This is a genomic window from Streptomyces sp. NPDC104096, from assembly GCF_055584385.1.
Genome location: NZ_JBVJMD010000057.1, coordinates 1 through 47,916, shown reverse-complemented (window position 1 = coordinate 47,916; position 47,916 = coordinate 1). Strand labels below are relative to the sequence as shown.

Sequence of the window (47,916 nt, the reverse complement as noted above, 5' to 3'; positions counted from 1 at the left end):
CCCCCGGTCGATGCCGGGGGCGGACCCTTGTCACGCCGGGAGCGCCGGGAGCGCCGGACGTCAGGAACCCGGGACGCGTCAGGAGCGCGGGGCGCGTCAGGAGCGGCCGTCGCGCTCCCAGCGGTAGAACTCGTGGGCCATCGCGTCCTTCGGGCCGCGCCAGGTCGCCGGGTCGTACGCGCTCACGTACGCGGTGAGCCGCTCGCTGATCTCCTGGAAGGCCGGGTGGCCGGCCACCTTCGCGATCGCGGGGCCGAGCGGGCGCTCGCCCTGCACGAGGTGCATGTACACGTCGTCGAACTGGAACAGGGTGCGGCGGGTGACGCCGATGAGGTGCGGCAGTTCGCCGTCGTCGGACTCCGCGAACACCTTCGCGATGTCCGGGGCCGAGCCCGGCGCCATCCGGGCCACGATCAGTGTCTGGTGCATGAAAGGGCGTCCTTTCGGGGGCGACAAGCCGGGCGGACCGTCCGAACGGACGGTCCGCGGGCCGACAGGTGGGGGGACGAGGGGCCGGTCAGTCGTGGGTGACGGAGGCGGGCGTGCGCAGACGGGCGCGCTGCTCGACCTTGTCCCGGATGAGCCGGAGCTGGACGACCGAGTTGCGGTTGATGTTCTCGGTCATCCAGGCGTCGTCCACGGGCGCGTCGGGCTTCATCTCGAAGTCCTGCGTCCAGTGCATCCGGACGCCGGCCGGGGTCTCCTCGTACACCCACTTGATGTTCATGTAGGCGAACGGGCCGGTCTCCACTCGGCGGGCCTTGACCATGAGCCGCTCGCGGTCGGGCTCACGCTCCGACACCCAGCTCCAGACCTTGCCGTTGTCGTCCGGGTGCATGGTGAGGCGGAAGGTGGTCTTTCCGTTCTCCCGGGACAGGACCTCGACGGAGGCGTACTCGCTGAAGAGCTGCGTCCAGTTCTCCAGGTCGTTGGTCATGTCCCAGACGAGGTCCAGGGGAGCGGCGATGGTGATCTCGTTCTCGGTGTGTCCTGCCATGTCAGGCTCCTGCCACTACGTTGCTGTTGACGAGGTCGAGGAATTCGCGCGGGGTCCTGCAGCGCTCCGCGTCGGGCGGCAGCACCATGGCGTGGTTGTTCTCCAGCTCGCCGACGATGCCGAGCAGGCCGAGCGAGTCCAGCCCGAACTCGTCGAAGCCGGCGTCGAGCCTGAGCTCCAGCTCGTCGGCGGCCACCGTGACGCCTGCCGCCTTCTTCATCAGGGCGGCCAGTTCCCGTGCGGTCAGTTCGTTGTCCATCTGTCTCTCCTTCTCCTCAGAGGGCATGGGCGCCGTGCCGCAGCACGAGGGCCGCGTTGGAGCCCATGAGTCCCCGGCTGACGACCAGGGCGGTGCGCAGCGGTGCGGGTCGCGCCCGCCCGGTCACCAGGTCGAGGTCGTGGCAGGGGTCGTAGACGTTCGGCGTGGGCGGCACCAGGCCGTGTTCCATGGCCAGCACCGCCGCCGCCACGTCCAGCACCGGCGCCCCGCAGTACGCCCGGCCGATGCCGGTCTTGGGCGCCGTCACCGGCACCCGCCGGCCGTGCGCGCCCAGGGCGTCGGCGATCGCCAGCGCCTCGGCACGGTCGGCCTCCGGCGTCCCGAACGCGTCCGCGAACACGACGTCGACCTCCTCCGGGGCGCACCGGGCCTCGTCGAGCGCGACCCGGATCGCCCGGGCCAGCCCCTCCCGGGACCGCTCCCAGAGGGACGCGCCGGTGAAGGTCGCCCCGTGCCCGGCGATGAACGCCCGGACGGTGGCCTCCCGCTCCCGCGCCGCCCCCTCGTCCTCGACCACGATCATGGCGCCGCCCTCGGCGGGCACGAACCCGCAGGCGGCGGTGGTGAAGGGCCGGTAGGCGTGGGTCGGGTCGTCGCCGGTGCTGAGGTCGTCGTAGCCGAGCTGGCAGACCATCGAGTACGGCGCCAGCGGGGCCTCGGCGGCCCCGGCCACGACCACGCCGGTGCCCCGGCGGACCGCCCGGGCCGCGTGCGCCAGCGCGTCCAGGCCGCCGGCCTCGTCGCTGGCCACCACGCCGCAGGGGCCCTTGAACCCGCCGCGGATGGACACCTGGCCGGTGCTCGCCGCGTAGAACCAGGCGATGGACTGGTACGGACCCACGAACCGGGGGCCCTGGCCCCACAGCCGCTGGAGCTCCCGCTGGCCGAACTCGCCGCCGCCGGAGCCCGCGGCCGTGACCACGCCGACCGCGAACGGATCCCGGTCGGTGTCGGCGCGGCCCAGCCGGGCGTCCGCCAGGGCGCCGTCGGCCGCGGCCATCGCGAAGTGGGTGAACCGGTCCGTCTGGACGAGGAACCGCTCCTCGACCAGTTCCGAGGGATCAAAGCCGCGGACCTCGCCCGCGATCCGCAGGGGCAGGTGCTCGCACCCCTCGCGGGTCACCCGGTCCAGGACGCTGACGCCCTCCTGGGTGGACTTCCAGAAGGTCTCGGTGCTCAGCCCGTTGGGGGCGACGACGCCTATGCCGGTGACGGCGGCGCGCCGGGCTCGCTGTGACGTCATCGGGTCCTCCCGTCGGGCCGGGTGAGAATCACCGCGGACTGGAAGCCGCCGAAGCCGCTGCCGACGGACAGCACGTTGCGCAGCTTGGCCTGGCGGGCGGTGCGCGGCACGTAGTCGAGGTCGCACTCGGGGTCCGGGGTCGTGTAGTTCGCCGTCGGCGGCACGACCTGGTGGACCAGGGACAGCACACAGGCCAGCACCTCGATCGCCCCGATGGCACCCAGCGAGTGGCCCACCATCGACTTGATCGAACTCATCGGCGTCCGGTAGGCGTGATCGCCCAGCGACCGCTTCACCGCGGCCGTCTCGTGCCGGTCGTTCTGCTGCGTACCGGAACCGTGGGCGTTGACGTAGTCGATGCCCGAGCCGTCCAGCCGGGCGTGGGCGAGCGCGTCGTCGATGGCGCGTGCCATCTCCAGGCCCTCCCGGGTGAGACCGGTCATGTGGTAGGCGTTGCCGAAGGTGGCGTAGCCGCCGATCTCGCAGTACACGCGGGCCCCGCGGGCGCGGGCGTGTTCGAGCTCCTCCAGGACGAGGACGGCTCCGCCCTCACCCATGACGAACCCGTTGCGGTCCTTGTCGAACGGCCGGGACGCGTGCTCGGGGTCGTCGTTGTTCGGAGAGGTCGCCTTGATGGCGTCGAAGCACGCCATCGTGATCGGGGAGATCGGCGAGTCCGAGGCGCCGGCTATGCAGACGTCGACCCGGCCCTCCTGCACGGCGTGGAAGGCGTAGCCGATCGCGTCGAGTCCGGAGGTGCAGCCCGTGGAGACGGTCTGCACCGGGCCGTGCGCCCCGAACTGCTCGGCGACCTCGGAGGCGAGGGCGCTCGGGGAGAAGGCACGGTGCAGATGAGGAGCCGCCCGGCGGTGGTCGACGTCCCATCGCCGGCCCTTCTCGCTGACCGCCACGTAGTCGTTCTCGAGGCGCGTGGTGCCACCGACGGCGGTGCCCAGGGACACCCCCATGCGCCAGGGATCCTCCTTCTCCGGGTCGAGTCCCGCGTCGCTGACCGCCTCCCGGGCGGCCACCATGGCGAACTGGACATAGCGGTCGGCACGCTCGGTCGTCGCCGCGTCGATTCCGTGGGCGGCCGGGTCGAAGTCGACCTCGGCCGCGATACGCGAACGCAGCCCCGCCGGGTCGAAGAGCGTGATGCCCCTCGTCGCGGTGCGGCCGTTCGCCAGGAGGTCCCAGAACGCCGGCACGCCCACGCCGCCCGGGGCCACGATGCCGACGCCGGTGACCGCCACGCGCCGGGTCATGACACCGCCTCGACTCGCTCAGGCGTCAGGTGCAGGCAGGCCCCCTCCGTCTCCTCGGTCACCTCGGTGTCGACGTGGCCGAGCTTGGGGCGCGGCGCCAGCGGGCCCAGGTGGAAGACCATCCGGGCCTCCACACTGCCCACGTTGCGGAAGCGGTGGCGCATGTTGATCGGGATCAGCAGGCCCTGGTCGGCCCGGATCGGGAAGGACTCGCCGTCCAGGTCGACTTCGAGGTCGCCGCTCACGACGTAGACGAACTCCTCGGAGTACGGGTGGTAGTGCTCGCCGATGCGGTCGCCGGGCTGGATGATGGCGAGGCCCATGAAGCCGGACTTGGCGCCGACCGCGGTGGGCGTGAGCATCGCGCGCAGGTCACCTCCGCGCCGGGTGTTGGGCTCGGTCTCGCTCAGGTCCACGATGCGTGGGCGGGGCGTGGTCATGTGTCTCCTCCGGTTGGTGGGTACAGCCGGTCCGCCGGTCGGTGCCGACGGAGCCTGCGCGTCCGGCCGCTGACCGGGCCGGACCCGCCGTCAGGCGGACGATGCGGTGCGGTCGGTGACGAGCTTCATGTCGGACCGCTCGACGAACCGGGCGAGGTCCCGCTCGGTGGCCGGCGCGCCGTCGACGCCGAGCGCGTCGCCGTCGAGCAGGCGGCTGAGGACCGCTCCGTTGCGGCCGCCCGTGAGGCCGAGGGTCAGGACGGGGTCGTGCGCGAGGTCGCCCCGTACGTCGACCAGCCGGACGACGATGTCGTCGCGCTGGAAGATCGTGGAGCAGTGCACGGGGTTCGCCGGGTCGTCGGCCGCCGCCTCGTCCTCGCGGGCGAGCAGCCGGGCCAGGGCCATGCCGGAGCCCTCCTTGGCCGGGTAGAACAGCGCGTGCCGCTTGACGTCCTGGGGCTGTCCGGCGCCGATCGCCACGTGGTGCACCGCGGGCAGCGCCGCCCGGGTGAAGAAGAGCCGGGCCGATCCCGGGTCGCTGAGGTCCCGGTCCTGCTCCAGGTAGGGGTTGATGGCCTCCTCGACCGCCCGGACCTCGGGCTGTCGGGACACGTGGCGCAGCGCGGCCATCAGGTCGCCCTCCACCTCGATGGCCCGCACCACCCGGTTGCCGTGCATGAACAGCGAGGTGCGGCGCAGCCGGGTGTTCTCGTCGACCTGGGCCTGCGGCGAGGTGTAGCCGGCGAGGAGATCGGCGACGATCCGCTCACTGCCGGGCTTCACGGTGAAGGTGAGGGCGTGGCGTACCACGCCGTCGCCCACCCGGGCCGTAGCCTGGAAGCGGCCCTTCTCCGACTCGGGCAGCGGCGGGGCGGCGTTGCCCGTCTCGCGCAGCACGCTGAAGCGCAGCGAGCGGGTGTCACGCACGCAGCTGTGCAGCGGCTGGACCGTCTCGACGTGCTCCTCGCTGTTCACCCAGGCGAGGAACGGCGGGGCGCTCTCCCACTCGCTGGTGATCAGCCACTGCGACGGGTTCTCGATCGACTGGCACAACTGGTCGCTGATGTGGCCGGGGACGGAGGCCACCTGGTTGCGCATCTGCTCGTAGGCTTCCAGGAACTGCTTCTGGGCGCCGTCGTGAAGGTCCAGCAGCAGGATGACCCGCAGCCGGGAGCCGTCGAACGCGGACTGCGACACCCGCTCCGAGATCCGCTGCGGGGCCCGGTGCGAGACACGGTCCGACACGCGGTCAGACACACGTTCCGATACACGTTCCGAGATTGACATCCAGCACACATCTCCTCAGTGACTTCCGGGGCGCTCCCGGTGTCGGGAGCGGCGAACGGCCCGGAACCCGATCGTGGTTCGGGCCGCGGGGCGGCGCGACTCGCGTGAACCACGTGGGTGACCACCCGGGCGAAGCGGGTGACGTACGGGGTGACCAGTCGGGTGAATGAGGCGAGCGAACCCCTCCCGCCGGGGCATGGAAGCCCTGTAGCCGGGGGTCCATGGAAGCCCTGTAGCCGGGGTCCGCTGCTGGAGGCATTGATGACCGAAGAAGTCGAGCATCACGTACCCGTACTCGTCGTGGGCGGATCCCTCGTGGGACTGTCCACCTCACTGTTCCTGGGCCGTCTCGGCATCCCGCACCTGGTCGTCGAGAAGCACGCGGGCACCTCCAGGCACCCTCGCGGCCGCGGCAACAACGTGCGCACGATGGAGCTGTTCAGGGTCGCCGGGGCCGAGCAGCAGATCCGCGAGGCCGCCTCGACCCTGGCCGACAACCACGGCATCCTCCAGGCCCCGTCCCTGACCGGCGGCGCGGGCGAGTGGCTGTTCAAGGAGATCGACCCGGGCGGCGGCCTGGCCCGCTTCAGCCCTTCCGGCTGGTGCCTGTGCAGCCAGAACGACCTGGAGCCGGTGCTGCTCAAGTGCGCCCGCGAGCTGGGCGGCGACATCCGGTTCTCCACCGAGCTGCTCTCCGTCGAGCAGGACGGCGAGGGGATCACCGCGGTCGTGAAGAACCGGGACAGCGGGCAGCACACCACCGTGCGGGCCGAGTACCTCGTCGCGGCCGACGGCCCGCGCAGCCCGGTCCGCGAGGGGCTGGGCATCGGCCAGACGGGTCCGGGCGACCTGTTCCACAACGTGAGCGTCACCTTCGACTCCCTCAAACTCGCGGACGCGGTCGGCGACCGGCGCTTCATCTGCTGCTACCTGACCGCCCCGGACGCGGACGGGGCGCTGCTGCCGGTGGACAACGTGGAGAAGTGGGTCTTCCACGCGCCCTGGCACCCCGAGCGCGGCGAGACGCTGGAGGACTTCACCGAGGAGCGCTGCGTCGCCCACATCCGCCGGGCCGTCGGCGTCCCCGACCTGGACGTGCGGATCACCGGCAAGGCGCCCTGGCACGCGGCGCAGCGGGTCGCCGAGCGCTACTCGGCCGGCCGGATCTTCCTCGCCGGGGACTCCGCCCACGAGATGTCACCGACCGGCGCGTTCGGCTCCAACACCGGCATCCAGGACGCGCACAACCTCGCCTGGAAGCTCGCCGCCGTGCTCAACGGCTGGGCGGGACCGGGCCTGCTGGAGTCCTACGAGGCGGAGCGCAAGCCGGTGGCGGTGGCCACCAGCGCGCGGGCGGCGGCCCGTTCGGTGGAGCACAGCCATCCGGGCTACGCCCCCGCCCCCGGTGCGGGCGGCGCGGGCGGCGCCCGTCAGGGCGGCGTGCTGAAGGTGGCCCTGGGCTACCGCTACCCCCGCGGCGCCGTGGTCGGCACCGACCCCGAGGGCCCGGTGGTGCCCGACGAGATGGCGATGACCGGCGAGCCCGGCAGCCGCGCCCCGCACATGTGGCTGCTGCGCTCCGGCGTGCGCACCTCCACCGTCGACCTGTACGAGACCTCCTTCGTGCTGCTCAGCGGCGCCGAGGACACGGCCTGGCACACGGCGGCGCAGCGGGTCGCCGAACGTCTCGCGGTACGCCTGGAGTCGTACCGCGTGGGCAGGAGCCCGCTCGCGGACCTCGCCCCCCAGGACGGCACGGACTGGTCCGTGCTGCACGGCACGACCCCGCGGGGCGCGGTGCTGGTCCGGCCCGACGGATATGTCGCGTGGCGGTCGCAGGACGCGGTGGCCGACCCGGAGAAGACGCTGTACGACCTCATGGCCGGCCTGCTCGACCTGGTCTGAGCACGGGCTGCCCCCGAGAGGGGTCTCAGCCGCCCGAGGCGAGGGCGATCCCCAGGGGTGTCCGCTCGTACAGCACCTGATGGCCGTACCGCCGCGCGGTCAGCAGACCCGCGTCGCGCAGCGCGGTCAGATGCGCGGACACCGAGGACGGCGCGAGCCCCAGCCGGGGCGCGAGGGCCGAGGTGGTGGCGGGCTCGTCCAGCGCCGTCAGCACGGCGGCCCGGCCACGGCCGAGCAGCCGGACGAGCGCGTCGGACAGCCGGTCCGGCGGCTCGGCCCACAGGCCGCCGATGCCCCGCGCCGGGTAGACGAGGGTCGGCTGCCAGGGCGGCTCGAAGCCGCTGACGACGTCCGGCCAGCTGAACACGCTCGGCATCAGCACCAGTCCCTGCCCGCCGAGGCGGCGCTCGTACTCGACGTGCGTCTCGACGGTCAGCGTCCCGGCGTACCAGCCGCAGCGCCGGTTGATCTCCGGCAGCAGGCCGCCCAGACCGACCTCGGCCAGCCGGCGCGAGTGGAAGGCGATGTCCGCCTCCAGCAGCGCCCGCAGCCGGGGCCAGTCCGGCGCCAGGAGGGTGTGCCAGACCTCCTCCAGCGTGTCGGACAGCTCCCGGATCATGCGGACCGGGTCCGCCAGCCAGGCCCGGCCGCGCGGCGAGTCGAGCGCGCCCGGGGTGTCGGCGAGGGAACGGGCCGTGTCCGCGCGGGCCGCCTCGGGATCGGCGGCGCGGACCGCGGCGATCTCCTCCTCGAAACCGGCCGCGGGGCCGATCGGCGGCTGGCCCAGCCAGTCGGGTGAGTGCCCGCGCCGCGGCATCACCAGCCACAGCCCGCTCAGGTCGAGCGTGTCGGCCGCCGCACGGATCCGGCGCAGCCAGTGCGCGTGATAGCCGTGCCGGTCGGTCCGTTTGAGGGTGCGCACCGCCTCGTGGGTCTCCCACAGCGGCGAGAGCGCGAACCGGCAGCGCAGGAAGTCGTCCTCCCCGAAGTGCAGCCGTACCGGCACGATGCCACCACCCCTGTCCCGTCCGCCCTGGATTCGGCCTGAACCGAAACTCTACGGCCGTCCGCGCGGCGGACCGCACCCTGCTGCCATGCCGGAAGAACCCCAGACCACGACGACGCTGCCGGAGCCCGCCGGGCCCGCCGCCCCCGCACCGCCCGCGTCCCCCGCGCCCACGGGATACGCCCGGGTCTTCGCGGTCCGCGAGTTCCGTGCCGTCTTCGCCGCCCATCTGCTGTCCATGCTCGGCGTGGTCGTCGCCGAGATCGCGCTGTCCGTCCTGGTCTACGACCTGACCGGCTCGCCCCTGCTGAGCGCGCTGGCCTTCGCGCTCGGCTTCCTGCCCTACCTGATCGGCGGCACCCTGCTCGCCGGGGTCGCCGACCGCCACCCGGCCCGCCGCGTGCTGGTGGTGTGCGACCTCGTCTGCGCCGGATGCGTGGCGCTGATGGTGACGCCGGGCGCGCCCATCGCCGTACTGCTGGCCCTGCGCTGTGTGCTCGCCGTCGTCTCGCCGGTGTTCTCCGGGACCCGGATGGCCACCCTCGCCGACATCCTCGGCGACGGCGACCTGTTCGTGCTCGGCCGCTCCCTGCTGCGGATCGTCGCGCAGAGCGCGCTGCTCGTCGGCTACGGGCTGGGCGGCCTGCTGCTCACCGTGGTCTCCCCGCGCCACGCCCTGGTGGTCACCGTCGGCACCTTCCTGGCCTCCGCGGCCCTGCTGCGGCTGGGCACCCGGCGCCGCCCGGCCCGCGCCCGGGGCGCCGGCGCGCTGGTGGGGGACTCCCTGCGGGGCGCCCGGCAGGTGCTCGCCGACCGACGGGTACGGGTACTGCTGCTGCTGTCCTGGGTGCCGCCGATGTTCTCCGTGGCACCGGAGGCCCTGGCCGCGCCCTACGCCGACGGCCTCGGCGCCGGCTCCACCGGCCTGGGCCTGCTGATGTGCGCCCTGCCGGTCGGCACGATCGCCGGGGAACTGTTCGCGGGTGCCCGGCTGCGGCCCGCCACCCGCGAGCGCGTCGCGCTGCCGCTGGTCTGCTTCACCCTGCTGCCCTACCTCGGCTACGCCCTCCACCCCGGCCTGGCCGTCTCCCTGCTGCTGCTCCTCGTCGCGGGCGCGGGCTCCGCGTACACGCTCGGCGTCGACCAGTGGCTGGTGCGGGACGTGCCGGAGGAGGTGCGCGGCCGGGCGATGACCCTGCTGACCGCCGGACTGATGACGCTCCAGGGCCTGGGCATGGCGCTGGCCGGTGTGGCGGCCGAGGCGGTGGGCGTGCCGGCGGCCGTCGCGGGGGCCGGGGCGCTGGGCGCGGTGTGCTGCGCGCTGCTGGCCGTACAGGCCCGGCGGACCGAAGGGCGAGACAGGGCTGACCGCGATATGACCGACGGGTAATGTCTGACGTCGTGCCGAAGCCCCTCAGTCTGCCCTTCGATCCCATCGCGCGCGCCGACGAACTGTGGAAGCAGCGTTGGGGAAACGTGCCGTCGATGGCCGCGATCACCTCGATCATGCGTGCGCACCAGATCCTGCTCGCCGAGGTCGACGCGGTCGTCAAGCCCTACGAGCTGACGTTCGCGCGCTACGAGGCGCTGGTGCTGCTCAACTTCTCCAAGGCGGGTGAGCTGCCGATGTCGAAGATCGGCGAGCGGCTCATGGTGCATCCGACGTCGGTGACGAACACGGTGGACCGGCTGGTGCGCTCCGGCCTGGTCGACAAGCGCCCCAACCCCAACGACGGCCGCGGCACCCTCGCCACCATCACCGCCAAGGGCCGCGAGGTGGTCGAGACGGCCACTCGCGACCTGATGGCGATGGACTTCGGGCTCGGGGTGTACGACGCCGAGGAGTGCGCGGAGATCTTCGCGCTGCTGCGCCCCCTGCGGGTCGCGGCGAACGACTTCGACGACCGCTAGGGCGTGGTCGGCGGCTCCGGCGTGGCCCCGGACAAGATCTCCCGGAACGGACGGTTACGCTCGTCGGCATGAAGAAAAGCGTGCTGACGCGCTACCGCGTCCTGGCCTATGTCACCGGCGTGCTGCTCGTCCTGCTGTGCCTCGCCATGATCGCCAAGTACGGCCTCGACGTCGACGGCGCCGCGGACGTCACCCGGGTCGTCGCGATCGCGCACGGCTGGCTGTACGTCGTCTACCTGGTCTTCGCCTTCGACCTCGGTTCCAAGGCGAAGTGGCCGGTCGGCAAGCAGCTGTGGGTGCTGCTGGCCGGGACGATCCCGACGGCCGCCTTCTTCGTGGAGCGCAGGATCAGCCGCGAGCTGGAGCCGGCGGTCGAGACGGGCTCCCCGGTAGTCGCCAAGGCGTGACAGGCACCGCCGTACGGGTGTCCGTGCGGCGGTTCCGCATCGACGTTTACTAGGACGTCCTAGTAAATTTGCGGGTATGGACGCTGACGCGATCGAGGAGGGCCGCCGACGCTGGCAGGCCCGGTACGACGCCGCACGCAAGCGGGACGCCGACTTCACCACGCTCTCGGGCGACCCGGTGGAGCCGGCGTACGGTCCCCGGCCCGGGGACCACTACGAGGGTTTCGAGCGGATCGGCTGGCCCGGGGAGTACCCCTTCACCCGCGGGCTGTACCCGACCGGCTACCGGGGGCGGACCTGGACCATCCGGCAGTTCGCCGGGTTCGGCAACGCCGAGCAGACCAACGAGCGCTACAAGATGATCCTCGCCCACGGCGGGGGCGGGCTCTCCGTCGCCTTCGACATGCCGACCCTGATGGGCCGCGACTCCGACGACCCGCGCTCGCTGGGCGAGGTCGGGCACTGCGGGGTCGCCGTCGACTCCGCCGCCGACATGGAGGTCCTGTTCGAGGACATCCCGCTGGGCGACATCACCACGTCGATGACGATCAGCGGCCCGGCCGTCCCGGTGTTCTGCATGTACCTGGTCGCCGCCGAGCGGCAGGGCGTGGACCCGGCCGCCCTCAACGGCACGCTCCAGACGGACATCTTCAAGGAGTACATCGCCCAGAAGGAGTGGCTCTTCCAGCCCGAGCCGCATCTGCGCCTGATCGGCGACCTGATGGAGCACTGCGCGGCCCGCATCCCCGCCTACAAGCCGCTGTCCGTCTCCGGCTACCACATCCGCGAGGCCGGCTCGACGGCCGCGCAGGAGCTGGCGTACACGCTGGCCGACGGCTTCGGATACGTGGAACTCGGCCTGAGCCGCGGGCTCGACGTCGACGTCTTCGCCCCCGGGCTGTCCTTCTTCTTCGACGCGCACGTCGATTTCTTCGAGGAGATCGCCAAGTTCCGCGCGGCCCGCCGGATCTGGGCGCGCCGGCTGCGGGACGTGTACGGCGCGAAGTCCGAGAAGGCGCAGTGGCTGCGCTTCCACACCCAGACCGCCGGTGTCTCGCTGACCGCGCAGCAGCCGTACAACAACGTGGTGCGCACCGCGGTGGAGGCGCTGGCGGCGGTGCTGGGCGGCACCAACTCGCTGCACACCAACGCCCTGGACGAGACCCTCGCGCTGCCCTCCGCGCAGGCGGCGGAGATCGCGCTGCGCACCCAGCAGGTGCTCATGGAGGAGACCGGCGTCGCCAACGTGGCCGACCCGCTGGGCGGTTCCTGGTACGTGGAGCAGCTCACCGACCGGATCGAGGCGGACGCCGAGAAGATCTTCGCGCAGATCGAGGAGCGGGGGCTGCGGGCGCACCCCGACGGGCGGCACCCGATCGGACCGGTCACCTCCGGGATCCTGCGCGGGATCGAGGACGGGTGGTTCACCGGGGAGATCGCGGAGGCGGCCTTCCGCTACCAGCGGTCCCTGGAGAAGGGCGAGAAGCGGGTCGTCGGCGTCAACGTGCACACCGGCTCCGTCACCGGCGACCTGGAGATCCTGCGGGTCGGCCACGAGGTGGAGCACGAGCAGGTGCGTACCCTCGCCGGCCGCAGGGCGGCCCGGGACGACGCGGCCGTGCGGGCGGCGCTCCAGGTGATGCTCGCCGCCGCGCGGGACGGCTCGAACATGATCGGCCCGATGCTGGACGCGGTACGGGCGGAGGCGACCCTGGGGGAGATCTGCGGGGTGCTGCGGGACGAGTGGGGGGTGTACACGGAGCCCGCGGGCTTCTGACGCCCCGTCGCCGGGCCCGGCGGGCGGTGGGCCGGTGCGCGCTCAGGCGGACTGCTGCGGGCCCGTCAGGCCCAGCAGCAGCACCCTGGTGAAGCTGCGCACCCACTCCTCGTCCGCCGGTTCGGCGCTCACCAGGGTGCGGTGCACCACCGCGCCCGCGACCACGTCGAAGATCAGGTCGACCGTGCGGGCGGACTCCTCGGGGTCCGTCTCGGGCGGCAGTTCGCCACGGGCCTGGGCGCGGGCGCGGCCCGCGAGGACCAGACGCTTCTGGCGCTCGACGATCGACGTCCGGATGCGCTCGCGCAGCGCGTCGTCGCGGGTGGACTCCGCGATCACCGCCATCAGTCCGCTCTTCGCCTCGGGCCGGGCCAGGATCGCCGCGAACTGGAGGACCACGCCCTCGATGTCGGCGGCCAGGGAGCCGCGGTCGGGGAGCCGGAGTTCGTCGAAGAGTTCGGCGACCGCGTCGACCACGAGTTCGTTCTTGCCGGCCCAGCGACGGTAGAGCGTCGTCTTCGCCACCCCGGCGCGGGTCGCCACGTCCCCCAACGCGAGCTTCGACCAGCCCAGTTCGACCAGGGCCTGCCGGGTCGCGGCCAGGATCGCGGTGTCCGCGGCGGCGCTGCGCGGGCGTCCGGGGCGACCGCCGGACGGGGTGCGGCTGTGCATCCCATGACCATAACCGGCGGGTTCGGTGCGGCCGTGAGGGAGATCACCGGAAATCGGTGTCGCGTACGCCCCCGCTGCCATTACGCTACGACTCGTAGCGAAAGCCTGTGACGGACGTACACGGGCGACGACCACGGGCGTGGGGTGGGGACCCGGCGCCGAACAGCACACGGCCGGACCGGGCCGACACATCGTTTTTCACTCATGCGCGGGAACGGGGGAGGATAGACGCATGCAGCCACGGAACATGTCCATGAGCGGCGTCGTCGACCTCGCCGCGGTGAAGGCGGCCCAGGAGGCCAAGGCCAAGGCCGAGCAGACGCGCGCGGAAGCGGCCCGCCAGGGCGGGCCGGGAGCCGTCTCCCCGGCCGACCTCGTCATCGACGTCGACGAGGCCTCCTTCGAAACCGACGTCCTCCAGCGCTCCGCCGAGGTTCCGGTCGTCATCGACTTCTGGGCCGAATGGTGCCAGCCCTGCAAGCAGTTGAGCCCGGTCCTGGAGCGGCTGGCGGTCGAGTACGACGGTCGCTTCCTGCTCGCCAAGATCGACGTCGACGCCAACCAGATGCTCATGCAGCAGTTCGGGATCCAGGGGATCCCGGCCGTCTTCGCCGTGGTGGCGGGACAGGCGCTGCCCCTCTTCCAGGGCGCGGCCGGCGAGGACCAGATCCGGCAGACCCTCGACCAGTTGGTGCAGGTCGCCGAGCAGCGCTTCGGCCTGACCGGCCTGACCGTGGACCCGGACGCCGAGTCGGGCGGGGGTCCCGCCCAGGCGGTGCAGGAGGGGCCGTACGACGCGCTCCTGGAGGCCGCCGTGCGGGCGCTGGACTCGGGCGACCTGGGTGGCGCCGTCCAGGCGTACCGGAACGTGCTGAGCGACGACCCGGGCAACCCGGAGGCCCGACTCGGACTCGCCCAGGCCGAGTTGCTCCAGCGGGTGGCGGACCTCGACCCGCAGGAGGTGCGCAAGGACGCGGCCGAGCGGCCCAAGGACGCGGCGGCACAGATCGCCGCGGCCGACCTGGATCTCGTCGGCGGACATGTCGAGGACGCGTTCGGGCGGCTGATCGAGACCGTGCAGCGGACGGCGGGGGAGGACCGGGAGGCCGTACGGCTGCGGCTGCTGGAACTCTTCGAGGTCGTCGGCGCCGAGGACCCCCGGGTCGCGAAGGCTCGGCGGGCGCTGTCCCGGGCGTTGTTCTGAGGGGCGCGCGGGACGGATCCGGTCGCCCTGCGGGCCCGGTTCTGACCTGTCGCTAAACATCGGGGCGAGCGTTGCCCGAGTGAAATTTTTGCCATCGAGGCGCCACAGCGGCCGCGCTTTACCAAATCTTGGTAATCGCGGTCGCTGTTACTTCCAGTAAGTCGAAGACGTTGTTCTGGCAAGCTCTGTCCTGAAATCGACCGTTCTGGACTGCCCGAAAGTGACACCCAGCGTCGCGGAACGAGACCTGGGGGTCGTCCTTCGGTTATCGCCCCGTTACTAGCCAGTAACGAACCCCCTTGTGCGGGCGGCCAGAATGCACCACGATCGGCGACGCTCGGTCCATTCCCGTACCCCCGACAGCCGGTCGGGCCCACGGGACACGGTGGGTCCCCACCGGGCAGAACCGGCGGCAGTGATGTCGGTTCTCGGACAGGGGGGTCTTCGCCCAGGGCGAAGCCTGTCCGGCAGGGTTGTGCGTGATGTGTGTCAGGCGCGACCAGTGGTTGTCGCTCGGGGGTGATCGCCGGTGATCCGGGCGCGGTTGGCGCCACCGGATCCGGGCGCTCTCCTTCCCGAGGACGTAGCACTTCTCCCATCGCTGCCCGGCCGAGCCGCCGAACAGGGGCGATTCGGAGGGCAGGCGATGTACGTCCGAGAAGGAGGAAATATGGAGTCCCAGGTGCGTGGCGGGACCAGATGGAAGCGGTTCGCTGTGGTCATGGTGCCCAGCGTCGCCGCCACGGCGTGCATAGGCGTCGCCCTCGCGCAGGGTGCCCTCGCCGCGTCGTTCAGTGTGTCCGGCCAGTCCTTCAAGGTGAGCGCCGAGTCGCTCAACGGCCAGCACTTCTCGCAGTACGGTGCGATCGACTCGGGTTACTCCCTCACCGGGGACAAGCAGGCCCACCCGGTCGCCGTGTCGGCCTTCGAGACCGCCACGATCAAGAAGATGTGCCAGTCGGTCGTCACCCCCATCGGCCTTCCGGGGCTCGACGCGGTGACCCTGCGTCTGGAGGCGGGTAACAGCTCCGACGAGAAGAAGCAGGTCTCGGCCGAGAAGCTGTACATCGACGTCGAGGACCTGGGCGCGAACGCGGTCTTCCACGGCATCGACATCGGCGTGGCCGCCGGCTCGATCTCCAAGGGCCCGGCCGTCAAGTCCGACGAGATCAAGCAGAAGCAGGCCAACCCGTACGGCTTCGCGCAGCAGGCCGACTCGGCCGAGCTGACCGACGTGAAGCAGACGGCGTGGGCGACCACCGCGGGAACGTTCACGCTCCCCGGTCTGCACATGTCGCTCTCCACGGGCACCAAGGCCGAGTGCTACTAAGCGCTCGCTGACGGGCGGGGGGGCCGACGGCGCCCCCGCCTGTCCACTCTCCGCGGTCGTCTTCACCCGGGGAACACATCACCACCAAGCAACGCCGCACCAGGGAGCTGTTTTCCATGAGCGCCGAGACCCCTGCCGCACCCGGTCAGTTCACCCGCCGGAGGCTGCAGTTCCGTGCCTGGCGCGGAACTCGCCCTTTCTGGGCCGGTCTGTTCGTCATGCTCGGCGGCCTTCCGATCATGTACTTCCCGTACGCGCACCTCCACCTCGGCCATCTGACGCTGGCGATGTCCACCACCGCGGGCGCCGGATCGCTGATCATCGGTGTGCTGCTGGTCGTCCTGGGCTTCAGCCTCTGGTTCCAGAGGCACGTGCAGACGTTCGCGGGTGTCGCGGCGATCCTGCTGGGCCTGGTGTCCATCCCGGTGTCCAACTTCGGCGGGTTCATCCTCGGCTTCCTCTTCGCCCTGATCGGCGGCGCGATGGCCGTGGCGTGGGCGCCCGGCACGCCGCCCGAGGCGGAGCCGGCGCAGGAGTCGGGCGCCGGTGCGGGTGACTCCCCCGAGAGCGCGGCCGACGGCGACGACGCTCCCGAGGCCGCGGCGCACGAAGGCTCGTACGACGGAGGCCCGGTGTTCACCAAGGACACCGACGGAGCGGGCGAGACCAACGATCTGTCAGGAACGATTTCGGCCAACGGGGCGAACGGGAGGCACAGTGTCGGCTGACGAGGTGACTCACGAGACGGACGCGGAAGCGTCGCTTGTGAGAACCGGGCCGCGCCACGCGGCGCCCAAGAAGCCGCTGTTCACCAGGTTCCAGGTACCGGCCGGCAAGGCGATAGCCATCGCGGCGATGCCGACGGCGGTCCTCATGGGCATGGGGTTCACGCCGACGCTCGCCCGCGCCGACGACCAGCCCGCGTCCAAGAGCCTGACGGCCGAGGAGTACAAGGACTGCGTCGCGGCCATGGCGGACTCCACCGCCTCGGCGACGCCTTCCGCCTCGGCGAGCGCCACCGAGTCGGCCGACTCCGCGAAGGACGACGCCAAGGACTCTGCGGCGAAGACGTCCGACGCGTCCGACGCCTCCGGCAAGTCGGACACCTCGGACACCTCGGGCAAGTCCTCTTCGTCGGATTCAGGTTCCGACGACAAGGCCGAGCCCGCGCCGTCCCAGACGTCCGCCGCGAGCGACACCTCCGCGTCCGGCGGCGACACCGCCACGCCGGCTCCCTCGGCGTCCGCGGCCGGCGGCAACCTGCTGGAGACCATCGGGGACACGCTCAAGGACGTGCTCACCGGCGGCAAGAGCGACACCGAGAGCGCCACGCCCACCCCGACCGCCTCGGCCTCGGCCACGGCGGCCGACGCCTCGGACGCGTCCGCGGCGGACACGTCCACGTCGGACAAGGGCGCGTCGGACACCGTCAAGGCGACGACCAAGAAGGCCGTCGACACGGTGGACGACACCGCGAAGGAGGCCGCCGACACCGCGTCCGAGGCGGCCGACGACGCCAAGAAGGCCGACGACGACCAGGGCGAGGACGGCGCCACGCCCTCCGCGAGCCCCTCCCCGAGCAGCAGCACGGACGTCGCCGACTGCCCGGTGGCCACCGAGGACGAGAGCGGTGTCGACAACACCATCGCGCTGCCCGTCGACCCCTGGTACCTGGACGCCAGCGCGCTGACCCTGAAGGGTGCCTCCTACAAGGGCATCGTCGAGGTCAAGATGGCCGACGGCAAGAAGAAGAAGGTGCTGAAGTACGTCATCTCGGGCGGCACCGACATCGTCGACCTGCACCAGACGGTGAAGGACAAGGCGTCCGGCAAGACCTACCACGTGCAGGCGGCCAAGGGCTCGAAGTCCACCATCACCGACGGCGACACGGTGATGTACACCGAGAGCATCTCCGGCAACCTGTTCGGTCTGGTCCCGGTGACCTTCAGCCCCGACAGCCCGCCGCCGCTGGACATCCCGCTGATCTACTTCACCGACGCGAAGGTCGTCCAGGCCGGCCAGTTCGGCGGCACGCTGCACGTCCCCGGACTGCACAACTACATCGACTGAGCGTCGTCGCAGACCCTTCCGGGAGCCGCACGCGAGAGCGCCCCCTGCCTCACCGGCAGGGGGCGCTCTCCTGTGACGCGGACCGTCAGTCGCGGGCCTCGCCCAGGTGGTGGACACGGACCATGTTCGTGGTGCCGGCGACACCGGGCGGCGAGCCGGCCGTGATCACGACGATGTCGCCCGTGCTGAAGCGGTTGAGCTTGACGAGCTCCTGGTCGACCAGTTCGACCATCTCGTCGGTGCTCCCCACGAAGGGCACGACGTGCGACTCGACGCCCCAGCTCAGGGTGAGCTGGTTGCGGGTGCCCTCGTCGGTGGTGAAGGCGAGGATCGGCTGCGCCGCCCGGTAGCGGGACAGGCGGCGGGCCGTGTCACCGGACTTGGTGAAGGCCACCAGGCCCCTGCCGCCGAGGAAGTCGGCGATCTCGCAGGCGGCGCGGGCGACCGAACCGCCCTGCGTGCGCGGCTTCTTGCCGGGGACCAGGGGCTGCAGGCCCTTGGACAGCAGCTCCTCCTCGGCCGCCTGGACGATCTTCGACATCGTCTTGACGGTCTCGACCGGGTACGCGCCCACCGACGACTCGGCGGACAGCATGACCGCGTCCGCGCCGTCCAGGATCGCGTTGGCGACGTCGGAGGCCTCGGCGCGGGTCGGACGGGAGTTGGTGATCATCGACTCCATCATCTGGGTCGCGACGATCACCGGCTTGGCGTTGCGCCGGCACAGCTCGATCAGGCGCTTCTGCACCATGGGGACCTTCTCGAGCGGGTACTCGACGGCCAGGTCGCCACGGGCCACCATGACGGCGTCGAACGCCGCGACGACGTCGTCCATGTTCCGCACCGCCTGCGGCTTCTCCACCTTGGCGATGACCGGGACCCGGCGGCCCTCCTCGTCCATCACCCGGTGGACGTCGTCGACGTCCTTGGCGTCGCGGACGAAGGACAGCGCGACCATGTCGCAGCCCATCCGCAGGGCGAAGCGCAGGTCCTCGATGTCCTTCTCGCTCAGCGCGGGCACGTTCACGGCCGCGCCGGGCAGGTTGATGCCCTTGTGGTCGGAGACGACACCGCCCTCGATGACGATCGTCCGCACCCGCGGACCCGCGACGTCCAGCACCTTCAGCTCGACGTTGCCGTCGTTGATCAGGATCTGGTCGCCGTGCGAGACGTCGCCCGGCAGGCCCTTGTAGGTCGTACCGCAGATGTGCTTGTCACCCGGGACGTCCTCGGTCGTGATGACGAACTCGTCACCGCGCTCCAGCTCCACCGGACCCTCGGCGAAGGTCTCCAGACGGATCTTCGGGCCCTGGAGGTCGGCGAGGACGCCGATGGCCCGGCCGGTCTCCTTGGAGGCGGCCCGGACGCGGTCGTACCGCCCCTGGTGCTCGGCATGGCTGCCGTGGCTGAAATTGAACCGGGCCACGTTCATGCCGGCCTCGATCATGGAGACGAGCATCTCGTGGGAGTCGACCGCGGGGCCGAGAGTACAGACGATTTTCGAACGGCGCATGGGGCGATCCTATCGGTTTGTTTCGCTCCGGAATATTCCGTCTGGCGGAAGATACAAATGGGCGGGTCGGTGCTCAGGCGTGTATTACTCGCCGGTAATTGCCCGGCTGTTCTTTCCGACCAGCGCGTAGGTCTGTGTGGCGATCTCCAGTTCCTCGTCGGTCGGCACCACGGCGACCGCCACCCGCGCGCCGGCGGGCGAGATCAGCCGGGGACCGGCGGCGCGTACGGCGTTCAGCGCGGGGTCGACGGCCGCGCCCAGGGTCTCCAGGCCCGCGATCGCGGCCTCGCGCACGGCTGCCGCGTTCTCGCCGACCCCGGCGGTGAAGGTGATCGCGTCCACCGTGCCGAGTACGGCGTAATAGGCGCCGATGTACTTCTTCAGCCGGTGAATGTAAATGTCGAAGGCGAGCCGGGCCCGTTCGTCGCCCTCGCCGATCCTCCGCTCGATCTCGCGCATGTCGTTGTCGCCGCACAGCCCGACCAGCCCGCTCCTCTTGTTGAGGAGAGTGTCGATCTCGTCCGTGGACATTCCGCCAACACGCATCAAATGGAAGATGACCGCCGGATCCACGTCCCCGGAGCGTGTCCCCATCACGAGTCCCTCCAACGGCGTCAGCCCCATGGAGGTGTCCACGCACTTCCCGCCCCGCACCGCGGACGCGGACGCTCCGTTGCCCAGGTGCAGCACGATCACGTTCACGTCCTCGGGAGTCCGGCCGAGGAGTTCGGCCGTCGCCCGGGACACATAGGCGTGCGAGGTCCCGTGGAACCCGTAGCGCCGCACCCGGTGCGCGTCGGCGGTCTCGACGTCGATCGCGTAGCGGGCGGCCGACTCGGGCATCGTGGTGTGGAAGGCGGTGTCGAAGACGGCGACCTGCGGGAGGTCGGGGCGCAGGGCCAGCGCCGTGCGCAGGCCGACCAGGTTCGCCGGGTTGTGCAGCGGTGCCACCGGGATCAGCCGCTCGATCTCGGCGAGCACCTTGTCGTCCACGACCGTCGGCTGGGTGAACTGCTGCCCGCCGTGCACCACCCGGTGCCCGATCGCGGCCAGCTCGGGCGAATCGAGGCCGAAGCCGTCCTTGGTCAGCTCCTCCGCCACGGCCTTGAGGGCGTCCTCGTGGTCGGCGATCGAGGCGGTCCGCTCGCGCGGCTCGCCGGTCGTCAGCGGGGTGTGCTTCAGCCGTGAGGAACCCTCGCCGATGCGCTCGACGATGCCCACCGCGAGCCGGCTGCCGTCGCGCATGTCCAGCAGCTGGTACTTCAACGACGAGGAGCCGGAGTTGAGGACGAGGACTCGGGTCGGTGTCACTGGGCGGCCGCCTTCTCGCTCTGGACGTCGGCCAGGTCCGCGGACAGGCCGGGGAGCGGCTCCGGGGTCTGGGCCTGGATCGCCGTGATGGCCACGGTGTTGACGATGTCCTGGACCAGCGCGCCCCGGGACAGGTCGTTGACGGGCTTGCGCAGTCCTTGGAGGACCGGGCCGACGGCGATCGCGCCGGCCGAGCGCTGTACGGCCTTGTAGGTGTTGTTGCCGGTGTTGAGGTCCGGGAAGATCAGCACGCTGGCCTGGCCGGCCACCGCCGACCCGGGCAGCTTGGTCGCGGCGACGGACGGCTCCACGGCCGCGTCGTACTGGATGGGCCCCTCGATCCTGAGGTCGGGGCGCCGGGCGCGGACCAGATCGGTGGCCTCGCGCACCTTGTCGACGTCGGCGCCCGAGCCGGACGTGCCGGTCGAGTACGACAGCATCGCGATCCTCGGCTCGACGCCGAACCGCGCGGCGGTGGCGGCGGCCTGGATGGCGATGTCGGCCAGCTGCTCGGCGTTCGGATCGGGGTTCACGGCGCAGTCGCCGTAGACGAGGACCTTGTCGGCGAGGCACATGAAGAACACGGACGAGACGATGTCGGCGTCCGGCCTGGTCTTGATGATCTCGAAGGCGGGCCGGATGGTGGCGGCCGTGGAGTGCACGGACCCGGAGACCATGCCGTCCGCGAGCCCCTCCTGCACCATCAGCGTCCCGAAGTAGTTGACGTCGCTGACCACGTCGTAGGCCAGCTCGACGGTCACGCCCTTGTGGGCGCGCAGCCGGGCGTACCGCTCGGCGAAGGCGTCGCGCAGTTCGCTGGTGGCCGGGTCGATCAGCGCGCACTCGCCCAGGTCGATGCCGAGGTCGGCGGCCTGCTTGCGGATCTGGTCGACGGGGCCGAGCAGGGTGAGGTCGCACACGCCCCGGCGCAGCAGCACCTCGGCGGCGTGCAGCACCCGTGGCTCGGTGCCCTCGGGCAGCACCACCCGTCGCCGGTCGGACCGGGCCTGCTCCAGCAGCTTGTGCTCGAACATCATCGGGGTGACCCGGTCGCTGCTCGGCGTGGAGACCCGGCCCAGCAGCCCGGCGGTGTCGACATGGCGTTCGAACACGCCGAGCGCGGTCTCGGCCTTGCGCGGGGTGGCCGCGTTCAGCTTCCCCTCCAGGGAGAAGAGCGCGGCGGCGGTGGGGAAGCTGTTCCCGGGCACCGAGAGCACCGGGGTGCCGGGGGCGAGGCGGGCGGCGAGGGTGAGGACCTCGTCGCTGGGCACCTCGTCGAGGGTGAGCAGGATGCCCGCTATCGGCGGGGTGCCGGCGCTGTGCGCGGCCAGCGTGCCGACGACCAGGTCGGCGCGGTCGCCGGGGGTGACCACCAGACAGCCCGGGGTCAGGGCGGCGAGGAGGTTCGGCAGCATGGCCCCGCCGAAGACGAAGTCCAGGGCGTCCCGGGCCAGCCCGGAGTCGTCGCCGAGCACCACCCGGGCGCCGAGGGCGTGCGCGATCTGGGCGACGGTGGGGGCGGACAGGGCCGGCTCGTCGGGCAGGACGTAGCAGGGGACCGGCAGCCGCGACGCGAGCCGCTCGGCGATCTCGTCCCGGTCCTCCCGGGCCACCCGGTTGGTGACCATCGCCAGTACGTCGCAGCCGAGCCCGTCGTACGCCCGGTAGGCGTTGCGGGTCTCGGCGCGCACGGACTCGGGCGACTGCCTGCGGCCGCCCACGACGGGGATGACCGACGCCCCGAACTCGTTGGCGAGCCGCGCGTTGAGGGAGAGCTCGTCGGGGAGCTGGGTGTCGGCGAAGTCGGTGCCGAGGACGAGGACGACGTCGTAGTCGCGGGCGACCTGGTGGAACCGGTCGACGAGGACGGAGACCAGCTCGTCCGTGCCCCGCTCGGCCTGGAGGGCGGTCGCCTCGTGGTAGTCCATGCCGTAGACGGACGCCGGGTCCTGGGTGAGCCGGTACCGGGACCGCAGCAGTTCGAACAGGCGGTCCGGTCCTTCGTGGACGAGCGGACGGAACACGCCCACTCGGTCTACCTGCCGGGTCAGGAGCTCCATGACCCCCAGCTCGACGACCTGGCGGCCGTCCCCGCGGTCGATCCCGGTCACGTACACGCTGCGCGTCACGCGTGCTCTCCGTTTCATGGCGTCGGCTGTGGCATGGCGTCAGCTGCCCGGGTGCTCTTCGTGGCGCGGAAGATGGCCCGCTGAGGCGAGCAGAACCCTCTTGACAATACCCCGGTCGCTCTATAAGGCGCCCGTCAGGATTCGTCCTGGTCCGTCCGGTCCGACCGATCGGTATGATCATGAATAAATGTAGGCAGATAGGGTGAAAAGCGACATCGTCCGGGGGTCATGAAACAATCGGATCGGCTCACCGGTGTACAGAAGCGAGCAGGAGACACAGCACGATGCGTATCGGAGTTCTCACCGCAGGCGGCGACTGCCCGGGCCTGAACGCAGTGATCCGGTCGGTCGTGCACCGAGCGGTCACGCAGTACGACGACGAGGTCATCGGCTTCATGGACGGCTTCCGCGGCCTCCTCGACGGCCACCACGTCGACCTCGACCTCGACGCCGTCGGCGGCATCCTGGCCCGCGGCGGCACCATCCTCGGCTCCTCCCGGCTGGAGCGCGACCGGCTGCGCGAGGCCTGCGAGAAGGCCACCGACATCGCCCGCGACTTCGGTATCGACGCGCTCGTCCCGATCGGCGGCGAGGGCACGCTCACGGCGGCGCGGATGCTCTCCGACGCCGGTCTGCCGGTCGTCGGGGTCCCCAAGACCATCGACAACGACATCTCCTCGACCGACCGCACGTTCGGGTTCGACACCGCCGTCGGCGTCGCCACCGAGGCGATGGACCGGCTGAAGACCACGGCCGAGTCGCACCAGCGGGTGATGGTCGTCGAGGTCATGGGCCGGCACGCGGGCTGGATCGCGCTGGAGTCCGGCATGGCGGCGGGCGCGCACGGCATCTGCCTGCCCGAGCGGCCCTTCGACCCCGCCGACCTGGTGAAGATGGTCGAGGAGCGGTTCGCCCGCGGCAAGAAGTTCGCCGTGGTCTGCGTCGCCGAGGGCGCCCACCCGGCCGAGGGCACCATGGACTACGGCAAGGGCGCGATCGACCAGTTCGGCCACGAGCGCTTCCAGGGCATCGGCACCGCACTGGCGTACGAGCTGGAGCGGCGCCTGGGCAAGGAGGCCCGGCCGGTCATCCTCGGCCACGTCCAGCGCGGCGGCACGCCGACCGCCTACGACCGGGTGCTCGCGACGCGGTTCGGCTGGCACGCGGTCGAGGCCGCGCACCGGGGCGACTTCGGGCAGATGACGGCACTGCGCGGGACCGACATCCGGATGGTTCCGCTGGCGGACGCGATCACCGAGCTGAAGACCGTGCCCACGGACCGCATGGACGAGACGGAGTCGGTCTTCTAGGACCTCTCCCGGCCGCCTCCCGGACGCGCCCAGGACTCGTCCGGGAGGGTGGCGAGGGCCCACCAGAAGTGCTCGACGATCCGGTCGAGGAACTCCCGCCCGCCGTCGCCCTGGTCGTCGGCGGCGCCGCCGTACCGGTCCGGGGCCGCGGCCGTCCGCTCGCGGTGGCTCTCCCGCAGCGCCTCCAGCGCGGCCTCCAGCGGACGCCGGTCCACCGGCACCAGGCGCGCCACCGCCCGCACCCTGGTCATCCGGCGGGCCGTGACCGCGCCGCGCAGCAACTGGGCCAGGCGCGGCTCGCGTCCGGTGACGCCGACGAACTCCGGCAGGGTGAGCTCCAGCAGACCGGCGAGCAGGGCGGCCTGCCGCTCGGTGCCGCGCCAGGTGTCGCTCTCCTCCATCTCCGCGTACGCGATGAACTCGAGCCCGACGGCCCGCGCGACGTCCTCCGCGGACAGGCCGCGCGCGAGGCGGTGCTCGCGAAGGCTCCGGGGCCGGCCGGCGAGGTCACCGGAGGAGCACCACAACACGCCTGCCAGGGCCGTGACTTCGGGCCCCGTGGGGGTCGAGAGCCCGCGTTCCCAGCCGAGCACGAGATCGGGCGTGACGTACGTCAGCCCGTAGGAGGCGCGCAGGCCGTAGGCGACGTGCTCGGGGCCCATCCCGAGTGCGGTGCGCAGCCGACGGGCGGCGGGGGCGTCGAAAGGCGGACCGGGCTGTCTGCTCTGACTGGCTGTTGATCGGCGCACGGCCACAACGTAGGGGGGAGGCGGGTGCGGTGGCTACGGGTTGTCGGGACGGGATCACGGATTGTAGGAAGGTACGGCGCGCGGGACGCGTTCGCGCCACCCGCTGGGCGACTTCCCTACCTGGCGGGCTACTTCGCGACCGGCGAGCGTCTTCGCCACCTGTCGGGCGACTTCGCCCTCCCGGGCAACTCCACCGCCTGCCGCTCGACTTCATTGCTCGTCGAGCAACTTCCTTGAATGCCCGGTTACTTCATCGACAGGCTCAGCGGTGTCCGTCGCTCGTCCTGCCGATGACGGTTCCGTGGAAGGTCCCGCCGCGGAAGTCGATGTGGTCCCCGCCGTAGCCGCCCGCGCCGTCGTCGGACCGCGATCCCGTGGAGCCGGGCGACGCGGCCCGGGGCCGGTGCTTGCGCAGTACCGCCACCGCCACCGAGGCCGCCTGTGCCGCGGCCCGCTGCTGCGCGCCCGAGGCGTCTGCCCTGCGCTTGCCGGCGTCGGCGCGGTCGCTGATCCCCCGGATCACGACGGCGTCCGACCGTCCGCCCAGATGGGCCGCGTGAGCCGCCCCCGAGCCTTCCGTCTCGATCGCCGCCGCGTCGCCGTAGTGCTCGCGCAGATGCCGGGCGATCTCGGACCGGGCGTCCGCGAGCACCACGTCCCCGGCCGCGATCGGCTTGAAGTGCGCGGTCACGTCCGCCATGTCCCGGACCGCCGAACGGGCCGCCTGCACCAGCGCGTTCGAGCCCGGCCAGGCCTCGGGGCGGACCTCGAAGCCCTGCGGGGTCTGCTTGCCGCCGTGGATGCCGTAGACCTTCGTGCCCACCACGACGTCGCCGATGCCGATGTCGTGCTTGAGGCTGCCCGCGATCCCGACGAAGAGCACCGCCTCCGGGCGCAGCCAGGTGACGATCTGGGTGGTGAGCGCGGCGGCGTTCACCGGCCCTTCGCCCAGTTCGGCGAGCGCCACCCGCCAGGGCGTGCCGTCGAGCCGGCCGAGTTCGACGCGGGTTCCGCTGTCGGGGTGGACCTGCTCCCGCCGGTCGGTGACGTACCCGCGTACGGCGGCGTATTCGAGCGCGAGAGCGGTGAGCACCACAACGGTGGGACGTGTCTCCGGCATCCCTCTAAGGTACTGGGCAAGTCGCTTGTGGGAACGGGGCGTCGGGGTCGGGGGAAGGGGCCGGGATGGCGGGGACGGATGTCACGGCCGGGCAGTTGCTGCTCGCCGAGTACGAGTGCATCAAGGACGAGCAGAAGGCGCGGATCGGGTTCCGGGACAACCTGTTGTACGTGACGCTCGCGGTGGTCGCCGCCGTGATCGCCGCGGCGGCGCAGGCCAAGCAGGCGTCGATGCTGCTCGGGCTGCCGCCGGTGTGCGTCGTGCTGGGCTGGACCTATCTCGTCAACGACGAGAAGATCTCGGCGATCGGGGCTTATGTGCGCGGGGAGTTGGCGCCCCGGCTGGCCGCCCGCACGGGGGAGGCCGGGGCACAGGCCTTCGGGTGGGAGACCTTTCACCGCGGGGACGCCCGGCGCGTGTCGCGGAAGGTCGTGCAGTGCGTGGTCGACCTGGTCGCCTTCTGCGTCGTACCGCTGGGCGCGCTGGTCGTGTACTGGACCGGCGAGCACCTCGCCGTCGGTCTGCTGGCCGTCTCGGTGGTCGAGGCCCTCGCGGTCGTCGGTCTCGCGGTGTGCGTGGTGATGTACGCGCTGCCGTTCGGGTCGGGCTCCGGGTCCGGGCCGGGTGCCGGGTCCGGGCCGGATCCCGTCTGAGGGCTGCGGCGGGGCGGATTGCGCGGGGGGAGCGGGAACGGCCGGACCGGTCCTACCGGTCCCGGTCCGCCCCGGGGAGCCAGCGGTAGACCAGTTCGGGGCGGCCCACCTGCCCGTACAGCGGTCTGCGTTCGGCCCGGCCCGCCTCCACCAGGTGCTCCAGATAGCGCCGGGCCGTGATCCGTGAGATCCCCACGGCCTGGGCGACGCCCGCCGCGGTGTGTCCCTCGGCGGCCTCGCGCAGTGCCGTCGTCACCCGCTCCAGGGTCGGCCCGCTCAGGCCCTTCGGCAGGGCCGCCGGAGCCGGGGCCCGCAGCGCGGCGAGGGCCCGGTCGACCTCGTCCTGTCCGCTCGCCTCGCCCGCCGCGCCCCGGAACTCCGCGTACCGCACCAGCCGGTCCCGCAGGGTCGCGAAGGTGAACGGCTTCAGGACGTACTGCACGACCCCGAGCGACACCCCCTCGCGCACGACCGCCAGATCACGGGCGGACGTCACCGCGACGACGTCCGCGTGGTGGCCGGCCGCGCGCAGCGACCGGGCCAGCCGCAGCCCGTGCACGTCCGGCAGGTGCAGGTCGAGCAGCAGCAGGTCCACGGCCGTGCGCTCCAGCAGCCGCCGGGCCTCCGCGCCCGTGCGCGCCTGGCCGACGGCGACGAACCCCGGCACCCGGTTCACGTACATCACATGCGCGTCCGCCGCGACGGGGTCGTCCTCCACGACGAGGACCCGGATGGGCCGGCCCGCGCTCACGCGTCGCCCCCGCGGTCCGGGCCGCCGACGAGAGCGGCGGCCACCCCGGCGCCGGTGCGCAGCGGCAGCCGCGCCACGAACCGCGCGCCGCCCCCGTCGGCCTCCGTCACCGACAGCGACCCCTCGTGCCGGGTCACGGCCTGCTGCACGAGGGCCAGGCCCAGGCCGCGGCCCTGCGGCCCGGACGGCTTCGTGGAGAACCCGCGCCGGAAGACCAGCTCCGCGTGGGCCGGATCCACCCCCGCCCCCGTGTCCGAGACGGACAGCACCAGTTCCCGCGCGTCGCCGCGCACCGTGACCGTCACCCGGGCGGGAGTGCTGCCCTGCGCCGCGTCCACGGCGTTGTCGACGAGGTTGCCGAGGATGGTCACCAGATCCCGCGCGGGCAGCGTCTTCGGCAGCAGCCCGTCGTCGAGGCCGCCGTCCCGCGACACCACCAGTTCCACGCCCCGCTCGTTCGCCTGCGCCGTCTTGCCCAGCAGCAGCGCCGCCAGCACCGGTTCGCTCACCGCCGACACGACCTGGTCGGTGAGCGCCTGGGCCAGTTCCAGTTCGGCCGTCGCGAACTCCACGGCCTCCTGCGCCCGGCCCAGCTCGATGAGGGACACCACCGTGTGCAGCCGGTTGGCCGCCTCGTGCGCCTGCGAGCGCAGCGCCTGGCTGAAGCCGCGCTCGGAGTCCAGCTCGCCCATCAGGGACTGGAGCTCGGTGACGTCGCGCAGGGTGACCACCGTCCCGCGGCGCTCGCCGCCGGACACCGGCGAGGTGTTGACCACCAGCACCCGCCGCTCGGTCAGATGCACCTCGTCCACCCTCGGCTCCGACGCCAGCAGCGCCCCGGTCAGCGGCGCGGGCAGGCCCAGATCGGCCACCGACCGGCCCACCGCCTCGCCCGACACGCCGAGCAGTTCCTGCCCGCCGTCGTTGATCAGCGCCACCCGGTACGCGCCGTCCAGCATCAGCAGGCCCTCGCGCACGGCGTGCAGGGCGGCCTGGTGGTAGTCGTGCATCCGGCTGAGCTCGGCCGCGTTCATGCCGTGGGTGTGGCGGCGCAGCTGGGCGTTGATGACGTACGTGCCGATCGCGCCGAGCGCGAGCGCGCCCGCGGCGACCCCCAGCAGCGCGGTGACCTGGTCCTGGACGCGCGCGCTGATCGCCTCGACCTTGATCCCCGCGCTGACCAGTCCGATGATCCGCTTGTCGTCGTCCTCGATGGGGGTGACCGCGCGGACCGACGGGCCGAGGGTGCCGGTGTAGGTCTCGGTGAAGGACTCGCCCTTCAGCGCGTCGGCGGTGTTGCCGCGGAAGCGCCGGCCGATCTGGTCCTCGTCGGGATGGGTCCAGCGGATGCCCCGCGGATCCATGATCGTCACGAAGTCCACCCCGGTGTCGCGCATGACCCGCAGCGCGTACGGCTGGAGCTGCGCCCCGGGGTCGGGGCCGAGGACGGCCGCGCGCACCGAGGGGGCGTCGGCGACCGAGCCGGCCACCGCCGTGGCCTGGCGTCCCGCGGCCTCCTCGGCCTGGCCGCGGTCGCTGATCCAGGTGAACAGCGCGTACCCGGCGACCACGACCGCGATCAGCACGGCCTGCATCGCGAAGAGCTGGCCGGCCAGGCTGCGGGGCCGAGGGAGGGACATACGCATTCCGTCAGTGTGCCTGGCGTGTCGAGCGTGAACTCAATGAACGGAAGGGTGACCGCCCTCACACGGCGGTGGATAGTCACGGCATTCCCCCGATCTCCCGGGAGCGCGCCCGATCCCCCGGGCGCGCGCCGCTCCGGGGATCGACCGGACGTGAGCCGCACGCCGGTGATGCCGACGAAGACGTCAAGGAGGGCAGCCGTGGCCGCCAGCACCCCCGATACGGCACCTGCCGCACCCGCCGTGAAGCGGGACCGCACCCACTATCTCTACCTCGCGGTGATCGCCGCGGTCGCCCTCGGCATCGTCGTGGGCCTGGCCGCCCCCGACTTCGCGGTCGAGCTCAAGCCGCTGGGCACGGGCTTCGTGAACCTGATCAAGATGATGATCTCGCCGATCATCTTCTGCACGATCGTGCTGGGCATCGGCTCGGTGCGCAAGGCCGCGAAGGTCGGCGCCGTCGGCGGTATCGCGCTCGGCTACTTCCTGGTGATGTCGCTGGTCGCGCTCGCCATCGGCCTGCTCGTCGGCAACGTCCTGCACCCGGGGGACGGGCTGCACCTGACGGACGCGATCAAGGCGAGCGGGCAGGGCCAGGTGTCCTCGGAGGCGCTGCCGCCGGTCGAGTTCGTCCTGTCGATCATCCCGGTCACCTTCGTCTCCGCCTTCACCGAGGGACAGGTGCTCCAGACGCTCCTGGTCGCCCTGCTCGCCGGTTTCGCGCTCCAGGCGATGGGCGCCGCCGGACAGCCGGTGCTGCGCGGTGTCGAGCACATCCAGCGGCTCGTCTTCCGCATCCTCGCCATGGTGATGTGGGCGGCGCCGATCGGTGCCTTCGGCGCCATCGCCGCGGTGGTCGGCTCGGCGGGCCTGGACGCGCTCAAGAGCCTCGCCGTGCTGATGCTCGGCTTCTACGTCACCTGCTTCCTGTTCGTCTTCGTGGTGCTCGGCGCGCTGCTGCGGATCGTCGCCGGTCTGAACGTCTTCACCCTGTTCAAGTACCTGGCCCGCGAGTTCCTGCTGATCCTGTCCACCTCCTCCTCCGAGTCCGCGCTGCCGCGGCTGATCGCGAAGATGGAGCACCTGGGCGTCAGCAAGCCGGTGGTCGGCATCACGGTCCCGACCGGCTACTCGTTCAACCTCGACGGCACGATGATCTACATGACCATGGCGTCGCTGTACATCGCCGACGCCCTGGGCACGCCGATGTCGATCGGTGAGCAGATCCCGCTGCTGCTGTTCCTGCTGCTCGCCTCCAAGGGCGCGGCGGGCGTCAGCGGCGCCGGTCTGGCCACGCTGGCCGGCGGCCTCCAGTCGCACAAGCCCGCGCTGGTGGACGGGGTCGGCCTGATCGTCGGCATCGACCGCTTCATGAGCGAGGCCCGGGCCCTGACGAACTTCGCGGGCAACGCCGTCGCCACCGTGCTGGTCGGCACCTGGACGAAGGAGATCGACCGGGACCGCGTCCAGCGGGTGCTCGCCGGTGATCTGCCGTTCGACGAGCGGACGCTGCTGGACGAGCACGACGCCGCCCCGGCCGGGACGGACGTGCCCGGACAGCGCGGGGACGGCGAGCGGGAGCCGGTCACGGCCTGATCCCCCGACCGGCGTCCGTCCGAGTGGCGCACGCTCCGGAGTTCCGGCCCGGCCTGAACCGGCCGGACCTCCGGGTCACCGGGCGCCGGGATCTTCGCCGAGTCCCGTCACCAGTTCGGTGGCACGAGAGGCGGGTACGCCCGCCGTGGTCAGGATCGTGACCGCGGCGGAGCGGCCCGCCTCCTCCGTTCTCAGCAGGCCGTCGTTCACGGCCTCCATCAGCGCGAACAGCATCTGCTCGTGTACGTACGCCAGGGCCGCCGGCGGCAGCGGGGAGCTGAAGACCCCCTGGTCCAGCCCGTGCCGGAGCACCTCGGCGCAGGACTCGCGGACCGGGGCGAGCCGGTCGCGGATGCCCTGCACGGTGACGCTGCGCTGGGCCAGCGCGACCAGGATGCGGTAGCGGTCGGCGACCTCCCAGACCACGAGGGTCGAGCGGGCCAGTGCCTGCACGGGGTCGTCGGCGCCGTCGCGGCCGGCCGCGAACGCGGCCTCCACCGCCTCCACCGCACCGTCGACCAGCGTGCTGATCAGCGCCTCACGGCTGGGGAAGTGCCCGTACACCGTCCGTCGTACGACGCCCGCGGCGCGCGCGATCTGGTCCATGGACGCGTCGGGGTCGCGCAGCAGCTCGGCCAGCGCGACGTCGAGGATGCGGCGGCGGTTGGCGTCGGCGCGACTGGTGTTACCCGTGGTCATGTCAGCCATTCTGCACTCCCACCGACTTGCACAGTGGTGTGCAGCGTCGTAGATTGCACATCGTTGTGCAATTGCACTCTGCTGTGCAATTCGATGCCGCGTAGTGGAAGAGGAAGGCGACCCCGCCCATGCGACTCGTCATGACCGAACCGGTCGAAGGGATGGCGGGCCCCTACCGCCGGCGCTGGTGGGCACTGCTCGTGCTCTGCCTCAGCCTGCTGATCATCGTGATGGCGAACACCGCCCTCACCGTCGCCGCGCCCGACATGACCCAGGACCTGGGCCTGTCCAGCGCCGACCTCCAGTGGGTCATCGACGGCTACACCGTCCCGTACGCCGCCCTGATGCTGCTGCTCGGCGCGATCGGCGACAAGTACAGCCGGCGCGGGGCGCTCGTCCTCGGGCTCCTCGTCTTCGGCGGTGGCGCCGTCGCGGGTTCGCTCGTCGACAGCGCCGCCGGGGTCATCGCGGCCCGCGCGGTGATGGGCGTCGGCGCGGCGCTGATCATGCCGGCCACGCTGTCCCTGCTCGCCGCGACCTTCCCGCGCGCCGAACGCGCCAAGGCCATCACCCTGTGGACCGCCACCGCGGGCCTCGCCATCGCGGCCGGCCCGCTGGTCGCCGGGGCGCTGCTGGCGGACCACGGCTGGTCCTCCACGTTCCTGATCAACGTGCCGATCGCCGCCCTGGCGATCGTCGGCGCCTTCGTCCTCGTACCGCCGTCGAAGGCCGCGCACCACAGCCGCATCGACTACGTCGGCGGTCTGCTGTCGGTGGTGTGGATCGGCTCCCTCGTCTACATGATCATCGAGGGTCCCCACTTCGGCTGGGGCGTCAAGGCGGTCACGGCCGCGGTGGCGGCCGGTGCGGGCCTGCTCGTCTTCGTCCTGTGGGAGCTGCGCCACCCGCGTCCGGTCCTGGACGTGCGGCGCTTCGCCGACCGCCGCTTCGCGGGCTCCAACCTCGCGGTGGCCCTGTTCTTCCTGGCCGTCTTCGGCGCCTTCTACTACCTCACCCAGCACCTCCAGTTCGTCCTCGGCTACGACGCCCTGGAGACCGGCACGCGCATGCTGCCGCTCGCCGGTGCCGTGTTCGTCGGCTCGGCGCTGACCGGCTACCTCACCCCGCGGGTCGGCATGAAGTGGACGGTGAGCGCGGGCATGGTCGGCGGCACGGCCGCCCTCGGGCTGCTCACGCAGGTGGACCCGGGCTCGGACTACGGCGACTTCGTCGCCCCGCTCGTCGTCCTCGGCCTGGCGATCGGGCTCGCCCTCTCGCCCTGCACGGACGCGATCATGGGTGCCTTCCCGGAGTCGGAGCTGGGCGTCGGCGGCGCGGTGAACGACACCTCGCTGGAGCTCGGCGGCTCGCTCGGCATCGCCATCCTCGGTTCGCTGCTGGCCACGTCGTACTCGGACCACCTGGCGGACGCCACGGCCGGTGCCGGGCTCCCGGCGGACGCCCTCGCCACCGCCCAGGACTCGGTGGGCGCGGGGTATGCGGTCGCGCAGGGCATCGGTGACAAGGCGCACGCGCTGGCCGCCCAGGCGGCCCGGGCCACCGACCCGCAGCAGGCGGCCCAGCTCAAGGCGCAGGCGGAGCAGCTCGCCCAGGGCGCCGGACGGATGGCGGACGCGGTCGGCTCGTCCTTCTCCGACGCGGTGGCCCACACCAGCCTGATCGGCGCGGTGGTCCTCGGGGTCGGCACGGTACTGGTGGCGGCGCTGCTGCCGGGCGGGACGAAGCCGGAGCCCGCGGAGGAACCCGCAGCGGAGGCCGGCGCGGCCGGGGCGGGAGAGTCCGCGCAGGACGCCGACGCGGAGAAGACGGCGGGGAAGGAGAAGGCGACGGCGGAGAAGGAGAAGGCGACGGCGGAGAAGGAGAAGACGGCGGAGAAGGAGAAGGAGCAGGCGACAGAGAAGGAGAAGGAGCAGGCGACGGAGAAGGCGGGGGCGGACGCGGAGGAGAAGCCCGAGCAGGCGGCCGTGGAGGAGAAGCCCGAGCGGGCCGACGTCGGCAACGAGCCGGAGCGCGCGGCCACCGGGGCGCGCTGACCCGATTCTTACCTTCTTCTTAACGATCTCCACTAGCGTGCCGCGCCGACGACCGGCGTGGCACGCACTGTGGAGGCACGGGGGATGAAGATCGACTGGGACCGAAGGACCTGCGCTCGGCGCGGCCATGTGACGTACGCGCCGGAGGACCCCCGGCTGCGGGTGCGGCTGCGCGCGGACACCGCCCTCGGCGAGGTCTGGCGCTGTCTGCGCTGCGGCGACTACACGCTCGGCGAGCCGCACGGTTCGGGCCCCGCGAACGAGGCGCCCCTCGTCCCGCGCGGCAAGGTGCTGCGCGACCTGTTCGTCCTGCGCTTCCTCGCCATCGAGCGGGCCGTGCGCGGGGTGTTCATCGTGCTGGTCGCCGCGGCCGTGTGGAAGTTCAGCAACAGCCGGTACGCGGTGCGCCGGCTCTTCGACGAGTACCTCGACGTCTTCCGGCCGGTCTTCCGGCACTTCCACTACGACCTCGACCACTCGCCCGTGGTCGGCACCATCCAGAAGACGTTCGGCTACAAGCAGTCCACCCTGCTGCTGGTGGCCGGGCTGCTGCTGGTCTACGCGCTGGTCGAGCTCGTCGAGGCGGTCGGCCTCTGGTACGCCAAGCGCTGGGCGGAGTACCTGACCGTGGTCGCCACGGCCGCCTTCCTCCCGCTGGAGATCTACGAGCTCACCGAGCACGTGAGCTGGCTGAAGATCGCCACGCTCGTCCTCAACATCCTCGCCGTCCTCTACATCGCCCTCGCCAAGCGGCTGTTCGGGCTGCGCGGCGGGCGCCGGGCGTTCGACGAGGAGCGCCGCAGCGCCTCGCTGCTGGAGGTGGAGGAGTCGGCGGGCGTGCCGGTGTAGGGCCGGGTCGGCCCGCCGACCCGGCCGGCCCGGGTCTGTCAGCCCGCCGTCCCCGCCACCGCCACCGCCGCGTCCAGCCGTGCCGTCTCCTCGGCGGTCAGCGTCAGGTCCGCCGCGGCCGCGGACGCCCGGATCGTCTCCGGACGGCTCGCGCCCGGGATCGGCAGCACGGTGGGCGACCGGGTCAGGAGCCAGGCCAGGCAGACCTGTTGGGGACTCGCCCCGCGCTCCGCGGCGACCGCGTGGAAGGCGGCGAAACGGTCCTGACCCGGGCCCGGGTCCGCCCCCTCCCGCGACGACGGCCCGTCCAGGGAGCTGCGGGAGATCCCGCCCAGCGGGCTCCACGGCAGGAACGCCAGGCCCAGTTCCGCGCACAGCCGCAGTTCCGGCTCGCTGTCGCGGACGGCGGGGGAGTAGCGGTTCTGCACCGACACCAGCCGGTCGCCGAGGATCCCGTACGCCCGGCGGATCTGGTCCGCGTCCGTGTTGGAGATCCCGGCCAGCCGGATCTTGCCCGCGTCGAGCAGGTCGCGCAGGGCGCCGACGGACTCCTCGAAGGGGACGGCCGGGTCGGGCTTGTGCAGCTGGTAGAGGCCGATCGCGTCGACGCCGAGGCGCTTGAGCGAGGCCTCGGCGGCCGCCTTCAGCCGGCGCGGGCTGCCGTCCACCGTCCAGCCGCCGTCGGGGGTACGGCCCCGGCCGCCCTTCGTGGCCACCAGCACGCCGGAGGTGTCACCGCCGTACCCGGCGAGCGCGCGGGCCACCAGAAGCTCGTTGTGGCCCGGCTCGGCGTCCGGCAGGGTGTAGGAGTCGGCGGTGTCCAGCAGGGTGACACCCGCGTCCAGCGCCGCGTGCACGGTGGCCAGGGCGCGGCGCTCGTCGGGGCGGCCCTCGATGGACAGCGGCATCGCGCCGAGGCCGATCGCGCTCACCGAGAGATCGCCGAGTGTGCGCCGAAGCATGTCAGTGGTCCTTTCCGAGGGTCTCCACGACGGCCCGGGGCAGCCACTGCCGGGCGTCGGCGAAGGCGAAACCGAGCCGGGTGGCGCGGGAGTTGTCCATGCCGTAGGCGCGGAAGAAGGAGAAGGGGGAGACCTCGCCGGCCTCGACCTCCTGGTAGTGGGCCGCGGGGCCCGGGATGCGGGACACGATCTCGTCGGTGGTGAGCGTCCCGTGCGAGGCCGCGTTGACCGGGCCGGTGAAGTCCTGGCCCACCGCCCAGAACAGGAAGTCGGCGATCTCCTCGACGTGGATGTACGTCGCCGGGTGGTTGGCGGCGGGGACGACGATCGGCGCGCCGGTGCGCAGCCGGTCCGCGTAGTGGGCGAGGCGGCCGGTGAAGTCGTCGTCGCCGCCCAGCACATGGGCCACGCGGACGGCCGTGTACGGGAAGGCGGGCGCCGCCGCGAGGACCGCCTCCGCCTGCCGCTTGCCCTCGCCGTAGTGCGCGTCCCGGAACCCGGTGTCGTCCCAGGGGAGTTCGAGGTCGACGGCGACCTCGCGCGGGTCGACCGCGTCCTCCGGCACCCCGGCGGCGGGCGAGTCCTCGTACTCGTACACCTCCACCGTCGACGTCATCACGTAGCGCCGGGTACGGCCGGAGAAGACCCGGCGGGCGATCGCCGCCTGGCGCGGGGTGTAGCAGACCTGGTCGACGACGACGTCGAACACGCGCTCACCGAGCGCCTCGGTCAGCGCGCGCTCGTCGTCGCGGTCGGCGACCAGATGGACCGTCCCGGCGGGCGGCGCGGACGAACCGCGGTTGAGGACGGTGACCCGGTCCCCGGCGGCGAGCAGCCGGTCGATCAGCCGTTTCCCGAAATAGCGGTTCCCCCCGATGACCAGTACGTCACGCATGACGCCCCCTTCGAAAAATCCGGTCGGCAACAGGTCCGGTGCCGGTTTCCGCGGCCGGGAACTCCGGTTCCGCGGACGTGAACTCCGGTTCCGGTTCCGGGCCCGGGAACCCGACGGCGATAATTCTCCCGGCAGCGTGCCGCGCGCTGAAGGGGGAGACATGGGAGATCGGGCCGCCGTACCGAAAGAACCACGGCATCTGCGGGCCCTCGCCACCGAAACATCGGTGGCCTTCGACGCGCTGGACCGGGAGATCCTCCGGCTCCTGCAGACCGACGGCCGGATCAAGCTCAGCGAGCTGGGCCGCCGGGTGCGGCTGAGCCCGGCGGCCGTCACCGAGCGGGTGCGGCGGCTGGAGGCGGCGGGCGCGATCAGCGGGTACGGCGCCCATGTCGAGCCGGCCCGCCTCGGCTACGGCGTCCAGGCCTTCGTCCGGGTCGACCCGCACGGCGGCTACACGCTCAAGCACCCTCGCACCCTGGAGCTGATGGACCGCCCCGAGATCACCGAGGTCCACCATGTCGTGGGCGAGGACTGCTGGATCCTCAAGGTCGCCGTCCGGGACACCGCGCACCTGGAGGAGATCCTCGAACTGACCTCCGCGCTGGGTCGCACCACCACGTCGGTCGTGCTCTCCTCCCCGGTACGGCACAAGCCGCTGCTGCCCCCGGCCCCGCCCCTGCCGTGACCGCTTGCCTTGACGTCGGCGTCAGGGCTTACGTTCGTGGACATGCGAATCGGCGAGCTGGCCGCACGGGCCGGAACCACCACGCGGACGCTGCGGTACTACGAGTCGCGGGGTCTGCTGACCGCGCGGCGGGACGACCACGGGCACCGCTCCTACGACGACCGCGACCTGAAGCTGCTGCGGCAGATCAGGACGCTGCGGGACTTCGGGTTCGAGCTGGAGGAGACCCGGCCCTTCGTGGAGTGTCTGCGGGCCGGGCATCCCGAGGGGGACTCCTGCCCGGCGTCGCTCGCGGTGTACCGGCGCAAGCTGGACGAGCTGGACGAGCTCGTCGGGGAGCTGCGGGCGGTGCGGGAGAAGGTCGCCGGGCAGCTCGCGCGGGCCGAGCGGGCGCGTGCCGAGCTGGACGCCGAGGCGCAGGTTCCGGGGGGTCCGGAGCCGGTGTGCGAGCTGGGAGGACGGGGACGGTGACCATGACGGCCGAGGTGCCCGAGGTGACGGACGAGGATTTCGGGGCGGAGGTGCTCGGGGCGGACCTGCCGGTGCTGGTGGAGTTCACCGCCGACTGGTGCCCGCCCTGCCGGCAGATGGCGCCGGTGCTGCGCGCGCTCGCCGTGGAGGAGGGGGAGCGGCTGCGGGTGGTGCAGCTGAACGTGGACCGCAACCCGGAGACGACCAACCACTACAAGGTCCTGTCGATGCCGACCTTCATGGTCTTCCGAGGCGGTGAGCCGGTGAGGGCGATGGTGGGCGCGCGGCCGAAGCGGCGGCTGCTGGAGGAGCTGTCCGACCTGCTCTGACCGCTCCGTGCCCACCCGTACACAGAGAAATCCCCCGGGCAATTGTCACCGGGGGATTTCTCTGTGTATATTCATTGATTCGCGACTTCATATGAAGAAGGCGCGGGGAAGTTCACTGGGCACAGTATATCCGGGCGGGAGCGGAATTGTCAAACAACGAATTTCCGGACGATGAATTGCGGCACGAGCAGGAATTCATCGACGGGTTGTACGCGCGTGTCGACGCACTGCGCGGCGACACCGAGACCTCCGTCACGGACGCGCTCGCACAGGGCAACACACCCATGCAGGCCCGGCTGGAGCGGGACATCCTGGTCGCCGAGCGGTCCGGGCTGCTCGCCGCGCTCAACGCGGTCGACGGCTCCCTCTGCTTCGGCCGGATCGACCTGTCCCCCACTCTCGACTCCGCTCGAGCGGGGGGACCCCCATCGGGCGCGAGCCACCACATCGGCCGGATCGGCCTGCGCGCCGACGACGCCGAGCGCACGCCGGTCCTCATCGACTGGCGGGCCGACGTCGCCCGCCCCTTCTACCTGGCCACCGGCCACACCCCGATGGGCCTGCGCCGCCGCCGGCACATCGCCACCGACGGCCGCCGGGTCACCGCCCTGCACGACGAGATCCTCGACCTCGGCGACGCCACCCGCACCGGCCACGAGGACCCGACCGGCGACGCCGTCCTGCTCGCGGCCCTGGGCGCGGCCCGCACCGGGCGCATGGGCGACATCGTGCAGACCATCCAGGCCGAACAGGACGAGATCATCCGCGCCCCGCACCGCGGGGTGCTGGTGGTGGAGGGCGGGCCCGGCACCGGCAAGACGGCCGTCGCCCTGCACCGGGCCGCGTACCTGCTCTACGAGCACCGGGAGCTGCTCGCCAAGCGCGCGGTGCTGATCGTCGGACCCAACCCGGCCTTCCTCGGCTACATCGGCGAGGTGCTGCCCTCGCTGGGGGAGACCGGCGTGCTGCTGGCCACGGTCGGCGAGCTGTTCCCCGGGGTACGGGCGACGGCGACCGACACCCGTGAGGCGGCCGCGGTGAAGGGCCGCGCGGACATGGCGGACGTCCTCGCCGACGTCGTACGCGACTGGCAGGCACTGCCCGACCCGGTGATCGCGATCGAGCACGACCGCGAGGTCCTGATGCTCGACGACGGGCTGGTCAAGGTCGCCCGCGAGCGCACCCGGTCCGCCGGACTGCCGCACAACGTGGCGCGCGAGCACTTCGAGGGCCACGTCCTCAACACGCTCACCGAGCTGTACGCCGAGCGCGTGGGCACCGACCCGTACGACGGCAGCAGCCTGCTGGACGCCTCCGACATCACCCAGATCCGCGACGAGATCGCCGAGAACCCCGAGGTGTGGGCCGCGATCGACCAGCTCTGGCCGCGGCTGACCCCGCAGCGCCTGGTCGCCGACTTCCTCGCCGACCCGGTGGGCTACGTCAGCGACGAGGACGCCCAGGCGATCCGCCGCCCGGTGACGCGGGCGTGGACCGTCGCGGACGTGCCGCTGCTCGACGAGGCGGCCGAACTGCTCGGCGTGGACGAGCGGGTGGCACGGGCGCGGGCCGAGCGCGAGCGGGAGACGCAGGTCGCCTACGCGCAGGGCGTGCTGGACGTCTCGTACGCCTCGCGCACCTACGAGTTCGAGGACATCGACGAGGAGGACTCCGAGGTCCTGTCCGCGCACGACATCATCGACGCCGAGCGGTTCGCCGAGCGGCAGGAGGAGGACGACCACCGCAGCGCCGCCGAGCGCGCGGCGGCCGACCGGACCTGGGCGTTCGGGCACATCATCGTCGACGAGGCGCAGGAGCTGTCGCCGATGGCGTGGCGGCTGCTGATGCGGCGCTGTCCCACCCGCTCGATGACGCTGGTCGGCGACCCGGCGCAGACCGCGGAGGCGGCCGGCGTCGGCTCCTGGTCGAAGATCCTCCAGCCGTACGTGGAGGACCGCTGGGAGCACACCCGGCTCGGTGTCAACTACCGTACGCCCGCCGAGATCATGGAGCTCGCGGCGGCCGTGGTGCGTGCCGAGCGGCCGGACTTCGAGCCGCCGAGCTCGGTGCGGTCGACAGGGGTACGGCCGTGGGTGCGCGCCACCGACGACCTGCCCGGCGCGGTGGCCGAGGCGGTCTCGGAGCTGACCCCCGAGGAGGGGCGGCTCGCGGTGATCGCGCCGCGCCATCTGCACCGCAGGCTGGCCGCCCGGCTGAACGGGGTGACGGCGGGCGCGGAGCCGGACCTGACCCGGACCGTCGTCCTGCTCGACCCGAGGCAGTCCAAGGGGCTCGAGTTCGACTCGGTGCTGGTGGTGGAACCGGCGCTGTACGGCACGAGCGACCTGTACGTGGCACTGACCCGGGCCACCCAGCGGCTGGGCGTGCTGCACACCGGCCGGCTGCCGAAGGCGCTGGTCGGCGCCTGAGGCACGGCCGGCGCGGTACGTGTGCGGTGGGCGACGCCCACCGTCCACGACCGCGCCGGCCGGCCCGCGGCGGTCCTCGTACGGCGCCGGTGCCGTACGAGGGGGGCGTCAGGCCGGGCGCAGCCACACCGTGGCGAGCGGCGGCAGGGTCAGCCGGATGCTGGCCTGATGACCGTGCCAGGGCTGCGGCTCCGGCTTCACCGGATCGGGGTTGACCACCTCGCCCCCGCCGTACCGGGCCGCGTCGGTGTTGAGGACCTCGTGCCAGGCGGGCACGTCCTCGGGGACGCCGAGGCGGTAGTCGTGACGGACCACCGGCGAGAAGTGGGAGACCGCGAGCAGGGGGACGCCGTCGGCGTCGTACCGCACGAACGCGACCACGTTGTCCTCGGAGGCGTCGCCGACGATCCACCGGAAGCCGGCCGGATCGGTGTCGCACTGCCACAGCGCCGGGGTGTCCCGGTAGACGGTGTTGAGGTCGCGCACGAGATCGCGCACACCGCGATGGTCGGCCTCCGCGCCGTACGCCGGGTCCAGCAGCCACCAGTCCGGGCCGTGCGCCTCCGACCACTCCGCGCCCTGCGCGAACTCCTGCCCCATGAAGAGCAGTTGCTTGCCGGGATGGGCCCACATGAAACCGAGGTAGGCGCGGTGGTCGGCGCGCTGCTGCCACCAGTCGCCCGGCATCTTCGACACCAGTGAGCGTTTGCCGTGCACCACCTCGTCGTGCGAGACGGGCAGGACGTAGTTCTCGCTGTAGGCGTACACCATCGAGAAGGTCATCTCGTCGTGGTGGTACTTGCGGTGCACCGGCTCGTGGCCCATGTACGCCAGCGAGTCGTGCATCCACCCCATGTTCCACTTCAGCCCGAAGCCGAGGCCGCCGAAGCCGCCCGGTCCCTTCTGGTGGGTGGCGCGGGTGACCCCGTCCCAGGCGGTGGACTCCTCCGCGACGGTGACGACCCCCGGCGCCCGCCGGTACACCGTCGCGTTCATCTCCTGGAGGAACGCCACCGCGTCCAGGTTCTCCCGGCCGCCGTGCTCGTTCGGGACCCACTGGCCCGGCTCGCGCGAGTAGTCGAGGTAGAGCATCGAGGCGACCGCGTCCACCCGCAGCCCGTCGATGTGGAACTCCTCGCACCAGTACACCGCGTTGGCGACCAGGAAGTTGCGCACCTCGCGGCGACCGAAGTCGAACTCCAGCGTCCCCCAGTCGGGGTGCGCGGAACGCAGCGGGTCCTCGTGCTCGTACAGCGGGCGGCCGTCGAACTCGGCCAGTGCCCAGTCGTCGCGCGGGAAGTGGGCCGGCACCCAGTCCATGATCACGCCGATCCCGGCCCGGTGCAGCGCGTCCACCAGGTACCGGAAGTCGTCCGGGGTGCCCAGCCGGGCCGTGGGCGCGTAGAAACCGGTGACCTGGTAGCCCCAGGAGCCGCCGAAGGGATGTTCGGCCACCGGCATCAGCTCCACATGGGTGAAGCCCAGGTCCCGTACGTACGCGGGCAGCTGGTCGGCAAGCTGACGGTAGGTCAGACCGGGTCGCCAGGAGGCGAGATGGACCTCGTAGACGGACAGCGGCGCCCGGTGCGGGGGAGTGTCCCCGCGGTGTGCCAGCCAGTCGGCGTCGCCCCACTCGTAGTGCGACCTGGTCACGATCGAGGCGGTCTCGGGCGGCACCTGGGTGCGGCGGGCCATCGGGTCGGCCCGCAGGGTCCGCGACCCGTCCGGGCGGGTGATCTCGAACTTGTACAGCTCGCCCTCGCCGACCCCCGGCACGAACAGCTCCCAGACACCCGACGAGCCCAGCGAGCGCATCGGATGTCCGGTGCCGTCCCAGAAGTTGAAGCCGCCGGTCACCCGCACCCCGCGCGCGTTCGGCGCCCACACCGTGAAGCGGGTCCCGGTCACGTCCTGGTGGGTGGTGGGCTCGGCGCCGAGCGCCGTCCACAGCTGCTCGTGCCTGCCCTCGCCTATCAGGTGCAGGTCCAGCTCGCCCAGCGTGGGCAGGAAGCGGTAGGCGTCCTCGGTGTCCTGGACCGTTCCCTCGTACGCCACCAGCAGGCGGTAGCGCGGGACCTCGGTCAGGGGGAGCAGGCCCGAGAAGAACCCGTCGCCGTCGTCGTGCAGTTCGGCGCGCAGGTTCCCGGCCACGACGGTCACGCCCAGCGCGTACGGCCGGAAGGCGCGGAAGGCGACACCGCCGGGCACCGGGTGGGCGCCCAGGACGGAGTGCGGGGCGTGATGGGTGCCGTGCAGGAGGCGCTCGCGGTCGCCCGCGTCGACGGCGGGGGAGAGGGCCACGGGGAGCGGGTGCGGCTCCGGGGCGGACTCCGGTATGGAGTCCTGGACGGACTCCGGTGCGGAGTCCGGGACGGGCGACGGCACGGGCCGGGAGACCGACTTCCTCGCGGCCTTCGTCGCCTTCACCGCCTTCCCGGTGGTGGCCTTCTTCGCGGCGGCCTTCGTCGTCGTCTTCTTCGCTGCCGCTGCTGCTGCCGCCGCCTTCTTCGCCGTCTTCTTCGCTGCCGCCTTCTTGGCCGCCGCCTTCTCGGTCGTCTGCTTCGCCGGCGGCTGCTCCTCGGCCGTCTTCTTCGGATGTGAGCCGTTGGACGGGGGGCTGGGGGTCACGGACAGGGCCTCCTGGGCGAGGGTCGGTCAGGACGGGTCGGGCGCGGCGAGGCGGCGTATCGCGGACAGCGGGACCGGAAGCCAGTCGGGCCGCTGCCGGGCCTCGTAGAGGACCTCGTAGACGGCCTTGTCCGTCTCGTAGGCCCGAAGCAGTACGGGATCGGTGCGCGGGTCACGGGCGCCGCCCTCGGCGTACCCCGTGCAGTAGGCGGCCCGGCAGGTGTCCGCCCACCCCGGCACGGCCGGGGTCACGGAGTGCTCGGCGTAATCGAAGGAGCGCAGCATCCCCGCGACGTCCCGCACCGTGGGCTGCGGCATCCGCCGCTCGGCCAGCGGCCTGGCCGGCTCGCCCTCGAAGTCGATCAGCGACCACGTCCCGCCGCCGTCGGCCGGGCCGTCGCCCCTGCCGCCGGACGGCGAGCGCAGGCACTGCCCGAGGTGGAGGTCGCCGTGGATGCGCTGGGCGGTCCAGGTCCGGCCCTCGGCCGCAAGAACGGCCGGCGCCTCGAAGGCGACCCGCAGGCCGGGCACGTACGGACGCAGCGCGGGCACCGCCTGCGCGGCCGCGTCCAGCCGCTCGATCATGCCGTCGGCCAGCGCCCGCACCTGGGCGTGGCCCAGGGTCACCGTGGGCAGCGCGCGGGCGAGCGCCGTGTGCACCTCCGCGGTGGCGCGTCCCAGTGCCCGGGCCTCGGCGGCGAAGTCCTCGCCCTTGGCGAGTTCGCGCAGCGCCAGCTCCCAGCCGTCCGACGCGCCCTGCACGAACGGCTGGAGCACCCCCAGGACGTACGACCCGCCGGACAGCTCCGCCCGCAGCCAGGCCGTGGGCGCCGGTACCCGCGCGCAGCCCGCGCGGGCCAGGGCCAGCGGCAGTTCGAGGTCGGGGTTGACGCCCGGCACGACCCGGCGCAGTAACTTGAGGATGAACGTATCTCCGTAGACCACCGACGAGTTGGACTGCTCGGCGGTCATCATCCGCGGCACCAGGCCGGGCCGTATCTCCTGGCCGGGATCCCGCTCGAAACGCAGTCCGCCGATGCGGGCCCGGGAGCGCAGGGCCTCCAGGAGCACACCGGCGGGCTGGGGGTCGTACAGCGCCTCGTACGCGGTCCGGCCGGCGAGCGGCCCCTCGGCCATGTGTCCGATCAGGGACGGTGCCAGCCGGGGCGGCAGAGCCTCACGGGCGCCTATCAGGAGCTGGTAGCAGTCGCCGGGAACGGCTCGCGCGCCCGGTACGGGCGGCTGATGGGTGCGTACCAGCAGGTGGTGCAGGCCGAGCTGGCTGTGCGCCGGCAGCAGCTCGGTGGCGCTGACCAGCGAGAACCCGCTGATCGGTCGTCCCTTTCCGGCGAACCAGCGCTGCCGTGGCAACCATGTGCGCAGCAGGGGGTCCAGGGACGCCAGGAGGCCGGGACCAGTGGTCGCGGTGCGTGTGACGGCTTCCGACATGGATCGCGTCCTTTCCCCGGGGGCGAGGGGAGGCGGTTACTGATGCGTGCCCCGGGCGGAGCGGTGGAAACCGCGTCGACCCGGGACCTTTCAGCCGAGCGGGTCCAGGGGATTTTCTGCGGACATGCCAGAAGGGTGTCCGATGTCGGGTTGTGCGACCAGACATCGGACACCCTTGTGGTGCCGTCGTGCTCCGAGCCGGGGCCCGGGTCAGACGGCGGTGGGGACGAAGGTGACCGTGATCTTCTGCGCGTCGTCCTTGGAGATGGTGTAGCCCGATGTCCTGGGCGTGAGCCAGAGCTCGTACGTCGCGGAGTCGACCTCGCCCTTCGACTTGGCCTTCAGTTCGGCAGTTCCCTTGACCAGCCTGATCTCTGCCGTGACCTTGCCGCTGAGCGAGGACGGCAGGGTGACGCCGGCCGTGACCGTCAGATCAGCCTCACCGGTGTTCTCCGCCGTGAAGACCCCGAGCCTCCTGGCGGTGAGATCGGTGAACTTGATCTCCTTCTTGTACGTGCAGACCGTGCCGCTCGTGGACCAGTTGCTGCCGTCGTCGGTGTCGATCTTCAGCTTGACGGGCTTGGGCGTGAGCGTGGCCGTCGGCGTGGGACTGGCGGATGCGGAGCCCGTGGGGCTCGGGTTCCCCGTTCCCGGGTCGTCGGACTTGCCGGGAGTCGGCTCGGACGTCGCCGTCGCCGTCGCCGTGGCCGTCGCCGTCGGGGTGGGAGGGAAGTCCGCCTGGACCGTGAAGGACCCTGTCACGGTGCTGGAGAACGTGGCGCCGCTGCTCACGCCGACAAGGCCAATGCCGCCCGCGGCCAGCACGAGTACCGCCGCGATCTTCCTCCGGTCGGAGATGGCCATTGGTGTTGCGCCCTTCTGATTGTGCTGGGGGTCGGGTCTACGCCCCGTGGGAGGGGCGCCATGGCGGTGAACGCCTTGGCCCACCGGGCCCGGCCGACGCGAGGTCGGACCGGGCCGGGTGGGCTGTGGGCTTGCGCGGAACGCGCGCGAGGCTCAGGCGCTGGCGTTGACCTTGAAGGTGACCTTGGCCGTCTTGCCGGAGGACTCGTTGCCGAGGTTCGTGGCCTTGACGACGACGCGGTACTGGACGTACTGGCCGGGGGCGACCGTGTCGGAGCCGTTGGTGTCGCCACCGGTGCGGACGTACGACACGTCGAGGGCGAGGTCGCCGGTGCGCTCCACGGTCGGGGCGAAGGTGACGGGGATGTCGCCCCGGTTCCAGACGGTGAGGTTCGAGTTGTTCAGCGGGACGGCGAGCTCGGCCGTCGACGTCTTGATCAGCTGAGTGTCCGCGAGGGTGGCCGTGTGGCCGTTGTCGCCGATCGTCCAGCCGTCCGCCTGGATCTCGAGCTTGGCCGTGCCGGCCTTGAAGGTGGACTCGGCGGTCACGGTGTCGGTGAACAGGGCGCTGCTGCCGATGCTCACGAGACCGATGCTGCCGGCCAGGATCGCGGCGGCGGCGATCGCCTTCGTCTTGTTGGTGATGGCCATGTGGAAGACCTTTCAGGAGCGGTGCTCCGATGTGCGGGGGTGTCGGCCCGACTCGGCCGGTGCGCCCGTAGGGTGGCCGCAGCGCCTGTACCCGCCGCAGGACGGCAATCCTGCGGCGGGTGAGTGGTCCCTGGACCAGGGTGTGTGCGGGGTGGGCCGTGGTATCCGGTCGATGGACGCGATCGGATCCCCGGCCCACTCACGCGGGGGTGGATCAGGAGGAGGCGGTGACCTTGACGGCAACCGAACCGGTCAGGTTCTGCCAGGAGTTGTCGAGGTTCTTGACCTCGATCTCCACCCGGTAGGTGGCCTTGGCGCCCTTGTTCAGCCAGGCCGAGTCGGTGGTCTCGTCGGCGCGCGTCACCTTGACGTTCAGCGCGCCGCCGAGGTCGCCGCTCTTCACGATGTCGAACGCGACACCGGCACCGGCGGTGCCGTCGTTCTCGACGGTGAAGTTGGTGACCAGACGGCTGGTGGAGGAGCCCAGGAGCTGCTCACCGTTCAGCACGGCGTAGTTGCCGTTGACGATGTTCCACGCGGAGGTGCCGCCCCAGGTGTAGGTGGCGTGCGGGGCGACACCGTCGTACGCCGCGGTGGCGCCCTCGGCCTTGACGATGTTGAGGTCGGCGTGGCCGGAACGCAGGTCCGTCTGCGCGGTGACCGTGTCGGTGAAGGTGGCGCCGGCGCCGGCGCCGATGAGGGCGATGCTGCCGACCGCGATCGCGGCGGCCGCGACCGCCTTCTTCTTGTTGGAGATGGCCACGGTGATGGGCCTTTCTGTCGGTTGGACGGACGTTCGGGCTTGCGCCCGGGCATGACACGGCTCCCCCCGGCGGCCCACTGGCTGGGTGCCGCCCGGCGTCGTGTCACGGGAAGGAATCCCGTTGCCCTATGGGGTGGTGGTCTGTGGGGTGGACTTCCGCGGGCGCCACAGCAGGGCGACGGTTCCGCCCACGATCAGCAGGGCGCCGGCGCCGAGCAGGACCCGGAAGCCCGTTTCGGTGTGGATCGAGGTGACGACGTAGCCGACGTACGGCACGTCGTGGCGGACGATCCAGGCGGTGTCGCCGTCGGGGCGGACGTGCCAGGGGTCCTTGGTCTCGTTGGCGTCGCCCTTGGTCTCCAGGACCGGCCCCTCCGCGGAGGGGGTGATCGTCACGATCCGGTGGACGACCTGGCGTTCCGGCTCGTCCGGGCGGTGGAAGATGACGACGTCACCGACCTTCAGCGCCTTGACGGGCTCCCGCTGGGCGATGACGACGCTCCCGGTCGGCAGCTTCGGCTCCATGCTGCCGCTGAGGACCGAACTGGCCTCCCACTTGCCGGACTTGACCGAGTACGCCGCCACCGCGAAGCCGACGGCGAGCAGCACGACCAGGAGGCTCAGCAGGGCCGAGAGGACCCGGCGCGCCCAGTGCCGGCGCTTGGGCGGCTGCTGGGCGGCCGGCGTCTCGTCGGGAGACGTCGTCGCCTTGCGTACGGCCAGCTGCACTGTTCTCTCCTGCGGACGGTTTCGGTCTTACGGACCCTGCGGACCCCACGGGCGGCGCGTCGCGGAAGTGGTGCAGGGGAATCCGCTCGGGGGCTGACGAATTCCCCTGCACCGGTCTGGGGGAGGCGCCGCGAGGTCCGCGGAATTGCCGTGTCGGAGCGGGCGCCGGAAGGGTGAGGGCGGCGGGACGGGCTCTGTACCCGGGAGCAGAGCGGGTTTCCCGGGTCGTCCCGCCGCCGTGGTCTTCACGAGATGTACACAGCTGCCGGTGTCGGCAGGGCGACCGCGAAGGTCATCCGCTGATGCGGGGCGCCGGTCCGCCGGACCGCCGGGCGGCTAATAAGGCGCTGCCTGGCCTGCCCAATCCCGTCCACCCCCATGCTGCGTTGTGTGCCCCGTACTCCCCCCTGGGAGTGGCCCCCGGTCGAGGTGGCCAAGATCAGATTAGGGGTGTGTGGGCATGCTGGGAAGGATGTGGAAGAAGTGTGTAGGTCGCGTTATCGAAACGTAATGCTTCAAGTGTTTGAACATGGCGAAACGGCCGCTGATGCGGCTTACGGGGGATGTGTCGGTGTCCGCCGGGCATCGGGGCGCGGCGGACCGGGCGGGTTGCCGGGTCCGCCGCGCGCAGATGTCAACGCGCTTTTTCGACACCTTGGTTGGGGATCTGGACCGTGTCCTTGCGCAGCCGGAACCAGTAGAAGCCGTGCCCGCTGAGGGTGAGCAGGTAGGGCAGTTCGCCGATGGCGGGGAAGCGCACCCCGCCGAAGAGCTCGACCGGATGCCGTCCGCCGAACTCGCGCAGGTCCAGCTCGGTCGGCTGGGCGAAGCGGGAGAAGTTGTGCACGCACAGCACCACGTCGTCCCCCTGGCCCTCGGTGGCGGGG

At 71.9% G+C, this 47,916-nt stretch carries 43 protein-coding genes and 1 pseudogene; 18 read left to right on the top strand and 26 right to left on the bottom strand.

Annotated features, from left to right (window positions below; translation table 11 throughout):
• Nucleotides 1-96: 96 nt before the first annotated feature.
• From ACZ60B_RS35810 to ACZ60B_RS35780, 7 genes are all read right to left on the bottom strand, one after another.
• Nucleotides 97-429 (bottom strand): TcmI family type II polyketide cyclase, encoded by a 333-nt coding sequence (locus ACZ60B_RS35810; protein ID WP_469394641.1) that lies wholly within the window; start codon nt 427-429, stop codon nt 97-99.
• Between the two features lie 88 nt (nt 430-517).
• Nucleotides 518-997, bottom strand: coding sequence for an SRPBCC family protein (locus ACZ60B_RS35805; protein WP_469394639.1), 480 nt, complete (start codon nt 995-997; stop codon nt 518-520).
• 1 nt (nt 998) lies between these two features.
• Nucleotides 999-1,256 (bottom strand): acyl carrier protein, encoded by a 258-nt coding sequence (locus ACZ60B_RS35800; RefSeq protein WP_469394637.1) that lies wholly within the window; start codon nt 1,254-1,256, stop codon nt 999-1,001.
• Nucleotides 1,257-1,272: 16 nt separating this feature from the next.
• Nucleotides 1,273-2,520: a ketosynthase chain-length factor gene (locus ACZ60B_RS35795; protein ID WP_469394634.1), complete on the bottom strand. Its 1,248-nt coding sequence runs from the start codon at nt 2,518-2,520 to the stop codon at nt 1,273-1,275.
• Entirely contained in the window at nt 2,517-3,785 is a 1,269-nt protein-coding gene (locus tag ACZ60B_RS35790; RefSeq protein WP_469394632.1) for a beta-ketoacyl-[acyl-carrier-protein] synthase family protein, read from the bottom strand. Before ACZ60B_RS35790 ends, ACZ60B_RS35795 begins: the two co-directional genes overlap by 4 nt.
• Complete coding sequence (locus tag ACZ60B_RS35785) at nt 3,782-4,225, bottom strand: cupin domain-containing protein (protein ID WP_469394630.1); 444 nt, start codon at nt 4,223-4,225, stop codon at nt 3,782-3,784. The genes ACZ60B_RS35790 and ACZ60B_RS35785 overlap by 4 nt, the downstream gene beginning before the upstream one ends.
• A gap of 90 nt (nt 4,226-4,315) precedes the next feature.
• Nucleotides 4,316-5,470, bottom strand: a complete 1,155-nt coding sequence (locus ACZ60B_RS35780; protein ID WP_469394628.1) for a SchA/CurD-like domain-containing protein — start codon at nt 5,468-5,470, stop codon at nt 4,316-4,318.
• A gap of 303 nt (nt 5,471-5,773) precedes the next feature.
• Here ACZ60B_RS35780 and ACZ60B_RS35775 point away from each other — a divergent pair, with 303 nt between their 5' ends.
• Nucleotides 5,774-7,417: an FAD-dependent oxidoreductase gene (locus ACZ60B_RS35775; protein ID WP_469394626.1), complete on the top strand. Its 1,644-nt coding sequence runs from the start codon at nt 5,774-5,776 to the stop codon at nt 7,415-7,417.
• A 25-nt stretch (nt 7,418-7,442) separates the two neighbouring features.
• Here ACZ60B_RS35775 and ACZ60B_RS35770 read toward each other — a convergent pair whose 3' ends face one another.
• The gene (locus tag ACZ60B_RS35770) at nt 7,443-8,423 is read right to left on the bottom strand and encodes an ArsR/SmtB family transcription factor (protein ID WP_469394624.1); all 981 of its coding nucleotides are present in this window, start codon (nt 8,421-8,423) and stop codon (nt 7,443-7,445) included.
• Between the two features lie 88 nt (nt 8,424-8,511).
• Here ACZ60B_RS35770 and ACZ60B_RS35765 point away from each other — a divergent pair, with 88 nt between their 5' ends.
• From ACZ60B_RS35765 to ACZ60B_RS35750, 4 genes are all read left to right on the top strand, one after another.
• Nucleotides 8,512-9,813 (top strand): MFS transporter, encoded by a 1,302-nt coding sequence (locus tag ACZ60B_RS35765; protein WP_469394623.1) that lies wholly within the window; start codon nt 8,512-8,514, stop codon nt 9,811-9,813.
• Between the two features lie 11 nt (nt 9,814-9,824).
• Nucleotides 9,825-10,334 carry a MarR family winged helix-turn-helix transcriptional regulator gene (locus tag ACZ60B_RS35760; RefSeq protein ID WP_469394620.1) on the top strand — a complete coding sequence of 170 codons (510 nt, stop codon included), beginning with the start codon at nt 9,825-9,827 and terminating at the stop codon, nt 10,332-10,334.
• Between the two features lie 68 nt (nt 10,335-10,402).
• Nucleotides 10,403-10,741: a DUF3817 domain-containing protein gene (locus tag ACZ60B_RS35755; RefSeq protein ID WP_469394618.1), complete on the top strand. Its 339-nt coding sequence runs from the start codon at nt 10,403-10,405 to the stop codon at nt 10,739-10,741.
• Between the two features lie 76 nt (nt 10,742-10,817).
• Entirely contained in the window at nt 10,818-12,518 is a 1,701-nt protein-coding gene (locus ACZ60B_RS35750) for an acyl-CoA mutase large subunit family protein (RefSeq protein WP_469394616.1), read from the top strand.
• Between the two features lie 42 nt (nt 12,519-12,560).
• Here ACZ60B_RS35750 and ACZ60B_RS35745 read toward each other — a convergent pair whose 3' ends face one another.
• A complete protein-coding gene (locus tag ACZ60B_RS35745; protein WP_469394613.1) occupies nt 12,561-13,190 on the bottom strand; it encodes a TetR/AcrR family transcriptional regulator in 630 nt (209 codons plus the stop codon).
• A 232-nt stretch (nt 13,191-13,422) separates the two neighbouring features.
• On the opposite strand from ACZ60B_RS35745, the gene ACZ60B_RS35740 reads away from it, so the two are divergent.
• The 4 genes from ACZ60B_RS35740 to ACZ60B_RS35725 all read left to right on the top strand — a co-directional run bounded on the left by ACZ60B_RS35740 (nt 13,423) and on the right by ACZ60B_RS35725 (nt 17,794).
• Nucleotides 13,423-14,394: a tetratricopeptide repeat protein gene (locus ACZ60B_RS35740; RefSeq protein WP_469394611.1), complete on the top strand. Its 972-nt coding sequence runs from the start codon at nt 13,423-13,425 to the stop codon at nt 14,392-14,394.
• A 670-nt stretch (nt 14,395-15,064) separates the two neighbouring features.
• Complete coding sequence (locus tag ACZ60B_RS35735) at nt 15,065-15,724, top strand: DUF6230 family protein (protein WP_469394609.1); 660 nt, start codon at nt 15,065-15,067, stop codon at nt 15,722-15,724.
• Nucleotides 15,725-15,840: 116 nt separating this feature from the next.
• Complete coding sequence (locus tag ACZ60B_RS35730; RefSeq protein WP_469394607.1) at nt 15,841-16,452, top strand: DUF6114 domain-containing protein; 612 nt, start codon at nt 15,841-15,843, stop codon at nt 16,450-16,452.
• The gene (locus ACZ60B_RS35725) at nt 16,442-17,794 is read left to right on the top strand and encodes a hypothetical protein (protein ID WP_469394605.1); all 1,353 of its coding nucleotides are present in this window, start codon (nt 16,442-16,444) and stop codon (nt 17,792-17,794) included. The genes ACZ60B_RS35730 and ACZ60B_RS35725 overlap by 11 nt, the downstream gene beginning before the upstream one ends.
• Nucleotides 17,795-17,879: 85 nt before the next feature.
• On the opposite strand, the gene pyk is transcribed toward ACZ60B_RS35725, so the two are convergent.
• The 3 genes from pyk to pta form a co-directional block, all read right to left on the bottom strand.
• Nucleotides 17,880-19,307 (bottom strand): pyruvate kinase, encoded by a 1,428-nt coding sequence (gene pyk / locus ACZ60B_RS35720; protein ID WP_469394603.1) that lies wholly within the window; start codon nt 19,305-19,307, stop codon nt 17,880-17,882.
• Nucleotides 19,308-19,391: 84 nt separating this feature from the next.
• Nucleotides 19,392-20,618, bottom strand: a complete 1,227-nt coding sequence (locus ACZ60B_RS35715; protein ID WP_469394601.1) for an acetate kinase — start codon at nt 20,616-20,618, stop codon at nt 19,392-19,394.
• On the bottom strand, nt 20,615-22,747 hold the full coding sequence (gene pta, locus ACZ60B_RS35710) for a phosphate acetyltransferase (RefSeq protein ID WP_469394599.1): 2,133 nt from the start codon (nt 22,745-22,747) through the stop codon (nt 20,615-20,617). Before pta ends, ACZ60B_RS35715 begins: the two co-directional genes overlap by 4 nt.
• A gap of 284 nt (nt 22,748-23,031) precedes the next feature.
• On the opposite strand from pta, the gene ACZ60B_RS35705 reads away from it, so the two are divergent.
• Nucleotides 23,032-24,057: an ATP-dependent 6-phosphofructokinase gene (locus tag ACZ60B_RS35705; protein ID WP_469394597.1), complete on the top strand. Its 1,026-nt coding sequence runs from the start codon at nt 23,032-23,034 to the stop codon at nt 24,055-24,057.
• Here the strand turns inward: ACZ60B_RS35705 and ACZ60B_RS35700 are convergent.
• Both ACZ60B_RS35700 and ACZ60B_RS35695 read right to left on the bottom strand, forming a co-directional pair.
• Complete coding sequence (locus ACZ60B_RS35700; RefSeq protein WP_469394595.1) at nt 24,054-24,806, bottom strand: XRE family transcriptional regulator; 753 nt, start codon at nt 24,804-24,806, stop codon at nt 24,054-24,056. The two genes, ACZ60B_RS35705 and ACZ60B_RS35700, sit on opposite strands and share 4 nt — an antisense overlap.
• 262 nt (nt 24,807-25,068) lie before the next feature.
• The gene (locus tag ACZ60B_RS35695; RefSeq protein ID WP_469394593.1) at nt 25,069-25,926 is read right to left on the bottom strand and encodes a 5'-methylthioadenosine/S-adenosylhomocysteine nucleosidase family protein; all 858 of its coding nucleotides are present in this window, start codon (nt 25,924-25,926) and stop codon (nt 25,069-25,071) included.
• 65 nt (nt 25,927-25,991) lie between these two features.
• On the opposite strand from ACZ60B_RS35695, the gene ACZ60B_RS35690 reads away from it, so the two are divergent.
• Complete coding sequence (locus ACZ60B_RS35690; protein WP_469394591.1) at nt 25,992-26,579, top strand: hypothetical protein; 588 nt, start codon at nt 25,992-25,994, stop codon at nt 26,577-26,579.
• Nucleotides 26,580-26,631: 52 nt separating this feature from the next.
• Here the strand turns inward: ACZ60B_RS35690 and ACZ60B_RS35685 are convergent, their stop codons facing one another.
• Nucleotides 26,632-27,330 carry a response regulator gene (locus ACZ60B_RS35685; protein WP_469394589.1) on the bottom strand — a complete coding sequence of 233 codons (699 nt, stop codon included), beginning with the start codon at nt 27,328-27,330 and terminating at the stop codon, nt 26,632-26,634.
• Nucleotides 27,327-28,976, bottom strand: coding sequence for a sensor histidine kinase (locus ACZ60B_RS35680; RefSeq protein ID WP_469394587.1), 1,650 nt, complete (start codon nt 28,974-28,976; stop codon nt 27,327-27,329). Before ACZ60B_RS35680 ends, ACZ60B_RS35685 begins: the two co-directional genes overlap by 4 nt.
• 168 nt (nt 28,977-29,144) lie before the next feature.
• Between ACZ60B_RS35680 and ACZ60B_RS35675 the strand changes: the two genes are divergently transcribed.
• Entirely contained in the window at nt 29,145-30,569 is a 1,425-nt protein-coding gene (locus ACZ60B_RS35675; protein WP_469394647.1) for a cation:dicarboxylate symporter family transporter, read from the top strand.
• Nucleotides 30,570-30,644: 75 nt separating this feature from the next.
• Here the strand turns inward: ACZ60B_RS35675 and ACZ60B_RS35670 are convergent, their stop codons facing one another.
• Nucleotides 30,645-31,277 carry a TetR/AcrR family transcriptional regulator gene (locus ACZ60B_RS35670; protein WP_469394585.1) on the bottom strand — a complete coding sequence of 211 codons (633 nt, stop codon included), beginning with the start codon at nt 31,275-31,277 and terminating at the stop codon, nt 30,645-30,647.
• Between the two features lie 119 nt (nt 31,278-31,396).
• Here ACZ60B_RS35670 and ACZ60B_RS35665 point away from each other — a divergent pair.
• Nucleotides 31,397-33,052: pseudogene (locus tag ACZ60B_RS35665) on the top strand (MFS transporter); the annotation flags it as partial.
• Nucleotides 33,053-33,406: 354 nt separating this feature from the next.
• Nucleotides 33,407-34,171 carry a DUF2127 domain-containing protein gene (locus tag ACZ60B_RS35660; protein ID WP_469394582.1) on the top strand — a complete coding sequence of 255 codons (765 nt, stop codon included), beginning with the start codon at nt 33,407-33,409 and terminating at the stop codon, nt 34,169-34,171.
• A 38-nt stretch (nt 34,172-34,209) separates the two neighbouring features.
• On the opposite strand, the gene ACZ60B_RS35655 is transcribed toward ACZ60B_RS35660, so the two are convergent.
• Both ACZ60B_RS35655 and ACZ60B_RS35650 read right to left on the bottom strand, forming a co-directional pair.
• Nucleotides 34,210-35,133: an aldo/keto reductase gene (locus tag ACZ60B_RS35655; protein WP_469394580.1), complete on the bottom strand. Its 924-nt coding sequence runs from the start codon at nt 35,131-35,133 to the stop codon at nt 34,210-34,212.
• A gap of 1 nt (nt 35,134) precedes the next feature.
• A complete protein-coding gene (locus ACZ60B_RS35650) occupies nt 35,135-36,028 on the bottom strand; it encodes an NAD-dependent epimerase/dehydratase family protein (RefSeq protein ID WP_469394578.1) in 894 nt (297 codons plus the stop codon).
• Nucleotides 36,029-36,188: 160 nt separating this feature from the next.
• Between ACZ60B_RS35650 and ACZ60B_RS35645 the strand changes: the two genes are divergently transcribed.
• From ACZ60B_RS35645 to ACZ60B_RS35630, 4 genes are all read left to right on the top strand, one after another.
• Entirely contained in the window at nt 36,189-36,716 is a 528-nt protein-coding gene (locus ACZ60B_RS35645) for an Lrp/AsnC family transcriptional regulator (protein ID WP_469394576.1), read from the top strand.
• Nucleotides 36,717-36,758: 42 nt separating this feature from the next.
• Complete coding sequence (locus ACZ60B_RS35640) at nt 36,759-37,187, top strand: MerR family transcriptional regulator (RefSeq protein ID WP_469394574.1); 429 nt, start codon at nt 36,759-36,761, stop codon at nt 37,185-37,187.
• Nucleotides 37,188-37,189: 2 nt separating this feature from the next.
• Nucleotides 37,190-37,516 (top strand): thioredoxin family protein, encoded by a 327-nt coding sequence (locus ACZ60B_RS35635; RefSeq protein ID WP_469394645.1) that lies wholly within the window; start codon nt 37,190-37,192, stop codon nt 37,514-37,516.
• 176 nt (nt 37,517-37,692) lie between these two features.
• The gene (locus ACZ60B_RS35630) at nt 37,693-39,945 is read left to right on the top strand and encodes a HelD family protein (protein WP_469394643.1); all 2,253 of its coding nucleotides are present in this window, start codon (nt 37,693-37,695) and stop codon (nt 39,943-39,945) included.
• Between the two features lie 108 nt (nt 39,946-40,053).
• On the opposite strand, the gene glgB is transcribed toward ACZ60B_RS35630, so the two are convergent.
• The 7 genes from glgB to ACZ60B_RS35595 form a co-directional block, all read right to left on the bottom strand.
• Nucleotides 40,054-42,573: a 1,4-alpha-glucan branching enzyme gene (gene glgB, locus ACZ60B_RS35625; protein WP_469394572.1), complete on the bottom strand. Its 2,520-nt coding sequence runs from the start codon at nt 42,571-42,573 to the stop codon at nt 40,054-40,056.
• 27 nt (nt 42,574-42,600) lie between these two features.
• Nucleotides 42,601-44,022, bottom strand: a complete 1,422-nt coding sequence (locus ACZ60B_RS35620) for a maltokinase N-terminal cap-like domain-containing protein (protein ID WP_469394570.1) — start codon at nt 44,020-44,022, stop codon at nt 42,601-42,603.
• 210 nt (nt 44,023-44,232) lie between these two features.
• Nucleotides 44,233-44,886, bottom strand: a complete 654-nt coding sequence (locus tag ACZ60B_RS35615; protein WP_469394568.1) for a hypothetical protein — start codon at nt 44,884-44,886, stop codon at nt 44,233-44,235.
• Nucleotides 44,887-45,039: 153 nt separating this feature from the next.
• The gene (locus ACZ60B_RS35610) at nt 45,040-45,537 is read right to left on the bottom strand and encodes a hypothetical protein (protein ID WP_469394566.1); all 498 of its coding nucleotides are present in this window, start codon (nt 45,535-45,537) and stop codon (nt 45,040-45,042) included.
• Between the two features lie 214 nt (nt 45,538-45,751).
• Entirely contained in the window at nt 45,752-46,300 is a 549-nt protein-coding gene (locus ACZ60B_RS35605) for a hypothetical protein (RefSeq protein ID WP_469394564.1), read from the bottom strand.
• A gap of 126 nt (nt 46,301-46,426) precedes the next feature.
• Nucleotides 46,427-47,029 carry a signal peptidase I gene (locus ACZ60B_RS35600; protein WP_469394562.1) on the bottom strand — a complete coding sequence of 201 codons (603 nt, stop codon included), beginning with the start codon at nt 47,027-47,029 and terminating at the stop codon, nt 46,427-46,429.
• A gap of 634 nt (nt 47,030-47,663) precedes the next feature.
• On the bottom strand, nt 47,664-47,916 hold a 253-nt coding region (locus tag ACZ60B_RS35595), incomplete at its 5' end, for an alpha-glucosidase C-terminal domain-containing protein (protein ID WP_469394559.1).

What these genes read in the sequence shown, in the direction of transcription:
- ACZ60B_RS35645 (WP_469394576.1), top strand. Translation starts at nt 36,189, where the DNA reads ATGGGAGATCGGGCCGCCGTACCGAAAGAACCACGGCATCTGCGGGCC.
- ACZ60B_RS35670 (WP_469394585.1), bottom strand. Translation starts at nt 31,277, where the DNA reads ATGGCTGACATGACCACGGGTAACACCAGTCGCGCCGACGCCAACCGC.
- ACZ60B_RS35805 (WP_469394639.1), bottom strand. Translation starts at nt 997, where the DNA reads ATGGCAGGACACACCGAGAACGAGATCACCATCGCCGCTCCCCTGGAC.
- ACZ60B_RS35640 (WP_469394574.1), top strand. Translation starts at nt 36,759, where the DNA reads ATGCGAATCGGCGAGCTGGCCGCACGGGCCGGAACCACCACGCGGACG.
- ACZ60B_RS35695 (WP_469394593.1), bottom strand. Translation starts at nt 25,926, where the DNA reads ATGCCGGAGACACGTCCCACCGTTGTGGTGCTCACCGCTCTCGCGCTC.
- ACZ60B_RS35635 (WP_469394645.1), top strand. Translation starts at nt 37,190, where the DNA reads ATGACGGCCGAGGTGCCCGAGGTGACGGACGAGGATTTCGGGGCGGAG.
- ACZ60B_RS35795 (WP_469394634.1), bottom strand. Translation starts at nt 2,520, where the DNA reads ATGACGTCACAGCGAGCCCGGCGCGCCGCCGTCACCGGCATAGGCGTC.
- ACZ60B_RS35785 (WP_469394630.1), bottom strand. Translation starts at nt 4,225, where the DNA reads ATGACCACGCCCCGCCCACGCATCGTGGACCTGAGCGAGACCGAGCCC.
- ACZ60B_RS35735 (WP_469394609.1), top strand. Translation starts at nt 15,065, where the DNA reads ATGGAGTCCCAGGTGCGTGGCGGGACCAGATGGAAGCGGTTCGCTGTG.
- ACZ60B_RS35790 (WP_469394632.1), bottom strand. Translation starts at nt 3,785, where the DNA reads ATGACCCGGCGCGTGGCGGTCACCGGCGTCGGCATCGTGGCCCCGGGC.
- ACZ60B_RS35775 (WP_469394626.1), top strand. Translation starts at nt 5,774, where the DNA reads ATGACCGAAGAAGTCGAGCATCACGTACCCGTACTCGTCGTGGGCGGA.
- ACZ60B_RS35650 (WP_469394578.1), bottom strand. Translation starts at nt 36,028, where the DNA reads ATGCGTGACGTACTGGTCATCGGGGGGAACCGCTATTTCGGGAAACGG.
- ACZ60B_RS35800 (WP_469394637.1), bottom strand. Translation starts at nt 1,256, where the DNA reads ATGGACAACGAACTGACCGCACGGGAACTGGCCGCCCTGATGAAGAAG.
- ACZ60B_RS35610 (WP_469394566.1), bottom strand. Translation starts at nt 45,537, where the DNA reads ATGGCCATCACCAACAAGACGAAGGCGATCGCCGCCGCCGCGATCCTG.
- ACZ60B_RS35810 (WP_469394641.1), bottom strand. Translation starts at nt 429, where the DNA reads ATGCACCAGACACTGATCGTGGCCCGGATGGCGCCGGGCTCGGCCCCG.
- ACZ60B_RS35680 (WP_469394587.1), bottom strand. Translation starts at nt 28,976, where the DNA reads ATGCGTATGTCCCTCCCTCGGCCCCGCAGCCTGGCCGGCCAGCTCTTC.
- pyk (WP_469394603.1), bottom strand. Translation starts at nt 19,307, where the DNA reads ATGCGCCGTTCGAAAATCGTCTGTACTCTCGGCCCCGCGGTCGACTCC.
- ACZ60B_RS35730 (WP_469394607.1), top strand. Translation starts at nt 15,841, where the DNA reads ATGAGCGCCGAGACCCCTGCCGCACCCGGTCAGTTCACCCGCCGGAGG.
- ACZ60B_RS35660 (WP_469394582.1), top strand. Translation starts at nt 33,407, where the DNA reads ATGAAGATCGACTGGGACCGAAGGACCTGCGCTCGGCGCGGCCATGTG.
- ACZ60B_RS35750 (WP_469394616.1), top strand. Translation starts at nt 10,818, where the DNA reads ATGGACGCTGACGCGATCGAGGAGGGCCGCCGACGCTGGCAGGCCCGG.
- ACZ60B_RS35755 (WP_469394618.1), top strand. Translation starts at nt 10,403, where the DNA reads ATGAAGAAAAGCGTGCTGACGCGCTACCGCGTCCTGGCCTATGTCACC.
- ACZ60B_RS35740 (WP_469394611.1), top strand. Translation starts at nt 13,423, where the DNA reads ATGCAGCCACGGAACATGTCCATGAGCGGCGTCGTCGACCTCGCCGCG.
- ACZ60B_RS35615 (WP_469394568.1), bottom strand. Translation starts at nt 44,886, where the DNA reads ATGGCCATCTCCGACCGGAGGAAGATCGCGGCGGTACTCGTGCTGGCC.
- ACZ60B_RS35705 (WP_469394597.1), top strand. Translation starts at nt 23,032, where the DNA reads ATGCGTATCGGAGTTCTCACCGCAGGCGGCGACTGCCCGGGCCTGAAC.
- ACZ60B_RS35745 (WP_469394613.1), bottom strand. Translation starts at nt 13,190, where the DNA reads ATGCACAGCCGCACCCCGTCCGGCGGTCGCCCCGGACGCCCGCGCAGC.
- ACZ60B_RS35765 (WP_469394623.1), top strand. Translation starts at nt 8,512, where the DNA reads ATGCCGGAAGAACCCCAGACCACGACGACGCTGCCGGAGCCCGCCGGG.
- ACZ60B_RS35655 (WP_469394580.1), bottom strand. Translation starts at nt 35,133, where the DNA reads ATGCTTCGGCGCACACTCGGCGATCTCTCGGTGAGCGCGATCGGCCTC.
- ACZ60B_RS35620 (WP_469394570.1), bottom strand. Translation starts at nt 44,022, where the DNA reads ATGTCGGAAGCCGTCACACGCACCGCGACCACTGGTCCCGGCCTCCTG.
- ACZ60B_RS35690 (WP_469394591.1), top strand. Translation starts at nt 25,992, where the DNA reads ATGGCGGGGACGGATGTCACGGCCGGGCAGTTGCTGCTCGCCGAGTAC.
- ACZ60B_RS35675 (WP_469394647.1), top strand. Translation starts at nt 29,145, where the DNA reads ATGCCGACGAAGACGTCAAGGAGGGCAGCCGTGGCCGCCAGCACCCCC.